General features: G+C 70.6%; 45 protein-coding genes and 1 pseudogene (1 of these 46 running past the window's edge). 20 read left to right on the top strand and 26 right to left on the bottom strand.

Annotated features, from left to right (window positions below):
- The 3 genes from nadC to nadA form a co-directional block, all read right to left on the bottom strand.
- Window positions 1-718 (bottom strand): carboxylating nicotinate-nucleotide diphosphorylase (nadC, locus tag ON41_RS12455; RefSeq protein WP_040747719.1); only part of this gene is annotated, 718 nt, incomplete at its 3' end.
- 29 nt (window positions 719-747) lie between these two features.
- Window positions 748-2415: an L-aspartate oxidase gene (locus ON41_RS12450; protein ID WP_040747718.1), complete on the bottom strand. Its 1668-nt coding sequence runs from the start codon at window positions 2413-2415 to the stop codon at window positions 748-750.
- On the bottom strand, window positions 2412-3437 hold the full coding sequence (gene nadA, locus ON41_RS12445; protein WP_040747717.1) for a quinolinate synthase NadA: 1026 nt from the start codon (window positions 3435-3437) through the stop codon (window positions 2412-2414). The genes ON41_RS12450 and nadA overlap by 4 nt, the downstream gene beginning before the upstream one ends.
- A gap of 77 nt (window positions 3438-3514) precedes the next feature.
- Here nadA and ON41_RS12440 point away from each other — a divergent pair, with 77 nt between their 5' ends.
- Both ON41_RS12440 and ON41_RS12435 read left to right on the top strand, forming a co-directional pair.
- Window positions 3515-4273 (top strand): NUDIX hydrolase, encoded by a 759-nt coding sequence (locus ON41_RS12440; RefSeq protein ID WP_040747716.1) that lies wholly within the window; start codon window positions 3515-3517, stop codon window positions 4271-4273.
- Between the two features lie 87 nt (window positions 4274-4360).
- Window positions 4361-4630: a hypothetical protein gene (locus ON41_RS12435; protein ID WP_040747715.1), complete on the top strand. Its 270-nt coding sequence runs from the start codon at window positions 4361-4363 to the stop codon at window positions 4628-4630.
- Here ON41_RS12435 and ON41_RS42250 read toward each other — a convergent pair.
- On the bottom strand, window positions 4608-4778 hold the full coding sequence (locus ON41_RS42250; protein WP_169336479.1) for a hypothetical protein: 171 nt from the start codon (window positions 4776-4778) through the stop codon (window positions 4608-4610). The two genes, ON41_RS12435 and ON41_RS42250, sit on opposite strands and share 23 nt — an antisense overlap.
- 305 nt (window positions 4779-5083) lie before the next feature.
- Here ON41_RS42250 and ON41_RS12430 point away from each other — a divergent pair, with 305 nt between their 5' ends.
- A complete protein-coding gene (locus tag ON41_RS12430) occupies window positions 5084-5767 on the top strand; it encodes a DUF8020 domain-containing protein (RefSeq protein ID WP_051161304.1) in 684 nt (227 codons plus the stop codon).
- Here the strand turns inward: ON41_RS12430 and ON41_RS12425 are convergent.
- The 5 genes from ON41_RS12425 to bioB form a co-directional block, all read right to left on the bottom strand.
- A complete protein-coding gene (locus tag ON41_RS12425; protein WP_040747750.1) occupies window positions 5746-9537 on the bottom strand; it encodes an nSTAND1 domain-containing NTPase in 3792 nt (1263 codons plus the stop codon). The two genes, ON41_RS12430 and ON41_RS12425, sit on opposite strands and share 22 nt — an antisense overlap.
- A 279-nt stretch (window positions 9538-9816) precedes the next feature.
- A complete protein-coding gene (locus tag ON41_RS12420) occupies window positions 9817-10353 on the bottom strand; it encodes a DUF1353 domain-containing protein (RefSeq protein WP_040747714.1) in 537 nt (178 codons plus the stop codon).
- A gap of 102 nt (window positions 10354-10455) precedes the next feature.
- The gene (locus tag ON41_RS12415) at window positions 10456-11121 is read right to left on the bottom strand and encodes a DUF2567 domain-containing protein (protein WP_051161282.1); all 666 of its coding nucleotides are present in this window, start codon (window positions 11119-11121) and stop codon (window positions 10456-10458) included.
- Complete coding sequence (gene bsaP / locus ON41_RS12410) at window positions 11121-11330, bottom strand: biotin synthase auxiliary protein BsaP (protein ID WP_040747748.1); 210 nt, start codon at window positions 11328-11330, stop codon at window positions 11121-11123. The genes ON41_RS12415 and bsaP overlap by 1 nt, the downstream gene beginning before the upstream one ends.
- 84 nt (window positions 11331-11414) lie before the next feature.
- Window positions 11415-12434, bottom strand: coding sequence for a biotin synthase BioB (bioB, locus tag ON41_RS12405; RefSeq protein ID WP_040747747.1), 1020 nt, complete (start codon window positions 12432-12434; stop codon window positions 11415-11417).
- Window positions 12435-12541: 107 nt separating this feature from the next.
- On the opposite strand from bioB, the gene ON41_RS12400 reads away from it, so the two are divergent.
- The 4 genes from ON41_RS12400 to ON41_RS12385 all read left to right on the top strand — a co-directional run bounded on the left by ON41_RS12400 (window position 12542) and on the right by ON41_RS12385 (window position 16233).
- A complete protein-coding gene (locus ON41_RS12400) occupies window positions 12542-13126 on the top strand; it encodes a TetR/AcrR family transcriptional regulator C-terminal domain-containing protein (protein ID WP_040747713.1) in 585 nt (194 codons plus the stop codon).
- A 172-nt stretch (window positions 13127-13298) separates the two neighbouring features.
- Complete coding sequence (locus ON41_RS12395; RefSeq protein ID WP_040747712.1) at window positions 13299-14330, top strand: FecCD family ABC transporter permease; 1032 nt, start codon at window positions 13299-13301, stop codon at window positions 14328-14330.
- A gap of 122 nt (window positions 14331-14452) precedes the next feature.
- Window positions 14453-15181 (top strand): ABC transporter ATP-binding protein, encoded by a 729-nt coding sequence (locus tag ON41_RS12390; protein ID WP_246829514.1) that lies wholly within the window; start codon window positions 14453-14455, stop codon window positions 15179-15181.
- 23 nt (window positions 15182-15204) lie between these two features.
- Window positions 15205-16233 carry an ABC transporter substrate-binding protein gene (locus tag ON41_RS12385; RefSeq protein ID WP_040747711.1) on the top strand — a complete coding sequence of 343 codons (1029 nt, stop codon included), beginning with the start codon at window positions 15205-15207 and terminating at the stop codon, window positions 16231-16233.
- Between the two features lie 7 nt (window positions 16234-16240).
- On the opposite strand, the gene ON41_RS12380 is transcribed toward ON41_RS12385, so the two are convergent.
- The 3 genes from ON41_RS12380 to ON41_RS12370 all read right to left on the bottom strand — a co-directional run bounded on the left by ON41_RS12380 (window position 16241) and on the right by ON41_RS12370 (window position 19345).
- Entirely contained in the window at window positions 16241-17389 is a 1149-nt protein-coding gene (locus tag ON41_RS12380; RefSeq protein WP_085995663.1) for an alpha/beta fold hydrolase, read from the bottom strand.
- A 109-nt stretch (window positions 17390-17498) separates the two neighbouring features.
- Window positions 17499-18179, bottom strand: coding sequence for a dethiobiotin synthase (gene bioD, locus ON41_RS12375; protein ID WP_040747709.1), 681 nt, complete (start codon window positions 18177-18179; stop codon window positions 17499-17501).
- A gap of 17 nt (window positions 18180-18196) precedes the next feature.
- On the bottom strand, window positions 18197-19345 hold the full coding sequence (locus tag ON41_RS12370; RefSeq protein ID WP_040747708.1) for an 8-amino-7-oxononanoate synthase: 1149 nt from the start codon (window positions 19343-19345) through the stop codon (window positions 18197-18199).
- Between the two features lie 92 nt (window positions 19346-19437).
- On the opposite strand from ON41_RS12370, the gene ON41_RS12365 reads away from it, so the two are divergent.
- Window positions 19438-19626, top strand: coding sequence for a hypothetical protein (locus ON41_RS12365; protein WP_040747707.1), 189 nt, complete (start codon window positions 19438-19440; stop codon window positions 19624-19626).
- Window positions 19627-19653: 27 nt separating this feature from the next.
- Here ON41_RS12365 and ON41_RS12360 read toward each other — a convergent pair whose 3' ends face one another.
- Window positions 19654-20922 carry an adenosylmethionine--8-amino-7-oxononanoate transaminase gene (locus ON41_RS12360; protein WP_040747706.1) on the bottom strand — a complete coding sequence of 423 codons (1269 nt, stop codon included), beginning with the start codon at window positions 20920-20922 and terminating at the stop codon, window positions 19654-19656.
- Between the two features lie 100 nt (window positions 20923-21022).
- Here ON41_RS12360 and ON41_RS12355 point away from each other — a divergent pair, with 100 nt between their 5' ends.
- Entirely contained in the window at window positions 21023-21961 is a 939-nt protein-coding gene (locus tag ON41_RS12355; protein WP_040747705.1) for a bifunctional helix-turn-helix transcriptional regulator/GNAT family N-acetyltransferase, read from the top strand.
- Between the two features lie 5 nt (window positions 21962-21966).
- Here the strand turns inward: ON41_RS12355 and ON41_RS38930 are convergent, their stop codons facing one another.
- The gene (locus ON41_RS38930; protein WP_051161299.1) at window positions 21967-22437 is read right to left on the bottom strand and encodes a MarR family winged helix-turn-helix transcriptional regulator; all 471 of its coding nucleotides are present in this window, start codon (window positions 22435-22437) and stop codon (window positions 21967-21969) included.
- 3 nt (window positions 22438-22440) lie between these two features.
- Here ON41_RS38930 and ON41_RS12350 point away from each other — a divergent pair, with 3 nt between their 5' ends.
- From ON41_RS12350 to ON41_RS12335, 4 genes are all read left to right on the top strand, one after another.
- The gene (locus ON41_RS12350; RefSeq protein ID WP_246829513.1) at window positions 22441-22827 is read left to right on the top strand and encodes a cupin domain-containing protein; all 387 of its coding nucleotides are present in this window, start codon (window positions 22441-22443) and stop codon (window positions 22825-22827) included.
- A 73-nt stretch (window positions 22828-22900) separates the two neighbouring features.
- Entirely contained in the window at window positions 22901-25018 is a 2118-nt protein-coding gene (gene glgX / locus ON41_RS12345) for a glycogen debranching protein GlgX (protein WP_040747704.1), read from the top strand.
- A gap of 17 nt (window positions 25019-25035) precedes the next feature.
- Window positions 25036-27450, top strand: coding sequence for a malto-oligosyltrehalose synthase (gene treY / locus ON41_RS12340; protein ID WP_051161297.1), 2415 nt, complete (start codon window positions 25036-25038; stop codon window positions 27448-27450).
- Window positions 27451-27595: 145 nt separating this feature from the next.
- A complete protein-coding gene (locus tag ON41_RS12335) occupies window positions 27596-28945 on the top strand; it encodes a S1 family peptidase (RefSeq protein WP_040747703.1) in 1350 nt (449 codons plus the stop codon).
- Window positions 28946-28949: 4 nt separating this feature from the next.
- Here ON41_RS12335 and ON41_RS12330 read toward each other — a convergent pair whose 3' ends face one another.
- Together ON41_RS12330 and ON41_RS12325 are read right to left on the bottom strand one after the other, a co-directional pair.
- Window positions 28950-30122: a T6SS phospholipase effector Tle1-like catalytic domain-containing protein gene (locus ON41_RS12330; RefSeq protein WP_051161278.1), complete on the bottom strand. Its 1173-nt coding sequence runs from the start codon at window positions 30120-30122 to the stop codon at window positions 28950-28952.
- Between the two features lie 261 nt (window positions 30123-30383).
- On the bottom strand, window positions 30384-31292 hold the full coding sequence (locus ON41_RS12325) for a LysR family transcriptional regulator (RefSeq protein WP_040747702.1): 909 nt from the start codon (window positions 31290-31292) through the stop codon (window positions 30384-30386).
- 143 nt (window positions 31293-31435) lie between these two features.
- Here ON41_RS12325 and ON41_RS12320 point away from each other — a divergent pair, with 143 nt between their 5' ends.
- Both ON41_RS12320 and ON41_RS12315 read left to right on the top strand, forming a co-directional pair.
- Window positions 31436-32536 carry a TDT family transporter gene (locus ON41_RS12320; RefSeq protein WP_085995661.1) on the top strand — a complete coding sequence of 367 codons (1101 nt, stop codon included), beginning with the start codon at window positions 31436-31438 and terminating at the stop codon, window positions 32534-32536.
- 57 nt (window positions 32537-32593) lie between these two features.
- Complete coding sequence (locus tag ON41_RS12315; RefSeq protein ID WP_246829512.1) at window positions 32594-33163, top strand: type 1 glutamine amidotransferase domain-containing protein; 570 nt, start codon at window positions 32594-32596, stop codon at window positions 33161-33163.
- 40 nt (window positions 33164-33203) lie between these two features.
- Here ON41_RS12315 and ON41_RS12310 read toward each other — a convergent pair whose 3' ends face one another.
- Window positions 33204-33659, bottom strand: coding sequence for a hypothetical protein (locus ON41_RS12310; RefSeq protein WP_246461692.1), 456 nt, complete (start codon window positions 33657-33659; stop codon window positions 33204-33206).
- 203 nt (window positions 33660-33862) lie between these two features.
- On the opposite strand from ON41_RS12310, the gene dnaE reads away from it, so the two are divergent.
- Window positions 33863-37408, top strand: coding sequence for a DNA polymerase III subunit alpha (gene dnaE / locus ON41_RS12305; RefSeq protein WP_040747701.1), 3546 nt, complete (start codon window positions 33863-33865; stop codon window positions 37406-37408).
- A gap of 3 nt (window positions 37409-37411) precedes the next feature.
- Here the strand turns inward: dnaE and ON41_RS12300 are convergent, their stop codons facing one another.
- The 3 genes and pseudogenes from ON41_RS12300 to ON41_RS12290 all read right to left on the bottom strand — a co-directional run bounded on the left by ON41_RS12300 (window position 37412) and on the right by ON41_RS12290 (window position 39649).
- Window positions 37412-38020: an MspA family porin gene (locus ON41_RS12300; protein ID WP_040747700.1), complete on the bottom strand. Its 609-nt coding sequence runs from the start codon at window positions 38018-38020 to the stop codon at window positions 37412-37414.
- 100 nt (window positions 38021-38120) lie between these two features.
- Window positions 38121-39106, bottom strand: a pseudogene (locus tag ON41_RS12295) (LacI family DNA-binding transcriptional regulator).
- Window positions 39107-39421: 315 nt separating this feature from the next.
- Complete coding sequence (locus tag ON41_RS12290) at window positions 39422-39649, bottom strand: hypothetical protein (RefSeq protein WP_051161277.1); 228 nt, start codon at window positions 39647-39649, stop codon at window positions 39422-39424.
- 89 nt (window positions 39650-39738) lie between these two features.
- On the opposite strand from ON41_RS12290, the gene ON41_RS12285 reads away from it, so the two are divergent.
- Together ON41_RS12285 and ilvA are read left to right on the top strand one after the other, a co-directional pair.
- Complete coding sequence (locus ON41_RS12285) at window positions 39739-40173, top strand: nitroreductase family deazaflavin-dependent oxidoreductase (protein WP_040747699.1); 435 nt, start codon at window positions 39739-39741, stop codon at window positions 40171-40173.
- A gap of 127 nt (window positions 40174-40300) precedes the next feature.
- Entirely contained in the window at window positions 40301-41656 is a 1356-nt protein-coding gene (ilvA, locus tag ON41_RS12280) for a threonine ammonia-lyase IlvA (RefSeq protein ID WP_040747698.1), read from the top strand.
- Here the strand turns inward: ilvA and ON41_RS12275 are convergent.
- On the bottom strand, window positions 41653-41871 hold the full coding sequence (locus ON41_RS12275) for a hypothetical protein (RefSeq protein WP_040747697.1): 219 nt from the start codon (window positions 41869-41871) through the stop codon (window positions 41653-41655). The two genes, ilvA and ON41_RS12275, sit on opposite strands and share 4 nt — an antisense overlap.
- 206 nt (window positions 41872-42077) lie before the next feature.
- Window positions 42078-43331: a serine hydrolase domain-containing protein gene (locus ON41_RS12270; RefSeq protein ID WP_040747738.1), complete on the bottom strand. Its 1254-nt coding sequence runs from the start codon at window positions 43329-43331 to the stop codon at window positions 42078-42080.
- Between the two features lie 165 nt (window positions 43332-43496).
- Here ON41_RS12270 and ON41_RS12265 point away from each other — a divergent pair, with 165 nt between their 5' ends.
- Window positions 43497-44888: an alpha/beta hydrolase family protein gene (locus ON41_RS12265; protein ID WP_040747696.1), complete on the top strand. Its 1392-nt coding sequence runs from the start codon at window positions 43497-43499 to the stop codon at window positions 44886-44888.
- Here ON41_RS12265 and treZ read toward each other — a convergent pair.
- Entirely contained in the window at window positions 44848-46611 is a 1764-nt protein-coding gene (gene treZ / locus ON41_RS12260) for a malto-oligosyltrehalose trehalohydrolase (RefSeq protein ID WP_040747695.1), read from the bottom strand. The two genes, ON41_RS12265 and treZ, sit on opposite strands and share 41 nt — an antisense overlap.
- A gap of 250 nt (window positions 46612-46861) precedes the next feature.
- Between treZ and ON41_RS12255 the strand changes: the two genes are divergently transcribed.
- Window positions 46862-47479: a class I SAM-dependent methyltransferase gene (locus tag ON41_RS12255; RefSeq protein ID WP_040747694.1), complete on the top strand. Its 618-nt coding sequence runs from the start codon at window positions 46862-46864 to the stop codon at window positions 47477-47479.
- Here the strand turns inward: ON41_RS12255 and ON41_RS12250 are convergent.
- From ON41_RS12250 to sigJ, 3 genes are all read right to left on the bottom strand, one after another.
- A complete protein-coding gene (locus ON41_RS12250; protein WP_040747693.1) occupies window positions 47452-48150 on the bottom strand; it encodes a response regulator in 699 nt (232 codons plus the stop codon). The genes ON41_RS12255 and ON41_RS12250 overlap by 28 nt on opposite strands.
- Window positions 48132-49811 (bottom strand): sensor histidine kinase, encoded by a 1680-nt coding sequence (locus ON41_RS12245; RefSeq protein ID WP_246461693.1) that lies wholly within the window; start codon window positions 49809-49811, stop codon window positions 48132-48134. Before ON41_RS12245 ends, ON41_RS12250 begins: the two co-directional genes overlap by 19 nt.
- Window positions 49812-49889: 78 nt before the next feature.
- On the bottom strand, window positions 49890-50055 hold the 3' end of the coding sequence (gene sigJ / locus ON41_RS12240; RefSeq protein ID WP_040747692.1) for an RNA polymerase sigma factor SigJ. It continues 716 nt past the right edge of the window; only the last 166 of its 882 coding nucleotides appear in the window; the start codon falls outside the window, past its right edge; it ends in the stop codon at window positions 49890-49892.

Below are 50055 nucleotides of genomic sequence, written 5' to 3'. Positions count from 1 at the left end.
GGGCGTTGCGGCGCTGCACCGCGGCCTGGGTGGCCCACAGCGGGAAGTTGTCCAGCAGTACCAGTTCCACGTCCTCGGCGAGCACTTCGTCCAGCTGCTCCAGGCTGTCCACCTCGACCTCGCAGGCGATATCGGGGGCCAGCTCCCGCACCGCCCGCAACGCCGCGACCACCGATCCGGCGGCGACCACGTGGTTGTCCTTGATGAGCGCCGCGTCCCCGAGGCCCATCCGGTGATTGACGCCGCCACCGACCCGCACCGCGTACTTCTGCAACGCGCGCAGCCCCGGCAGCGTCTTACGGCTGTCGCGGATCCGGCACCGCGTCCCGGCCACCGCGTCGACCCACGCGGCCGTGGCGGTCGCGATACCCGACAGGTGGCAGACCAGGTTGAGCATGGTCCGCTCGGCGGTCAGCAGCCCGCGGGCCGGGGCCTGCACGGACAGCACGGGATCGCCCGGAGCCACCCGCGTGCCGTCGTCCACGCGGTCGGTCACCTCGTAGCCGCCCGCCCCGATCACCTCGTCCAGGACCAGCAGCCCGACGTCGAGCCCGGCCACGGTCCCGGCCTGCCGCGACACCAGCGCCGCCTTCACCACCGAGTCCACGGGAACCGTTGCCGCCGTGGTGATATCGGGCCCGTACCGCAGATCCTCGTCGAGTGCCGTGCGGATCACCCGCAGCACCTCGTCGCGATCCAGTCCACTGTCCAAAGCCATTACCGCACTCCTACTCTCCACGATGTGCCTCAGCCGCGCGATACCGCCAGATGCGGGCCACCCGACGACCCGGAGCCCTCGGCGACCAGCTGCGGCCGCCCGTCCGGGCCCAGCCGCACCGGCAGCGGGCGGCGCAGATCGTCGCGCGGTTCCGGGTGGTCCGAGCGGGTGTGACAGCCACGGGTCTCGGTCCGGGCGGTGGCGGCGACCAGGAAGGCGCGGGCGGTCAGCGTCAGCGCCGCATCCTCCAGCGCGGTCACGGTGACGTCCGGCGAATCCTGGTGTGCGGCAACGGCCGGTTCCTCGGCCTCGGGGTTTTCCGTCTCGCCGGTCGCCGGTCGCCCGATCGGATCGGACAGCAGTTGCAGCAGGCGCAGCACCGCCGACCGCATCCCGTCACCGTCGCGGACCACCGACGCGTGGTCGGTCATCAACTCCTGCAAGGATTTCCGGTCCGCCCGCGGGAAGGTGACGGCCCCCAGTTCCGTGACGCGCGCGGGCTCGCCGAGCCGTTCCGCCGCCGCGGCGCCCGCGCGCTCGCCGACGACCAGACCCTCGAGCAGGCTGTTGGACGCCAGCCGGTTGGCCCCGTGCAGGCCCGTCCGCGCCACCTCGCCCGCCGCGTACAGACCCGGCACGCCGGTCCGGCCGTGCGGATCGGTGACGACGCCGCCGCACTGGTAGTGCGCGGCGGGAGCCACCGGGATCAGGTCCGTGCGGGGATCGAGTCCGGCCGCGACGCAGGAGGCGGTGATCGTCGGGAACCGCCGGGCGAAGCCGTCGATCGCGCGCGCGTCGAGATACACGTGATCCGTTCCCAGCGCGTGCATCCGCGCCGCGATCGCGCGCGACACCACGTCGCGCGGCGCGAGATCGCCCCGCGGATGCACTCCCGCGGTGACCGAATCCCCCTGCGAGTCGACCAGCACCGCGCCCTCACCACGCACCGCCTCGCTGATCAACGGCCGCCGGCCCACGCCCCCGGAGGCGAACAGCACCGTCGGATGGAACTGCAGGAACTCCAGATCCGCGACGACCGCGCCGGCCCGCAGCGCCAGCGCGATACCGTCCGCCGTCGCCCCGGGCGGATTGGTGCTGCACGCGTACAGCTGCCCCAGCCCGCCGGTCGCCAGCAGCACGGCGGGCGCGTGCACGACGCCGAATCCCTTGTCCGACACCGCGATCACGCCCCGCACCCCCTCGGGGCCGGTGACGACATCCACCGCGGCGGCGCCGAACAGCACCGGCAGGCCGGCCGTATTCAGCGCCCGCTGCACCTCCGCGCCGGTCGCGTCACCGCCCGCGTGGATGATGCGCCGGGTGCTGTGCCCGCCCTCGCGGGTGCGCGAGATCTGGCCGTCGCGGCCGAGGTCGAAGACGGCGCCGAGGTCGGTCAGCGCCGCCACCGCCTCCCGTCCGCCGCCGACGATCGAGCGCACCGCCTCCGGATCGCAGAGCCCCGCGCCCGCCTCGAGGGTGTCGCGCACATGGTCGTCCTCCGAGTCGTCCTGCGGCGCGACGACGGCGATACCGCCCTGGGCGTACTGGGTGGAGGTATCGGTCGGGCCGCCCTTGCTCAGGGTCAGCACCCGTAACCCGCGCAGCGACGCCGTCCGGGCCGCGGTGAGACCGGCGACCCCGCCGCCGATCACCACCAGATCGGCCTCGGCCTCCCACGCCGCCGACGGAGTATTCACTCTCCCCCGCCCGGCGCGCCGATGGCGATCATCCGCTGGACCGAATCGCGGGCCAGCGCGGCGGTTTCCGGGTCGACGTGTACCTCGTCGCGGTTCTCGACCAGGCAGCGCAGCAGCGCGGCCGGGGTGATCATCTTCATGTACTTGCAGGAGGCCCGGTCGTTGACGGCCTGGAAGTCGATACCCGGTGCGGCCCTGCGCAACTGGTGCAGCATGCCGACCTCGGTGGCGACCAGCACCTGATTCGAGCGGGCCGCCTTCGCCGCATCGATCATGCCGCCGGTGGACAGGATGTGCACCCGGTCGGCGGGGAACGCGCCCTCGCCCGCCAGGTACAACGCCGAAGTGGCGCAACCGCATTCGGGGTGCACGAACAGTTCGGCGTCGGGGTGGGTGCGCGCCTGCTCGGTCAGCTCGTCGCCGTTGATGCCCGCGTGCACGTGGCACTCCCCGGCCCAGATGTGCATGTTCTCCCGTCCGGTGACGCGCTTGACGTGCGCGCCCAGGAACTGGTCGGGCAGGAACAGCACCTCGCGCCCGGGATCGATCGACGCCACCACGTCGACGGCATTCGAGGAGGTGCAGCAGATGTCGGTGAGCGCCTTCACCGCCGCGGTCGTGTTGACGTACGAAACCACCACCGCGCCAGGGTGTTCGGCCTTCCACGCCCGCAACTCGTCGGCGGAGATCGAGTCCGCCAGGGAGCATCCGGCGCGCTGATCCGGGATGAGGACCGTCTTGGCCGGGCTGAGGATCTTGGCCGTCTCCGCCATGAAGTGCACGCCGCAGAACACGATGGTGTCCTCGGGCGCCTCGGCCGCGATGCGCGAGAGCGCCAGCGAATCGCCGACGTGGTCGGCGACGTCCTGGATCTCCGGCAGCTGGTAGTTGTGCGCCAGGATGGTCGCGTTGCGCTCGCGCGCCAGGCGCTGGATCTCCCGCGCCCACTCCGGGGTGGCCTCCACTCCGGTGAACCCCGACGGACCGTCCGTGACGTGCCCGGCAAACGTCATGGTCGCCATGGCATGACTCCTTCCTCATGCGCTCGGCGGTTGCGCCGAATTCGCATCAACCCGGTTTTCGACTTATAATCGAAAACGTGGCCCATAGTAGCACCATTCACGAATCGCTCACCGCGGTGTTCCAGGTTCGTCGCTTTCCGGACACCATCACCGCTGGTCAGGCCCATAGCACCCCCGTCGACCCGGAATCTCCGCGGTGCCCGCCCGACTGGCACACCGAACTGGGCGTCCTGCTGTGGCAGCGCGCGATGGAGCCGCAGACGGGCACCTGGTCACTTCCCGGCGGCCGCCTGCGCGACGACGAGGACCTCGACGCCTCGGCCCGCCGGCAACTCGCCGAGAAGGTGGATGTGCGCGAGCTGTGGCACATCGAGCAGGTGTCGGTGTTCAGCGATCCGCATCGCGTGCCCGGCCCGCGCCGCATCGCCTCGGCCTATCTGGGCCTGGTCCCCCTGACCGCCGACCCCCACCTCCCGGACGACACCCGCTGGCATCCCGTCTCGGGGCTCCCGCACATGTCCTTCGACCACGGCACGGTCGCCGAGCACGCCCGCACCCGGCTCGCGGCGAAGCTCTCCTACACGAATATCGCCTTCGCCCTGGCGCCCTCGCGGTTCACCATGTCGGCGCTGCGCGAAATCTATTGCGCGGCGCTGGGTTACGAGGTGGATACCACCAACCTGCAACGAGTCCTGAGCCGCCGCAAGGTCATCAGGCCGACCGGCGACACCGCCTCCCCCGGCAAGGCGGGCGGGCGGCCGGCGGCCGTCTACCGCTTCACCGACGACGGCCTCCGGGTCACCGACGAATTCGCCGCCCTCCGACCGCGCGGCTGACCACCCACGGGAAGACTTCCACTTAGCCAACGTTTTATGTACCGTTGTTTAACGGCACGATAATTCGTTGCGCTCCCGGGAGGCGACATGCGCGGTCTGGAAGTTCGGCTGGCTCGGCTCATCGAGGACACGAGAGATCTGGGCCGCGAGGCGACGGTCGATCGGGTGAGCGACCTCCAGCGGACGCTCGAGTCCCTGGACCGGGAACTCGCGGCTGTCGACCGGCGGCCCGAACTCGGCAGGCTGCGCCGCGAGGCGGGTCTGCTGCTGGCCGATGCGTGCGCCCGCGCCGTCCTGGCCCGGGATTTCGGCGACACCCGGATACCGGTGCCGCTCAGTAACGCTGCCGGTGCTTGACGGTCCGGCTGTACACCTTCTTGTTCCGGATCGGTTGCGCGCCATTGGATCTGCGCAACTCGTGACGACGACGCCAGGCGGCGAGGTCGGGGCGCTCGGCCGCGCCCGACACCGCCTGATCGCGCGCGGCCCGGTCGGTCGTACTCATCGCCGCCCTCCTTTCTCCTGGTCCGTTCCGCGACCATAGCGACCCAGGAGGCCAGGCAGCCAGTCATTTTCGATGCCCTCCCGCGGCCGTGGTTCTTCCCCGTAATGGGCAGAGTGCGACTGCACACGTTGCTGAAAAACTCTTCAGGGGGTTTCAGGTTTACTTAAGACCGGCCCTGCGACGGTGAGGGCACCCCCATCGAGACGACTACTGCCCCAGGAGATTTGACATTGCTGTCATCCACCCGGACATCGCGAACGCTGACCCCGCGCAAGATCGCGACCGCCACGGCGCTGGCGCTCGCGATGACGGGAACGGCCGCCGGAACCGTCACCGCCGCACCGCAATCCGCCGATTCCAGCCCCGTCGGCTACACCGCCACCGCCTCCGGTGACCGCGCGATCATCGAGATCGATTCGGGCGCAGCCGTAGTCGACGACGGCATCTTCGAAATCCGAGCCGCCGACGGGACCGTGCTCGCCGGCACCCCGCTGGAATTCCGAGTCGACGACTTCGTCTTCCCCATCGCCGCCGAGATCGAGGGCCGCACCGCCACCCTCACACCGCAATTCGACCTCGACCACGCCACCTACCGCCCCGCCGCCCTCCCGTTCGAGGACCAGGCCCCGTGGTCCTCCCCCTACGAACGCGAGGTCGCCGCCTTCACCCGCCTGAAGGACACCGTCGCCACCGGCGCCGCGATCGGCACCACCGTCGGCGCCGTCGGCGGCGGCATCGTCGGCTGCGTCCTCGGCGGCATCGCCGGCGCCACGGTAGCCACCGCCACCATCATCGGCCTCTTCGGCCCGATCATCCCCGCCGCCGCCATAGGCTGCCTCGGCGGCATCATCGCCGTAGGCGCCCTCGGCACCGTAGCCGGCCAACTCTTCGTCACCGCCCCCATAGCCATAGCCGCCCTCGCCCAATACTTCACCACCATCAACGAGCCCTTCCCACCCCCGAACGCTCACCCACACGGCGGCCGGTAATCGAGATCGGGAAGGTGATCACGCCAGACCTGCGGGGTGAGCACGGTACGCGTGACATCGCAGATCCGGGCCTTCGAGGGTTCCGGGTCCAGGCTCAACAACCGTAACCAGCCGTCCGCGCCGGTGGCGATCAGATAGCGATCATTGTCGAAAAAGGCGACCCGTCCCTCGCTCAGTGTTCCCGCCGACGCGGCAGGGTGGCGAATCGGGCGGGGATCGCGGCGATCGGAAAGATCCCACAGCCGGACGGAAGCGGATGTGTCCATCGAGGTCAGCAGATCGCCTGCCGCATCGAATACGACGGCATTGACATATGCGTTGTGGCCGGTCAACGGGCTGCCGAGCGGCGCCGGGGCGGCCATGTCGCTCACATCCCATACGCGAACCGACTGGTCTTCGCTTGTGCTCGCCATTGTTCGACCGTCAGCTGCGAAACTCACGTACGCTCCCGAGTCGGCGCGGCCCGAACGCACGCGGGTGACCGGTCGTGGTACCGACGCGTTCGCCACATCCAGAATTTCGACGATGCCGCGGCCCGAGGCCGCGAGATATCGGTCGCCGGGCGCGAACTGGACGTCGAAGACGTATTCGGTGTCCGCCGAAATGGGATCGCCGAGTGGCACCGGATGGGCCTTGTCCGCGATGTCCCAGAGCTGAATCCACGCGGCATTGCGGCCGTTCAGTCCCGCGATGGCCAAGCGCGTCGAATCCGAACTGAACGCGGTGGCGACAACTGAGCGTCCGCGATCATCGGAAATGTGTTCGATGCGCCGCACGGCCGCCGCGCCAGAGATGTCGGCAAGTGTGACCCCGCGCTTAGTACTGGTGAGCGCGACCGACCGTTGATCGGGGCTGATCCACGCCCGCAGCAGAGGATCCTCGGGATCGAGGGCGAGACCGCCGATCCGGTGTGCGGACACCGGATCATCGATGCGCCACACCTCGGCTGCGGCCGAGCCCGTCTTCACCACAACCGTGTTCCCTCGCGCCGCCAGCAAGGATCCGCGCGGCCAGTTCTCGCTTCCACCGCCCGGCAACGACCAGATACGCACGACTCCGTCCTGACCCGTTGTTGCCAAGGAACGTTGGTCGGGGGCCAAGGCAACCCCTCCGACGAAGCCCTCCGCTCCCGCCAACGGAGGGGCGGCTGCCGTGGGATGGGTCGGATCGTGCATGTCCCAGAGTGTCGGGATGCGATCGTCCTGTTCGGTCACCAGAGTTTTCCCATCGCCTGAGAACTCGAGCGAGGTCCCGACCGTGGTACCGCCCCCGACAATAGGGATGGCCGCTTGCTGTGGAGCGCTCGGAGCGTGTACATCCCAGACCTTGACAATGGCATCGGCCGCAACCGCGACCGTGTTCCCATCCGGGCTGATTGCGGCGGAAGCCGCACGCTCCGGGAGCCGGCTCAGTAACACCGCGTTCGAAAACAGGTCGTCGACCTGCCACAGTTGCACCGGCCCGATGTCCTCCACGAGGACCGCACGTCTCAGATCGCTGCTGAGAGCGACAGAGTAGAAGCGCGCCTTCGGCGAAGGCGTTATCGGGCTGCCGATCATCCGCGGATGCGCCGGTTCCGATACGTCCCAGTACACGATCGGATGGTCGGAGCCCGAGGTGACGAGGGTTCTTCCATCTTGCCCGAACCGCAGGATCGTCGGGTAGCCGACCGGGATGGGGTCGCCGAGACGCACCGGGTTCGCCGGATCGCGCACATTCCAGAGCACAACGATCTGCTCGCTCAACGAGGCGAGAATCGAACCGTCCGAACTGAATGCGACAGCCCTGACGTATGCGGGGTAGCCGGTGAGAGGCGATCCCACCGCGTGTGGGTTCCGCCGATCCGAGACATCCCACAGCCGCACGGTCCTATCGCTACCCGCCGAGGCCAACAGGCGTCCATCGGATCGGTAAGCCAGGCCATGGACAAAGCCGGTATGCCCCGCGAGCGGAGTCGCCAGAGGGAGGTTCTGCGTGTTGATCAAGCGGGCGCTCACCTCCGGATCGCCGGGCCGAAGTCGGTCGGCCACCAGGGTCAGTTGCGCCGACAGGGACGGGTCACTGGATTCCACGCGATCGGCCTCGGCCAGAATCGAATTGAAGACGGCATTGTCGCGCTGCCGGGAAGCGTTGTGGCTCTGTAGTAATGCCACGCCCGCCAGGGTCACCGAGACGACCGTCAGCAGCACCAGTCCCGCGCGGCGCAGGGTCGAACGACGTTGCGCGCGTTCGCGGGCATGCTCCGAGGCGTCGAGAAACTCTTGTGCCACAGGGCCGAGCGCACCGTTGCGCGCATGCCCGCGCATGGTGACCAAGCGTGCTCCGCGGTAGAGCATCGAGGGATCACGCTGGTGGGCAACCCAATCGGTGGCGTCGGACTGCAACCGCTGGCGTTCCAGATACCCGACCCGGTCCTCATCGATCCATGAACGCAGCCGGGGCCAGGCGTCGAGGACGATCTCGTGGGTGAGGTAGGCCGAGTCGGCCTCGAGGGTGACGAGACGGGTGCGGGCCAGCATGTCGAGGGCGGCGTCGGCGGCTTCGACCGTCTGCCTGAGCAATTCGGCCCTGGAGACCTTGCGGCGGGTGTCGCGGGAGTCGTCGCCGACGGCTACCAGGCCGAGGAGGACCTGTTTGCCTACCGCCTGCTGGAATTCCGACAGTTCGCCCCAGGCCTTCTCGGCCGTGGTGGAGACCGAGCCGAGAACGCCACCGGCCGAACGGTATCCGTCGATGGTCAGGCGGGAGCCGTCGCGGCGCTGCCACACCGCCTCCATCACGTGCGAGACCAGGGGCAGGGCGCCCGGGTCGTAGCCTCGGCGGTCCCCTCCGCCGCCGAGGCCGCACAGCTCCGAGATCACCAGTTCCTCGAGCCCGGGTTCCAGTTTGTAGCCGGCCATGTCGGCCGGGCGCGAGATCGCCTCGGCCAGTTCGTTCAGCCGCATCGGGCCCAGCAGGTAGCTGCGATGTTTGAGCGCGTCCTCGAGCACCGGCTCGTCCAGGCAGCGAGCGTAGAAGTCGGCGCGGACCGCGAGCACCACCGCGGCCGGGGAGTTCTCCCCGCGAATGGCGAGGTGCTCCAGCGCATCCAGGAAGGTGTCCCGGGCGCGCTCGTCGTGACACAGGGTGAACAGTTCCTCGAGCTGGTCCACCACCAGCAACCGTGGCCCACCCACACCCCACGCGCCGAGTGCCTCGGTCACGGAAACGCCGCCGGTGGAGCCCCCTCCTGCCCCACCGACGGCGCCTGTCGCCGCGAGCAATGCCCCCACCGGGTCCACACCCGGGGTCATCATCGCGACAGTCCATTCCCCCGCCGAATCCGCCAGCGCCGGAATCACTCCGGCCTGCAACAGGGACGATTTGCCCGCCCCCGACGCGCCGACCAGCATCACCAGTCCGCCGTCCCCGCCGGGCCCCGCGGTATCGCGGACCAGATCGACCAGTTCCGCGGTGGACCGGGTGCGGCCGAAGAAGACCTCGGCATCCTCGCGCCCGTAGGCGGCCAGACCGAGGTAGGGGCAGAGCACGTCCGCCGCTTCGGAATTCGGGTCCCACTCGTTGGACGCGGTCCACACCCGCTGCCACTCCTGCGTGTCCAGCAGCGCCGGGGGCACCGGGCGGCTGGACTTGCGCGCCTCGTCGATGAGGGTGAGCAGGACGGGCAGCAGGGTCTCGAATTTCGCGGGCACATTGCGACCGGCCTTCCAGTCGCTGATGCGCTGTATCGAGACGCCGCCCTTCTGTCCCGGCGCGCGGGTGGCGCGCATGCGGGCCTCGGCCGCCGCGGCGACCCGGCGCAGTGTCGGGTTACCGGCGGCCTCGAACAGTTCCGCGAACCGCTGCGAGAAACGGGTCCTCGGCGAGGGGCGCGATCGGCCGCGCCGCGGCGGGCTCGAATCCATCTGTCCTCCTGCGTCTTCGGGCGAATGCTCCGACACAGGAAAGGATGATCGAATTCTCGGCCGCGCGGCGAAGGCTCAGCCGAAACCGCAGGTAGACAAGGGATACGCAATTCCGGTCCGGAAATCCGGACGCCGATCCGACGCTCAGGTGCTCAGTCGCACCCGGGGTTTAGGGGGCGGGGCGGACGTGCGCCCCGCCACTCTGCTGCACACCCAGAACACTGCCTCCACGACCCAGAACAGCAGTAGCCACAGCTGCACCACGACCACGGGAACGATCAGGAACACCACGGCGGGCACCGCCACCAGAAGGAACAGCGCGATATCGCGGCCGCTCGCGCCGATCAGCCCCGACCCCAGGCGCACCGCCGCCCACATCATCCAGCGCTGCGGCACCGAGACGCCCTCCTCGTGCAGCGCGCGCCGGAACAGGCCGTCGGCGTCGGCGCGAGTCACGTCGGCGTCGCGGCTCAGATAGTCGTGCAGGATGGCCGCTTTGGTGAAGACGCCGTAGCGCGGGACGAGCCAGACCAGTGCCCGCGGCACCGAGGCGAAGTCGGTCCGGAATCCGGCGGGAACGACGAAGACGTCGCGGTCGCCGCGATACTCGATGGGTTCGCGCACCCGCCACGACACGGCGTCGATCTCCTCGACGACCAGCGCGCTGCCACTGAATCCCACGGCGTGTCTTCCTCTCCGAAGGTCCGGGGCGCGCTCGGCGCCGGGATTACAGAGTACGGCGAGCGAGGAAATCTACGGCAACGTTTCGGCGTCGGACCGGCGTCAACGCGCGGAACCGGAATCGGCGCCCAGCTGGATCTGCTGCGAAACGGGCGAGCCGTACGGGCCGTAGGTGACATCCGAGGCGTACGGCCGCTCGCCGCCGGGGCTCGCGGCCGGATCACGCTGTCCCGCACCGAGATCCTCGGAGGTGCTCAGCGCGGCCAGGACGAGGACGACCAGCGATGCCATCAGCGGCTGCACCACCAGCTGCGCCCAGCCGGTGAACTGCGACGGCGAGACGACCGCCGCCAGCTCCACGATGGTGTGCACGGGCGGATTGGAGGCGTGCGGATGCAGCGCGCCGGCGACCTGATCCCCGATCCAGGCCATCGACCAGGCACCCGCCAGCGAACCGACGAGCAGCCCGCCCTGTAGCAGCGGCCCGCGCACCCAGCGCACGCGCCACGCGGCGGCGGCCGTGAGCAGTCCGGTCACCAGCGCGATACAGACGAAGATCGCCACCGCGTCGAACCGGTGGGCGCTCTCGCCGGTGAGGGCCACGCCGCGCCCGGCATCCACCACGACGACCTGTTCGGGCGGAGCCAGCAGGCCCCACACCACACCGCCGAGAGCACTGACGACCAGCACGGCGACGGCCACGACCAGTGCGGCGCGCAGCTCGCGGCGGCCCACACCGGACGGGACGGCGGCGCTCTGATGAGCCATCAGCGATGGTCCCCGGCGGTGGAATCGATCACCCCGTGCCGGGAGCACTTCGCCCACCACCCGTCGGGACTGACCTGGACGACCATGCGCCGCCCGCAGTGCTCGCAGAAGCGCGGCGGCTCCAGACCCAGCACGGCCGCGGCCGGAACCGGATCGGCGAGATCCGGCACAACCCGCTTACCCGTGTACGGGTTGTAGCGCTCTTCCATGACGTCCACGACCACCTCGAAAAGTGCAGCTCCTGGGCTGCCGACAATACCTGAACGGGACCGGGCCGCCGTGCAGCGGCGTGCTCACAGAGTTTCGTTGAGCGCCTTGATCGGCATCTTCAGCTCACCCAGCAGATCCAGGTCCGATTCGGCCGGGCGGCCCAGGGTGGTCAGGTAGTTGCCGACGATGACGGCGTTGATGCCGCCGAGAATGCCCTGCTTGGCGCCCAGATCGCCGAGGGTGATCTCGCGGCCGCCGGCGAAGCGCAGCATGGTGCGCGGCAGCGCCAGCCGGAACGCGGCGACGGCCTTCAGCGCCTCCGCCGCGGGCAGTACCTCGAGGTCCCCGAAGGGGGTGCCCGGGCGCGGGTTGAGGAAGTTCAGCGGCACCTCGTCGGGCTCCAATTCGGCCAGCTGCGAGGCGAATTCGGCGCGCTGCTCGACCGTCTCGCCCATGCCGAGGATGCCGCCGCAGCACACCTCCATCCCGGCCTCGCGCACCATGCGCAGGGTGTCCCAGCGCTCCTCCCAGCTGTGCGTGGTGACCACGTTCGGGAAGTGCGACTTGGCGGTCTCGAGGTTGTGGTTGTAGCGGTGCACGCCCATGGCGGCCAGCTGGTCGACCTGGTCCTGGGTCAGCATGCCCAGCGAGCACGCCACCTGGATGTCGACCTCGTTGCGGATGGCCTCGACGCCCGCGGCCACCTGGGCCATCAGCCGCTCGTCGGGCCCGCGCACGGCCGCGACGATGCAGAATTCGGTGGCGCCGGTCTTGGCGGTCTGCTTGGCGGCCTCCACCAGCGACGGGATGTCGAGCCACGCGGCGCGGACCGGGGACTGGAAAAGCCCCGACTGCGAACAGAAATGGCAGTCCTCCGGGCAGCCGCCGGTCTTGAGCGAGATGATGCCCTCGACCTCGACCTCGGGGCCGCACCACTTCATCCGCACCTCGTGGGCCAGTGCCAGCAGCTCCTCGAGCCGGTCCTCGGGGAGGGTGAGCACCTGCACGGTCTGCTGCTTGTCGAGGCCGACGCCGCGATCGAGCACCTGCTCGCGGGCGATCGCCAGAATGTCGGTATCGGTCCTGACGGGTGCCTGGGTCATGCGCGCGAATCCCTTCGTCCGGCCGGGGCTGCGGCCGTGCAACTTGAACGGTGTTCAGGCTAGGGTAGCGTGGGGTTCGAGTCAAAGCACGAAAGGGTTGTCGCCAAGTGCAACTGCATCGCACGGATGTCGTCGACGGGGCCATCGCCATCCTCGACCAGTACGGGCTGGCCGATCTCACGATGCGCCGGCTGGCGACCTCGCTGCACGTGCAGCCCGGCGCCCTGTACTGGCACTTCCCGAACAAGCAGGCACTGCTCGGCGCGGTCGCCGACCGCATCCTCGCGCCCCTGGACGAGCCGGTCGCCGCCGAGGAGTGGTCCGCGCAGGTCGCCGAGCTGGCGCACCGGCTGCGCTCGTGCCTGCTCGCCTACCGCGACGGCGCGGAGCTGGTGTCGGCCACCTACGCCTCCCGGCTGACCACCAGCAAGGGCCGCGAGCGCGTGGCCGGGGCGCTCATCCGGGGCGGCATGACCCGCGAGGAGGCCGATCTGTCGGCCTACACGCTGCTGTACTACGTCCTCGGCGAGACCGTGGACGAGCAGTCGCGCATGCAGATGGATTCGGCCGGGGCACTGGCGGAGGAGTCCTCGCCGCTGTACGAGAACACCACGGCCACCGACCGTTTCGACTTCGGCCTGCAGCTGTTCGTCGGGGGCGTGCGGCACCTGCTGGGCAGCCGGGTGCGCTAACCGGACAAACCGGACGGTAGTATTCGCTCCGTCATTCCCGGCGGGTGCGGGAATCCGGTGGGAATCCGGAGCGGTCGCGCCACTGTGACCGCGGCGCTCGGGCGTCGCGGAAGTCAGACCTCCCTCGCCGGGCACCACTCTGAGGTCGCGAGGTGCCCATGGAGTATCGGCGGTGAGCCGCGTGCGGACATCGGTCGTCGTCCCCGTCGTCCTGGTCGCGCTGGCGTGCGCGATGGTGGCGGCGACGGGGTGCGGCGCCGAGACCCTGCCACCGGCAACGGTGTTCGAGGTGCTGCGCGCGCACCTCACCGGATCGGCCGCCGCCGATCCCGGGCTCGACACCATCGTCTGGCAGCTGCGGGCGCCGCGCACGGTGCTGGCGGCGCTCGTCGGGGCGGGGCTGGCGCTGGCCGGTGCGGCCATGCAGACGCTGGTGCGCAATCCGCTCGCCGACCCCTACCTGCTCGGGGTGTCGTCGGGGGCGGGGGTCGGCGCGGCGGCGGTCATCACGTCCGGATTCTTCGCCGGGGCCGGGGTGTGGGCGCTGTCCGGCGGCGCCCTGCTCGGCGCGTTCGCCGCGGCCGCACTGGTTTTCGCGATCGCGGTCGCGCAGGGCGGGCTCACCCCGCTGCGGCTGGTGCTGACCGGCACCGTGCTCGGCTCGGCGTTCTCGGCGCTGAGCAGCTATCTGATCTTCCGCAGCGCCGATCCCGCGGCCGCGCAATCCGTTCTGTTCTGGCTGCTGGGCAGCCTCTCCGGCGCGGACTGGACGCGGATCGCGCTGCCGGGGTGTGTGGTCGCCGTCGCGGCGGTGGCGCTGCTGGCGGCGAGCGGATGGCTGGACGCGCTGACGCTCGGCGCGGATACCGCGGCGTCGGTGGGGGTTCCGGTGCGGGCGATGCGGATCGCGCTGTTCGCCGGCCTGGCGATCCTGGTCGGGGTGCTGGTGGCGGTGTCGGGCGGTATCGGGTTCGTGGGCCTCGTCGTCCCGCACGCCGCGCGCCTCCTGGTCGGATCCCCGCATCGCGTCCTGCTGCCGGTGAGCGCGCTGTGCGGGGCGCTGTTCCTCGTGGTGGCCGACGCCGCTGCGCGAATCCTGGTGCGGCCCACGGAGATTCCGGTCGGCGTGCTGACAGGTCTGATCGGCGCACCGGTCTTCCTGCTGCTCATGGGTCGCCGCCGCTACCGGTTCGGCGCCGCATGACGCGCCCGCCACACTCCCGGGCAGCTGGGCCGAGAGAGGGGGCCGAGCCGGATCGAGCCGAGACCGGAAGGCATCCCGCACTCGAGGTGCGAGAGCTGGCATGCGGTCCGGGACGACGATCCGTGCTCGCCGACGTGTCCTTCACCGTCCGGACCGGGGAGACGATCGGGATCGTCGGCCCCAACGGCAGCGGTAAGACCACGCTGCTCCGGACACTGGCCGGACTCCTGCGCCCGTCGCACGGCACCGTGTTCGCCGAAGGTGCTGACCTGCATACCCTTTCGCCCCGGCAGCGCGCCCGCACCGTCGCGGTGGTGGCCCAGGACGAGCACCCGCCCGAGGATCTGCGGGCAGGTGAGGTCGTCGCCCTCGGCCGCACTCCGTACCTGCCGCCCTGGGGTCCGGGCGGGCCGCGCGAACGGCTGGCCGTCGACAACGCCCTGCACGCCGTGGGTCTCGACGATTTCGCCGACCGGCCGGTGCACCGGATGTCCGGCGGGGAGCGGCAGCGGGTGCTGCTGGCGCGGGCGCTCGCACAGGACACTCCGCTGCTGCTGCTCGACGAACCCACCAACCACCTCGACGTCACCCACCGGCTCGCGCTGCTGGCCCTGGCCCGCGCCCTCGACCGGACGGTGGTGATCGCGCTGCACGACCTCACCCTCGCCGACCGCTACTGCGATCGCGTACTCGTCCTGCACGAGGGCCGCGCCGGGGCGCTGGCGCCACCCGAATCCGCGCTCACCCCGGACACGCTCGACGCCGTCTTCGGCGTCCGGGCCGTGCGCGTCCCGCACCCCGAGACCGGGGAACCGCACCTGCTCCTCCACGCGCGGCCCGATCCCGCATGACGGGCCCCACAGAAAGAAACCCCATGAGACGCTCGATCCTCGTATTCGCCGCGCTGGCAACCGTTCTCGCCGCGACGGCCTGCGGCTCGGCCCCCGCCGTGAACGGCAATCTCACCGTCCGCAACTGCGACCGGGAGGTGAGCTTCCCGTCGCCCGCGCGACGGATGTTCGTCAACGACAGCAATATGATCTCGATGGCCCTGGCCCTCGGCGCCCAGGACCAGGTGGCGGCGGTGTCCAGCCTGGGCCGCGACGACGTCGGCCCCCTCCGGCGGCATTACGGGGACGCCGTGGATCACCTGAACCAGGCCGCCCCGGAGTCGCCGTCCCGCGAGACCGTGCTGGCCCAGCACCCCGACGTGATGGTCGCGGGCTGGAACTACGGCTACCGGGAGGCCACCGACCTCACCCCGGATTCCCTGCGCCAGAACGGAATCGCGGCGTACGTGCTCACCGAGAGCTGCCGGCAGCGCAGCGGCGAACAGGCCCGCGGGCTCGTCGACCCGTGGACTGCGCTGCGCACCGACCTCGGCAACCTCGGCGCGATCACCGGCCGCACCGACCGGGCGAGCGCCCTCGTCGCCGAGATCGACGGCCGGCTCGACGCCCTCCGCCGCGCCCCGCGCGCCGCACGGCCCCCGACGGTCTTCGTCTTCGACAGCGCCGCCGGCACGATCTTCTCCAGCGGCAGATTCGGTGGGCCCCAAGCGGTCCTGGACGCCGCGGGCGCGCGCAACGCGCTGGAGGATGTGAGCGATTCCTGGACCACGGTGTCCTGGGAGCGCCTGGCGGCCTCCGATCCGGACGCCATCGTCTTCGTCGACTACCCGCCGCAGACGTTTCGGCAGAAGGTGGAGCTGCTGCGGAACAAGCCCGGTATCGCGACTCTCCGCGCGGTGGCCGAGCAGCGCTTCTTCAACCTGCCCTACACGATGTGGACCAGCGGCCCGCTGAATATCGACGCCGCCGAGCAGGTGCGGGCGCGGCTGGAACGCTGGAACCTGCTGCCGCCCTCGGAGATCCGGCCGCGCGCCGACGACGAGGCGCGCTGACCCGGCCTCACCGCGCCGCCGCCGCGACGACCTCCTGGCTGCGGACCAGCCGCACGAACGGCACCACCTGCTGCTCGACGACCCGGTTGTACTCGCCGGGCTGCTGGATCGGATTGGCGTGCCCGGTGCCGTGGGTGAGCACCACGAGCAGCGTGCCGTTCACGCCGCCGACCTGTTCGACGAGGGCGCGGTGGGTGAACTCGTTGTCCACGATCGGATCCCGCTCCGGATTGGCCGGGCGCAGGAACGCGATCGCGGGGCGCGGCTTGCCGTTGACGGGTTTGGCCAGGGCGCGCAGATCGTCGATCGCGCCGCCGGCCACGATCGCCCGGAACTGGGATTCGATCAGGCCGTTGCTGGCCGAGTCGCGATTGCCGATCTTCTGCCGCAGCACCTCACCCACAGTGTCCCGCAGCCGGTCGAGGTGGACGCGTGGCGGCATGGTGTCACGGTCCGTGAAACGCTCACGGCGCGCGTAGGTCTCGGCGAGCAGGCGCAGGCTGCGGCTCTCCCGGATGCCGGGCAGCCAGCCGGTCCAGCGCAGCAGATCCTCGCCCTGGTTGCGACTCTCGGGGCGCACCGCGTTCAGGTCCACGGGGGTGCAGTCCAGCAGTACCGCGGAGAGGGTCAGGGGGCTGTCGACGTGGATGTGCTTGCCGATCTCGAGCGCGATCACCCCGCCCATGCTGTGGCCGACCAGCACCACGTTCTGGATCCGCGCCGCCTGGGTGACCTTGATGATGAGGTCGCCGATGACCTTCGTATCGATACCGGAATTGTCGTAGCGCACCGCCCACACCGATCCCAGCCGGGTCAGGGTGGGCAGCGCGCGGGCGGTGGCGCTGGCGTCCAGCGTGCCGAGGCCGGTGATGTCGAAGACCGCGGTGTTGCGGGCCTCGGGCGCGGGGGCCGCGATCGGCAGCACCGCCGGTTCGGTCCGGGCCAGCCGGGCGCGTTCCGGGCCGACGTCGACGGCCATGTACTGGGCGAACAGGATGAGCAGCAGAATCGGAACCAGCGCCAGCCGCAGCAGTACGAGACGCGTGCGACGCAGCCGCACCCACCCGTGCCCGAGCCTGGTTCCGGCAAGGCGGGCCCTCCGCCGCGCGTCGTCGTAGTCCGCGACGGTGGAAGGGGGCCGGTCCTCCAGATGCATCTCCATCCACTGTAGGACGGCCCCCGCGGGGTGATCATCTCCGGCGGCCACCCCGGTGATTCGTCACACACGAAGAGCCACCGTGCATCGTGCGGCGTCCCGCATCGGATCAGCGCAGATACCGATCGCGCCAGTCGTCCTCGAACCACCCCGGGGCGGCCTCGGCGAAGTGCCGCGCGTCCAGCCCGCCCGAATTCTCGGGGACCACGCCGACGACGTCGACCCCCGTCACCGCCGTCAGGTCGCTGCGATTGCAGAAGGACGCGAGGTCCGGTGCGGCGGGCCAGGATCCGATCACCAGGCCCGCGCAGGGCACACCCGCCGCGGTGAGGGCGCGCGTGGTGAGTTCGGTGTGATTCAGGGTGCCCAGGCCCGCGGCGGCCACCACGAGCACCGGTGCGCCGAGCTTCTGCGCGAGCTCGAGAACGGTGAAATCGCCCAGCCGGACCAGCACTCCGCCCGCGCCCTCCACCAGCGTGAGGTCCGCGTCCGCGAGCCCGTCGACGGCGGTGACCGTCTCGTCGAGGGTCAGCAGCGGCCGGCCCGCGCGGCGGGCGGCGGTGTCGGGCGCCAAAGGGTCGGGGTACCTGGCCAATTCGAGCGTCCGGTCCACACCGGCCAGCCGCTCGACCTCCGCCAGATCACCGGGCTCGCCGGGCCGTATCCCGGTCTGGGCCGGTTTGCACACGGCCACCGCGCGTCCGGCGGCGCGGGCGGCGGCCGCCAGCGCGGCGGTCACCACCGTCTTGCCGACCTCCGTGGAGGTCCCGGTCACGATCAGCACACTCATACCGCATCCTCTCCGTGCTACGCGGGGATCGCCTCGCGCGCCTCGGCCAGCACCTCGCCGAGAACCGTGGCGATGGCGGCCATCTCGTCGTCCCGCAGATCCGCGCGGGCGGTCAGCCGCAACCGGGACGTGCCCTCCGGCACCGACGGCGGGCGGAAGCAGCCCACGCTCAATCCCCGCTCGCGGCACGCCAGCGCGGCGTCGTGGGCGACCCGCGCCGCGCCCAGCACGACCGAGACCACGGCCGAATCCGGCTGCGGCGCACCGGAAATCCGCGCGATCGCGGTGGCGCGCTCCAGCACGCGGCCCGCCATCTCGGGCTCGCCGCGCAGTAAGCGCAGCGCCGCTCGAGCCGCCCCGACGGCCGCCGGGGCGAGCCCGGTGTCGAAGATGAAGGTGCGCGCCGCATCGATCAGGTGCGCGCGGACCCGTTCGGCGGCCAGCACCGCACCACCTTGCGCGGCAAGGGCTTTCGACAGCGTCGCGGTGACGATCAGATCCGGCTCCCCCGCCAGCCCGAGTTCGTGGACCAGCCCGCGCCCGCCCGCGCCGCGCACGCCGATCCCGTGCGCCTCGTCGACGATCAGCACCGCCCCGTTGGCCCGCACCACGCGATGCAGAGCGGCCAGCGGGGCGAGATCGCCGTCGGCGCTGAAGACGGAATCGGTCAGCACCACCGCCCGCTCCTCGTCGCGGCCGGACAGCAGCCGGTCGACGGCGGCCACGTCGCGATGCGGGGCGATCTCCACGCGCGCCCGCGACAACCGGCAGGCGTCGACCAGCGAGGCGTGACTGCCCGCATCGGACACCACCAGGGCACCACGCCCGGCCAGCGCCGTCACCACGCCGAGGTTGGCGGCGTACCCCGAGGCGAACACCAGACCCGATTCGGCGCCGACGAATTCGGCCAGTTCGTCCTCGAGCCGCTCGTGGTCGGCGGTCGTGCCGGTGACCAGCCGCGACCCGGTGGATCCGGCGCCCCACGTCCGCACCGCCTCGACCGCGCCCGCGATCACCTCGGGGTGCCGCGACAGCCCGAGGTAGTCGTTGGAGGCCAGGTCGATCAGCCCGGTCTCGGGCGCCCGCGGCCGCAGCTCCCGCCGCAGCCCGTCCCGCACCCGTTCCGCGGCCCGCGTATCCAACCAGCTCAACGGATCCACACTCACAGCACAGCAGCATACTTGAACGCCGTTCAGGACGGGGAGCGGGGATGCGCTCGGGAAGACGCCGCAGCCGAAATCTGGCAGCATCCCGGCGCATGAGTGTCACCCACGCCGTGCTTGCCCAGACCGTCGACGCCGCGCAGTACTACGAGGCCGCGGGTGTGCTGAAGAAGGTCCGCGACGCGGTGCTGATCTTCCTGCTCGTCATCTTCGTGATCGGTCTCCTCGTCGGCGGATTCGCGGGCTACCTGATCGGCAAGGCGGTGGAGCGGGCCCGGCACTGAGCCCGAAAGCCCAGGCGCGCAACGCCTTCAGGAGCCGGCCGCGGCCAGCACCCCGGCGGCGATGCGCGCCACCTCGTCGGCGCTGCTGACGAACGGCGGCATGGTGTAGACCAGGTTGCGGAAGGGCCGCAGCCACACTCCGGATTCGACGGCGGCGTGGGTGGCCTTGCGCATATCCACCGGGCTCTCGAGTTCGACGACGCCGATCGCGCCCTGGACCCGCACGTCCACCACGCCCGGAATCTCGTGCGCGGCAGCCAGTCCCGCGGTCAGCCCGGATTCGATGGCCGCCACCTCCGCCCGCCAGTCGCGCGAGCGCAGCAGGTCGATCGAGGCGACGGCGACCGCGCAGGCGAGCGGATTGCCCATGAACGTCGGCCCGTGCATGAGCCCGCCGTGCCCCGCGCTGATGGTCTCGGCGATCTCGGAGGTGCACAGGGCCGCGGCCAGCGTGAGGTACCCGCCCGTGAGCGCCTTGCCGACGCACAGCACATCCGGCCGCACGCCGACCCGGTCGGCCGCGAAAAACGTTCCGGTACGGCCGAATCCGGTGGCGATCTCGTCGAAGACCAGCAGCACGCCGTACTCGTCGCACAGCCGCCGCAGCTCGTTCAGGTAGCGCGGGTGGTGGAACCGCATGCCGCCCGCGCCCTGCACGATCGGCTCCACGATCACCGCCGCCATCTCGTCGGCATGCAGCGAGAACAGGCGCTCAAGTTCGCGAACGTAGTCGGGCTCATAGTCTTTCGGCGGCACCGGCGCGAAGATCTGCTCGGTGAGCACGTCGGTCCACAGCGAATGCATGCCGCCGTCGGGGTCGCACACGCTCATCGGGGTGAACGTGTCGCCGTGATATCCGCCGCGCCAGGTGAACAGCCGGCGCTTGCCCGGCCGCCCCCGCGCCCGCCAGTACTGGAGGCACATCTTCGCGGCGACCTCCACCGAGATCGAGCCGGAATCGCACAGGAACACCTTGTCCAGCCCCGCCGGGGTGACCTCGACGAGCAGTTCGCACAGCCGGGCCGCGGGTTCGTGGGTCAGCCCGCCGAACATGACGTGACTCATCCGCCCCGCCTGCTCCGCCAGTGCCGCGTCGAGCACCGGATGCCGGTAGCCGTGCACGGCCGCCCACCACGAACTCATCCCGTCGATCAGCTCCCGGCCGTCGGCGAGGGTGAGCCGGGTGCCGGCGGCGGACGCGACGACCAGCGGTTCGGTGGTCGCCGGGAAGCCGCCGTAGGGATGCCAGACATGGGCGGCGTCGAGTGCGGTGATCCGCTCGGGTGTCAGGGCCACGGGAAATCCTTCGCGCCAGGCGTCTTGAACGCCGTTCAAGTTACCACGGCGGCCGGAGGGGGAGTAATCTTTGACTCCGTCAAAGGATTGGGGTCATCACATGAGTACTACCGCCGCCCCCGCCGTGGAGGCCGAGCACATCTCCGCGGTCCGCGAGTTCAATCGCCGCTATACGCGCTTGATCGGCGTGCTGCACGAGCACCTGGTCGATACCGACTTCTCCCTCACCGAGGCGCGCGTCCTGTTCGAACTGGCCCACTTCGGGCCGGCCGAGGTGATCGGGCTGCGGCAGGGCCTCGGCCTGGATCCCGGCTACCTCAGCCGCATCCTGTCCCGGTTCGAGGAGGCCGGGCTGGTGCGGCGACAGCGCTCGGAGACCGACGGCCGCCGCCAGCTGGTCCGGCTCACCGAACAGGGCACGGCGGCCTTCGCCGACCTCAACGAGCGTTCCAGCCGCGATGTCGCCACCCTCCTCGACAACCATTCCGCCCCCGACCGCGATCGCCTCGTCAACGCCATGCGCACCATCGAACACATCCTCGACGGCCGCGCCGGCGCGCCGTTTACCGTCCGCGACCCCCGCCCCGGCGACTACGGCTGGGCCATCCAGCGCAACGCCGCCCTCTACGCCGCCGAATACGGCTGGGACGCCGACTACGAGACCCTGGTCACCCGCATCGTCGCCGACTACCTGGAAACCCGTGAGCCGCAGGCGGAACGGGCCTGGATCGCCGACCGCGACGGCGAACCGGTCGGCTGCGTCTTCTGCGTCCGCGAGGACGACACCACCGCCCGCCTCCGCCTGCTGCTGGTCGACCCGTCCGCCCGCGGCCTCGGCGTCGGCAGCGCCCTGGTCGAGGAATGCCTCCGCTTCGCCACCGCCGCCGGCTACCGCAGCATGGTCCTGTGGACCAACGACGTCCTCACCTCCGCCCGCCACATCTACGAACGCGCCGGCTTCGAACTCGTCGACTCCGAACCCCACCACAGCTTCGGCAAGGATCTCGTCGGCCAGACCTGGCGGCGGGCGTTGCGGTGAGAGGACTACTCGTCGATGAATGCCGAACCAGCACGGCGTAGCAGGCTGCGCAGGTCGGCGAGACCTTCGGCACTCAGATGCTCCCCCAGCCTGCGCTCGATGCCCGCGAGATGCCCCGCCGCGGCCTTCAGCGCGGCGGTCCCCGACTCCGTCACCATCACCACCCGTGCCCGGCGGTCGGACGGGTCCACGCGGCGCTCGACGTAGCCGCAGCGTTCCAGGTGGGTGACGAGTTCACCCATCGACTGCTGGGTCATGCCCGCGGCCTCGGCGAGGTCGCCGACGCGGGAGCCCGCGGGGTCCAGGTAGCGGAAGACCGCATAGTGGGCGGGGCGGAGGCTGTCGTCCAGCGTGGCGCGCAGGTGGCGGTCCAGGTCGGCCTCGACGGATCGGGTCAGCAGCGTGAGCAGTTTCAGCAGGCTGTGCCTCGAACACCACCTGCCCACGCCGGGGCGCGAGGCGGGCCGCACTGGCATCCGGTGCTCACCGAGCACTGGACCGTCCGCCGGGGTCGCGTCCGGTTCCGGATCGACGGCGCCGAAGTGATTGCCGCCCAAGGAGACTCGGCCACCGCACCCGCCGGGGTCGTGCACGAGTTCTGGACCGACGCGCCGGACACCGTGCTGGACCACGAGATCCGGCCGCCGCTGCGGCACTGGCAGATGTTCCGGCTCTGGCAGGCCCTCGACGCCGCCGGGAAGACCACGCGCGGCGGCGTCCCCCGCAACCCGCTCGCCCTCGCCCTGCTGTGGGACCACCAGGACGGGTACCTCGCCGGAATCCCGGCCGTCGCGCAGCGGGCCGTCCTCGGCGGCCTGGCCCGCCTGGCCCGCCGCCTCGGCTGCGAGCGCCGCTGGCTTTCCTGACGGCCACCGCCCGGACCTGCGACGACGCACCGCCCGCACCGGCCGGGGCCTCGCTGCGATTAGTGTCGTTGGCATGGTTCAGCCCAACCCGCTCGGTGACGTGGCCCCGCTGGGTGTGTGGCCCGGCGCCGCGTACCCGCTGGGCGCCACCTACGACGGGGCGGGCACCAACTTCTCGGTGTTCTCCGAGGTGGCCGAGCGCGTGGAGCTGTGCCTGATCGATCGCGCCGGCGCGGAGACCCGGATCCCGCTGGAGGAGGTCGACGGCGGCGTCTGGCACGCGTACGTGCCGACGATCGCGCCGGGGCAGCGCTACGGATTCCGCGTCCACGGACCCTTCGACCCCGCGCGCGGACAGCGCTGCGATCCGAGCAAGCTGCTGCTGGACCCGTACGGCAAGGCGTTCGCCGGGGAGTTCGGCAACGATCCCTCGCTCTACACCCACGGCCGGGATTCGCTGGGGCACACCATGACCGGCGTGGTGATCAACCCGTTCTTCGACTGGGCCGACGACCGCGCGCCCCGGCGGCCCTATCACGAGACCGTCATCTACGAGGCCCACGTCAAGGGCATGACCATGACGCACCCGCAGGTGCCCCGGGAATTGCGCGGCACCTACGCCGGGCTGGCCCATCCGGCGATCATCGACCACCTGAAGACGCTGGGCGTCACCGCGATCGAGCTGATGCCGGTGCACCAGTTCCTGCACGACCGCCTGCTGCTGGACCGGGGGCTGCGAAACTACTGGGGCTACAACAGCTTCGGCTACCTCGCCCCGCACCACGAATACGCGGCCGATCCGCGGGCCGGGTCGGCGGTCACCGAATTCAAGGCGATGGTGCGGGCGCTGCACGCCGAGGGCATCGAGGTGATCCTCGACGTGGTCTACAACCACACCGGCGAGGGCAACCACCTGGGCCCCACGATCTCCCTGCGCGGCATCGACAACGCGGCGTACTACCGCCTGCTCGAGGACGATCCCGAGCACTACATGGACTACACCGGTACCGGCAACAGCCTCAACGTGCGCCACCCGCACACCTTGCAGCTGATCATGGACTCGCTGCGCTACTGGGTGCTCGAGATGCACGTCGACGGCTTCCGCTTCGACCTCGCGGCGACGCTCGCGCGCGAACTGCACGACGTGGACCGGCTGTCCACCTTCTTCGATCTGGTCCAGCAGGATCCGGTGGTGAGCCAGGTGAAGCTGATCGCCGAACCGTGGGACGTCGGCGAGGGCGGCTATCAGGTGGGCAACTTCCCGGGCCTGTGGACGGAGTGGAACGGCAAGTACCGCGACACCGTGCGCGACTACTGGCGCGGCCGGCCGGCGACGCTGGGCGAGTTCGCCTCCCGGCTCACCGGCTCCTCGGACCTGTACGAGGCCACCGGCCGCCGCCCCGGCGCCAGCATCAACTTCGTCACCGCCCACGACGGGTTCACGCTGCGAGACCTGGTGTCCTACAACGACAAACACAATCGGGACAACGGCGAGGACAACCGCGACGGCGAGAATCACAACCGGTCCTGGAACTGCGGCGTCGAGGGCCCGACCGACGATCCGGAGGTCCTCGCGCTGCGAGAGCGGCAGAGCCGCAACATGATCGCCACGCTGGCGCTGTCGCAGGGCACGCCCATGCTGCTGCACGGCGACGAGATGGGTCGCACGCAGCAGGGCAACAACAACGCCTACTGCCAGGACTCCCCGCTGTCGTGGATGGATTGGTCGCTGGCGCACAAGAATTCGGATCTCCTGGAATTCACCGGAAACGCGTTCGGCCTGCGCGCCGCGCATCCGGTGTTCCGGCGGCGGCGTTTCTTCGACGGCCACCCCACCCCCGGTCACGATCACCCCGGCGATATCGCGTGGCTCACCCCGTCGGGCGAGGAGATGACCGCCGCCGACTGGGAGTCCGGCTTCGCCCGCTCGCTCGCGGTGTTCCTCAACGGCGACGCCATCGCCGAGCCGGGACCCCGCGGCGAGCGCGTACGCGACGATTCCTTCCTGCTGTGCTTCAATGCCCATGACTCCGCCATCGACTTCACCGTTCCCGGGACGGACTTCGGCGCCGAGTGGTCGGTCGCACTCGACTGTTCGACCCCCACCGGGCTCGTCCGAGCCACCCACGACGCCGCGAGCACCGTGGAGGTGCCCGCTCGCTGCCTGCTCGTTCTCCGCCGTACCTCATGACCATGATCGAAATCGAGATGACAGAACACCCCGAACACCGCACCGGCCCGGTCGCCCGCACCACCTCGGTGCGCAGCACCTACCGGCTGCAGCTGCGGCCGGATACGCTCACCTTCGCCGACGCCCGCACCATCGCGGAATACCTGCAGCAGCTGGGCGTCTCGCATCTGTACCTGTCGCCGATCATGACGGCGACGCCCGGCTCCACGCACGGCTACGACGTCACCGACCCCACCACGGTGTCGGCGGCCCTCGGCGGGCCGGGCGGGCTGAAGGCGCTGTCGGACGAGGTCCGCGGCCGGGGCATGGGCTTGATCGTCGACCTGGTCCCCAACCACGTGGGCGTGGGCGACGCCCGCCACAATCCGTGGTGGTGGGACGTCCTGCGTAACGGCCGGAAATCGCAGTTCGCGCACTGCTTCGACATCGACTGGAGCGCGGGCAACGGCGCGGGCGGCCGGCTGGCGCTGCCGGTGCTGCAGAGCGAGAACGACCCCGCCGCCCTCACCGTCGACCGCAGCGGCGCCGAGCCCATGCTGGCGCTGCACGATCTGCGCTTCCCCATCGCCCCGGGCACCGACGGCGAGAACGCCCTGCGCATCCACGACAAACAGCACTACCGCCTGGTCAGCTGGAAGGCCGGGATCTGCACCTACCGGCGGTTCTTCGCGGTCTCGAGCCTGGCGGCGCTGCGGCAGGAGGATCCGGCGGTCTTCGAGCTCACCCACCGCGAGCTCGCCGCCTGGTGCGAGCACGACCTGATCGACGGCGTGCGGGTCGATCACCCGGACGGGCTGTCCTATCCCGCGGCGTATCTGGCGAAACTGCGCCGGCTGATCGGCCCGCAGCGCCTGCTGCTGGTGGAGAAGGTGCTCTCCAGCCGCGAACCGCTCGACGCCACGCTGCCCATCGACGGCACCACCGGCTACGACGCGCTCGTGGAAGTAGGCGGGGTGCTGATCGATCCGGCGGGCGAGGCGACGCTGACCGGCCTGTCGCGCACGTTCTGCGGGCACGGCAGCAACGGCGCGTGGTTCGGCAACAACGAGCACCGCATCAAGCGGGCCGTGGCCGAGCGGATGCTGGTGCCGGAGGTGCGCCGGCTGGTGGCCGCGATCAAGCGCGACGCCGTGGTCGGCGGCTTCGACGCCGCGGCGATCAGCGATGTCGCGCTGACCAACGCCACCGTCGAGGTGCTGTCCTTCATGCCGGTCTACCGCACCGACTACGCGCCGCTGGCCGGGATGGCCGCCAATATCGTCGCCAAGGTCGGCAAGCGCAACCGCGAACTCACCGTCCCCCTGTCGGTGCTGGTGACGGCGCTGTCGGCGGGCGGCGAGGCGGCCGTGCGATTCCATCAGGTGTGCGGGGCGGTCGCGGCGAAGGCCGTGGAGGACACCATGTTCTACCAGGCGGCGCGGCTGGTGTCGCTGCAGGAGGTCGGCTGCAATCCGGCCCGCTTCGGCTACTCGCTGCTCGAATACCACCTGGCCAATACCGAACGCGCCAACCGCTGGCCGGCGACGATGACCACGCTGTCCACCCACGACACCAAGCGCGGCGAGGACGTGCGCGCCCGCATCGGGGTGCTGTCCCAGTTCCCCGACGTCTGGGTGCAGGCGGTGACGGCGTGGAACGAGATCACCCCGCCGCCCGACGGCGCGACCGGACTGTTCCTGTTGCAGAACATGTTCGGGGTGTGGCCCACCGAGGGCCGCCGCGCCGTCACCGGCCTACGCGAGCGGCTACACCTGTTCGCGGAGAAGGCGGTCCGCGAGGCGGGCACCCAATCCTCCTGGGAGGAGCCGGATTCCGAATTCGAGTCGAAGCTGCACCGCTGGGTGGACGCGGTGATCGACGGCCCGGTCGGCGCGGAACTCGACGCGCTGGCGGCCAAGCTGGCGCCGCACGCCTGGTCGGATTCGCTGGCGCAGAAGATATTGCAGCTGTGCGGTCCGGGCATCCCCGATCTGTACCAGGGCTGCGAGCTGTGGGAGGACTCGCTCGTCGACCCGGACAACCGCCGCCCGGTCGACTTCGGCCGTCGGCTCGCGATGCTGCAATCCCTCACCGGCACACCGGAACTGGAGCGCACCGGCGCGGCGAAGATGTGGGTCGTCGCCTATGCGCTGTGGTTGCGCCGCGAGCGGCCGGACTGTTTCGTCGGGGGCACCTACACCCCGCTGTTCGCCACCGGCGACAGCGCGGACCATCTCGTCGCCTACGCCCGGGGACGCGTGGGCGAGGCGCCGCAGGTGATCGTGGCCGCCACCCGTTACAGCGGAAGGCTCGCAGAGACCGGATGGGGCGATACCGTCCTCGATCTGCCCGAGGGCGCCTGGACCGACCGGCTGACCGGCAATTCCTTCTCCGGCCGGGCCCGGCTGGAGAAGCTGTTCACCCGGATGCCGGTCGCCCTGCTGGTCCGCTGATTCCCGGCGGCTCGCGCGACACACCGCGCGGGCTCGGTGCCGTTCGCCGCCGACCGCTCTAGAGTGCGAAACGTCACAAACCTATCGGTCTCATCACTGGTGGCGTGCGGGACGGCGTCCACCGCTCGACACGAGAGGTGGACCCATGCGCGTCGGCACCACGAGCCGGATGATCGCCGGATGCTGCGCGCTGGTCGCGGCGGCGAGCGGACCGGCCGCCGCCGAACCGGCGCGGTCCCCCGATCTCCCGCTGCCGGGGAGCCTGGTCGCCGCGATCGCCCGTGACCTCCGCATCGATGCACGCGAATACGTGGCGCGCGCCGGCACGGCCGAGCGCCTCACCGGCTTCGAAACCCTTGCCGGCCTGGCCTATCCGCGCGTCTTCGCGGGTGTGCGGATGGACGGCACGCACGGCGTCGTCGCCGTGGCCGAGGGCATCGGCGCGGCCGACGCCCGCCACGCCGCCGAACAGGCCGGATTCACCGTCGAATCCGCGGCCGAGAGTATGGCCGCGCTGCTGACCCGGCGTGGCGCGTTCGAACGCTGGCTGGCGGAGCAACCGGCCGCCGTCACCGACGGGATCCGCGGCTACGGCATCGACGTCGAGCACAACGCCCTCACCGTGCGCGTCGTCGCGGGAACGCGGCTTCCCGCCGAGGCGGGAAGCGTGCGCACGGTGCCCGACGACCGCCCGCGAACCGGCCCCGGGCCGGAGGACACGCCCCCGGGGATCGGGTTCGAGTCCGAGGCCGACGCCGATTTCATCGGCGGGCAGCCCTTCGGCGTGAACTACCGCGGCCACACGCCGCGCTGCACCCTGGGCTTCAACGGCGCGGATGCCGACGGTCACGCCGTCAATATCACCGCGGGACACTGCGATCCGAACAACTGGTTCGATCCGGCCGCGAGCGGCGATCCGCAACCGGTCTACGAGATCGGCGCGGACGGCCGCGCCGGGACGGTCGGCCATTTCACCGAATCGGAACTGGGACCGCACGATTGGGGTGTGATCCGGGTCGCCGACTCGTACGCGTCCCGGTTCCGGAACAACCTCGTCTCGACGCGGTCGGTCCCCGGTGCGGAGAACGACCCGGCCGACGGCCCGCAGCTCGTGCGCGCCGCGACCGAGACCCTCACCATCGACGGGACGGCCGACCCGGTGGCGGGCGCGCCGGTGTGCAAGACCGGGCTCATGACCGGATACACCTGCGGGACGGTGGACAGCGTCGACCAGACCTTCCTCATCGCGGGCGTTCCCGGTGACGAGCAACGGCCCGTCCGGATCGAGAACATGTTCACCACCGGCCTGTGCAGCCGCCGCGGCGACAGCGGCGGCCCGGTCTTCATGGGCTCGAAGGCCGTGGGCCTGACCAGCTCCGGCAAAGCCGACGAGACCCTGCCGGCGCCGCGGTGCGGCCCCGCCCCGCTGCACATCGTTCAGCCCATCGGCGTCGTCCTGCGCGAGAATCCGGGGCTGAGCGTCCGCACCGAGTGAGCGCCTACGCGCTCACCGCCTCTTCGATCGGAGCCTCCGGCGCCCGGTCGACGTTCTCGACCGGTTCGACCGGCAGCGCCTTGCCCTGTTCGGCGAGTTCGCGCTGCCACCGTTCGAGATTCGGCGGCCGGTAGTCGTCGCAGACCTCGACCGTGGTGGACAGGTAGACCTTCTTGTCCTCCGGCTCCTGCAGGCGGCGCCAGAAGTCCGAGTAGTAGCGCGGGTTGCGCGGATTCACCAGCAGGCCCAGCATATTCAGGATCCGGTACCCGAGCGGCAGCGCGTTGTTCGGCCGCGCGACGGTGTCGACCGCCGGGCGCGCTCCCAGCCCCATCAGCTGCTCGAGCCGTTCCCGGTCGAACTCCAGGCCCTGCGCGGCGGCCTCGTCCACCATCCACCGCAGTGTCAGATCCGACAGCCGGGTGTCGGCGTTGCCGCCGCCGATATCGCCGTGGCCGCCCTTGAACCACACCTGTTTCACGCGGTTCGGGCTCTGGTGTTCCACGCCCGCCTCGTCGGTCACCTCCCACAGGCAGGGGGCGAAGATGCGGCGGCGCTCGTCGATGGCCAGCGCCTGCCGGGCGCAGTGCACGTGCGGGGACAGCCGCAGATCGTGGAAGCGGTACCGCCACGAGGTCAGCCCCGGCACGCCCATCGCGCCGACGGTGTCGAAGACGCCGATGAACTTGATCGGCACCGGGTAGACGCAGTTCTGCTTGCGGAAATCCACCCAGTGCTGCGGATCCGGGTCGTCCGGATGCCGCTTGCGCTCCCGGTAGATCTTGTTGGCCTCCGGGTACTGCTTGCCGATCATCGCCTCGGCCTTCAGCAGCCCCAGGCGATGGATCATCCCGGCCACACTGCGCGCGGTGTAGGCGCCGCGGCTGAAGCCGAAGATGTAGATCTCGTCGCCGGGTTCCCAGTTCAGCGCCAGCTGCCAGTACATGGTGGACACGTTGGCGTCCAGGCCGAGCCCGAACGCGCCACCGAGCACCTTGTCGGTCAGGTACCCCTTCGACCCCGGGCCGTCCGCGTAGAAAACCCGTTGTCCCACATGCTCGCCGGTGTCCAGGGTGGTCCCCAGCCGTAGCGATTCCGCGATCTTGACGACATTGCTGACAGTCGGATTGCTCTCGGACCCCCACGTGCCGTCACAGCACACAACCAGACGTTTCATGTCATTGATCCTCCCGCCCCGTATTCCACGGATCCTGCGTAGCGAACTACTCGATTCATCGCCCGCAGCCGGTCCGGACGTTAATTCTTTCCGCACATTCGTCTCGGCTCCGGGGAATCCATGGGGAAACATTAGGTGTCACAGCGACGACTCGCCCGGTTTGCGGCGAAATCACCGGCGCGACGGGCCGATTGCCATCCGGCGGACAATGCCTGGTCACCTGGGCGTCACGTAAAGACGTTGTCCGGCAACCCGAGTCGCTCAGGCGAGGCGGCGGGCGATGGCGTACAGGTCGCGGGCGGGCCCGGTGAGCTGCTGACCGGTCGGCCAGACCGCGCGCAGGGTGCGGGTCAGTTCGGCGTCCGAGATCGCCGGGGACACCAGGGTTCCCGCCGCCACCTCTGCCGCCACGGCCAGCGAGCTGAGCACGGCCGGCCCGACACCGGAGGCCACGGCGGATTTGATGGCGGTGGTCGAGGACAGCTCGAGCGCGACCGGCGGCCGCGCGCCGGGGACGCCGGCCGCCACCGCCCGCTCGAACCAGGTCCGGGTGCCCGAGCCGGTTTCGCGCTGGATCAACGGCGTGGCGGCGAGTTCGCGCAGCGTCACCGTCCCGCGGCGGGCCCACGGGTGTCGCGGCGGGACCACGGCCACCAGGCGGTCGCGCGCCACGGGGTGGCTCTGCAGGCCGCGGGCGGCCCGCGGGCTCTCGATGAATCCCAGGGCCGCGCGGCCGTCCAGGACGGCGGCCCCGACCTCCGTGGAATTCCCCGACTCCAGCGCGATCGTGGCGTCGGGGGCGGCGATCCGCATCCGGGTCAGCCAGCCGGGGAACAGATACTCCGCGACGGTCTGGCTGGCCGCCACCCGCAGCCGCGAATCCCGTTGCGCGCGTAGCGTATCGATGCCCGCGTCCAGCCGGGCGGCGGCATCTATCACCCCGCGCGCCCACTCCGCGATCAGCGCGCCGGCGGCCGTCGGCCGCGAGCCGAGCGTGGTCCGCTCCAGCACCGGCATCCCCACCAGCTTCTCCAGATAGCGGATGCGCGAGGACGCCGACGGCTGGCTGATCCCGTGCGCCTGCGCGGCCCGCCCGAGACTCCCCAGCTCGACGACCGACAGCAGCAGATCGAGTGCGGTCAGATCCGGGACTCGCGGCGACAGCGGCATAGGCCCAGCCTATGTGCGCGTAGCGGCCACGGGACATAGAACCGATCTATGCACCCATCGAATCGGCGCAGCTACCCGGAACACGCGGCGCGGACGAGGCTGAGTGCCATGAGGCAGCGAGTTTCCGGCGAGGGAGCGATCCGATGACCGTGATGACAGGCGCGCGGGTCGCCGAACACTCGGCGCTGCGGCACCTGGGCCCCAACTGGTTCGCGGCGGTCATGGGCACCGGCATCGTCGCCACGGCGGCGGCGGGCCTGCCGGTACAGGTCCCGGGCCTGCACGACGCCGCCCTGGCCTGCTGGGCGCTGGCCGCGGCGCTGCTGATCGTGCTGACCGCGGCCTTCGTGACGCAGTGGCGGCGCTACCCGGCCACCGCGCGCGGGCACGCCGGCCATCCGGTCATGGCCCACTTCCTCGGCGCGCCGCCGATGGCGCTGCTGACCGTGGGCGCGGGCACGCTGCTGCTCGGCGCGGACGTGATCGGCTCGACCGCGGCGGTCGTCGTCGACTGGGTGCTGTGGTCACTGGGCACGGCGCTGGGCCTGTGGACGGCCGCCGCGGTGCCGTATCGCATGATCACCCGCCATCGCCTCGCCCCGGACGCGGCGTTCGGCGGCTGGCTGATGCCGGTGGTGCCACCGATGGTGTCGGCCGCGACGGGCGCGCTGCTGGTCCCGCATACCCCGGCCGGTCAGTGGCGGCTAACCCTGCTGCTGGCGTGCCTGGCCATGTTCGGGCTGAGCCTCATCGCGGCCCTCGTCACGATCACCATGATCTGGTCGCGGCTGGTGCACTTCGGCACGCCGGCGGGAGGCATGGTGCCGACGCTGTGGATCGTGCTCGGCCCGCTGGGCCAGTCGGTGACCGCGGCCGGGCTGCTCGCCGACGCCGGACCGGCGGCCCTGCCCGGACCGGAAGCCCGCGGCCTGCTGGTGTTCTCGGTCCTCTACGGCATCGCCACCTGGGGTTTCGCGATGCTGTGGCTGGCACTCGCGCTGGCGGTGACCGTGCGCACGCGGCGTGCCGGTGATCTCCGATTCGCCCTGACCTGGTGGGGATTCACCTTCCCCCTCGGCACCTGCGTCACCGGCAGCACGGTCCTCTACCACCACACCGGCGCGAACCTGTTCGCCGCGGCGGCGGTCGGGCTGTCGCTCCTGCTGGTGGCCGCCTGGGCGGTGGTCGCGTCGCGCACCCTGCGGGGCGTCGCCGACGGCACACTGCTCCGGCCCGCCGTTTGAGCAGCCGGGACGCGGGTAGTGCGGACGTCGAGACAGCCGACGAACAGAGGAGGAACCGTGTCCGAAGACCTCGAGGGTATGCGCGTCCTGATCATCACCTCGAATGCCGGCGTCGAGCACGACGAACTCGTGATCCCGCGCGACCGGTTGCGCGAGCGCGGCGCGCGGGTGACCCACGCGGCGGTCGAGAGCGACGGTGTGAAGACCTATCGCCACGACCTCGAGCCCGACAGCACCGAACAGCCCGATACGACGCTCGACGCGGTACACCCCGCCGACTTCGACGTGCTGGTGATCCCCGGCGGCACCGTCAACGCCGATACGCTGCGGACCGCCCCGGGCGCCGCCGACCTGGCCCGCGAATTCGCCGGGGCCGGTAAGCCGATCGCGGCCATCTGCCACGGCCCGTGGGTCCTGGTCGAGGCCGACCTGCTGCGCGGCCGGACGCTGACCTCCTACCCGTCGCTGCGCACCGACATCGTCAACGCGGGCGGCGAGTGGGTCGATCGCCCCGCGGCGCTGTCGGACGACAACGGCTGGACGTCGATCACGTCCCGCAACCCGCACGACCTCCCCGACTTCGTCGACGCGATCACGGGCATCCTGGCGGGCGCGCGAACCGGCTAGCCGCCGTACCGGTGCGGAGTGATCGCGGGCGCGCCGACTGCTAGCCGCCGTACCTGTGCACGGTGAACGCGACCTCACCGGATTCGGGGACGTGGCCCGCGCTGGTGGTCACCGTGCCGACGAAGTTGCCGATACCGGGCGAGAAGATCGCGGACCGGCCGTCGTTGCCCCAGTAGCCGGGTCCGCTGGCGTGCTGGGTCTTGGTGCCGGTCTCACCGGTGTCGACATTGCGCCAGTTCAGGGTGACGTCGAGGGAGCACGGACCGACGCCGATCAGGGTGGCCGAGACGGTGAATCCGGCCGAACTCGGATAGGTGTCGCCCCCGACCGACGAGTCGACGACCGCCACGCACGGCCCGTTGGTCAGCGAGTAGATCTTGGTGAACTTGCCGCCGTTGGTGTCGGCGGAAGCCGGTGCGGCCGTGCCGATCACCGCCGCCGCGGCGGTGAGGCCCACCGCGGACAGTGCTGTCAGAGATCCGATGGAACGCATCATGTACCCCACGTGGTCGATGAGTGTTACGAGCGGAAGTTCGTGCGACGCTACCATTCGGCAGCGATCCCCGGAGGGCGGTCGCGCGCCCCCGCTTCCAGGGGGATCCGGGCTCCGACACGGCCGCACCGCTATCACATGGGCGTTTACGGAAAGGGCTGTGGGCTAAGGAGAAACGTGTCGGTGGGGAGGCATAATCTCTAGCCGTGCCAGCCTCGGGATTCGTACACCTCCACAACCACACCGAGTACTCGATGCTCGACGGCGCGGCGAAGATCACGCCGCTGTTCAAAGAGGCCGAGCGGCTCGGCATGACCGCCGTCGGCATGAGCGACCACGGCAACATGTACGGCGCCTCGGAGTTCTACAACTCGGCCAAGAAGCAGGGCATCAAGCCGATCATCGGCATCGAGGCCTACATCGCCCCCGCGTCCCGCTTCGACACCAAGCGCATCCAGTGGGGCGACCCGAGCCAGAAGGGCGACGACGTCTCCGGTTCGGGCGCCTACACCCATATGACGATGATCGCGGAGAACGCGACCGGCCTGCGCAACCTGTTCAAGCTGTCGTCGCTGGCCTCCATCGAGGGCCAGCTCGGCAAGTGGGCGCGTATGGACGAGGAGATCATCGCCCAGTACGCCGAGGGCATCATCGCCACGACCGGCTGCCCGTCCGGCGAGGTGCAGACCCGGCTGCGGCTGGGCCACGAGCGCGAGGCCCTGGAGGCGGCGGCCAAGTGGCAGGAGATCTTCGGCAAGGAGAACTTCTTCCTGGAGCTGATGGACCACGGCCTGTCCATCGAGACCCGGGTGCGCGAGGGCCTGCTCGAGATCGGCCGCAAACTGGACATCCCGCCGCTGGCCACCAACGACTGCCACTACGTGCACGAGTCCGACTCGACCAACCACGAGGCGCTGCTGTGCATCCAGACCGGTAAGACCCTGTCCGACCCGAACCGCTTCAAATTCGGCGGCAGCGGCTACTACCTCAAGTCCGCCGACGAGATGCGCGCCCTGTGGGATTCCGAGGTCCCCGGCGCCTGCGACAACACGGTCCTCATCGGCGAGCGCGTGCAGTCCTACGAGGAGGTCTGGGCCCATCGCGACCGGATGCCGGTCTTCCCGGTCCCCGAGGGCGAGGACCAGGCCAGCTGGCTGCGTCACGAGGTCAAGCGCGGGCTGGAGCGCCGCTTCCCCGACGGCGTGGGCCAGGAGTACATCGACCGTGCCGACTTCGAGCTCGACGTCATCATCCAGATGGGCTTCCCGGCCTACTTCCTGGTCGTCGGCGACCTGATCAACCACGCGAAGGAGGTCGGCATCCGGGTCGGCCCCGGCCGCGGTTCGGCGGCCGGGTCGCTGGTCGCCTTCGCGATGGGCATCACCAACCTGGACCCGATCCCGCACGGTCTGCTGTTCGAGCGCTTCCTCAACCCGGAGCGCGTGTCGATGCCCGATATCGATATCGACTTCGACGATCGCCGCCGCGGTGAGATGGTGCGCTACGCCACCGAGAAGTGGGGCACCGACAAGGTCGCCCAGGTGATCACCTTCGGCACCATTAAAACCAAAGCGGCGCTGAAGGATTCGGCCCGCGTGCAGTTCGGCCAGCCCGGCTTCGCGATCGCCGACCAGATCTCCAAGGCGCTGCCGCCGCCGATCATGGCCAAGGACATCCCGCTGTCCGGGATCATGGATCCCGAGCACGAGCGGTACAAGGAGGCCACCGAGGTCCGGGAGCTGATCAACACCAACCCGGACGTCAACAAGATCTACGAGACCGCCCGCGGCCTGGAGGGCCTGATCCGCAACGCCGGCGTGCACGCCTGCGCGGTCATCATGTCCTCCGAACCGCTGATGGACGCGATCCCGCTGTGGAAGCGCGCCCAGGACGGTGCGATCATCACCGGCTGGGACTACCCGTCGTGCGAGGCCATCGGCCTGCTGAAGATGGACTTCCTGGGCCTGCGCAACCTCACCGTGATCGGTGACTGCCTGGAGAACATCAAATCCAACCGCGGCATCGATCTCGACCTGGAGAATCTGCCGCTCGAGGACCCGCCCACCTACGAGCTGCTGGCCCGCGGCGACACCCTCGGCGTGTTCCAGCTCGACGGCGGCGCCATGCGCGACCTGCTGCGGCGCATGCAGCCCACCGGCTTCGAGGACATCGTCGCCGTGCTCGCGCTGTACCGCCCCGGCCCGATGGGCATGAACGCGCACAACGACTACGCCGACCGCAAGAACGGGCGGCAAGAGGTCAAGCCCATCCACCCGGAGCTGGAAGAGCCGCTGAAGGAAATCCTGGCCGACACGTTCGGTTTGATCGTGTACCAGGAGCAGATCATGCAGATCGCGCAGAAGGTCGCCGGGTACTCCCTCGGCCGAGCCGATATCCTGCGCCGCGCCATGGGTAAGAAGAAGGCCGAGGTCCTCGAGGCCGAATTCGAGGGCTTCGAAAAGGGCATGCAGGACAACGGCTATTCCAAGGCCGCCATCAAGGCCCTGTGGGACACCATCCTCCCGTTCGCCGGATACGCGTTCAACAAGTCGCACGCCGCCGGCTACGGCCTGGTGTCGTTCTGGACCGCCTATCTCAAGGCCAACTACAAGGCCGAGTACATGGCCGGCCTGCTCACCTCCGTCGGCGACGACAAGGACAAGGCCGCCGTCTATCTCGCCGACTGCCGCCGCCTCGGCATCCAGGTGCTGCCGCCCGACGTCAACGAGTCCGAGCACAACTTCGCCTCGGTCGGCAACGACATCCGTTTCGGCATGGGCGCGGTCCGCAACGTCGGCGCCAACGTGGTGGCCTCCATCATCGCCGCCCGCCGGGAGAAGTCGAAGTTCACCGACTTCTCCGACTACCTGAACAAGATCGACGCCGTCGCCTGCACCAAGAAGGTCACCGAATCCCTGATCAAGGCGGGCGCTTTCGACTCCCTCGGGCATCCGCGCAAGGGCCTGATGCTGGTGCATTCCGACGCCATCGACGCGGTGATGGCCACCAAGAAGGCCGAGGCGATCGGTCAGTTCGACCTGTTCGGCGGGCTCGACGACGGCGACGACGCGGTCGCGGGCGTCTTCGACGTCAAGGTGCCCGACGAGGAGTGGGACAGCAAGCACAAGCTGGCGCTCGAGCGGGAGATGCTGGGCCTCTACGTGTCCGGGCATCCGCTCGACGGTGTCGCCCACGTCCTGGCCGCCCAGGCCGACACCCCGATCCCCGCCATCCTCGAGGGCGATGTGAAGGACGGCGCGCAGGTCACCATCGGCGGCATCCTCGCCTCGGTCACCCGCCGCATCAACAAGAACGGAATGCCCTGGGCCTCCGCGCAATTGGAGGACCTCACCGGTGGCATCGAGGTGCTGTTCTTCCCGCAGTCCTATTCGGTCTACGGCATGGACGTCGTGGAGGACGCCGTGGTCCTGGTCAAGGCCCGCGTCTCCGCCCGCGACGACCGCATCTCCCTGATCGCCAACGACCTGGCCGTCCCCAACCTCTCCGCGATCGGCGTCGAGAAGCCCCTGGCGGTCACCATCCCCACCCGCCTGTGCACCCCCGACAAGATCACCGCCCTCAAGCGGGTCCTCACCAGCCACCCGGGCCCCGCCGACGTCCACATCCGCCACGTCGGCTCCCGCGAACGCACCACCATGCTCAAACTCGCCGACAACCTCCGCGTCTCCCCGTCCTCGGCCCTGATGGGCGACCTCAAGGCCCTCCTGGGCCCGGGCTGCCTGCTGAGCTGAGCGCTACAGCCAGGTGGAATCGCCGAAGACGGCGCCGCTGTCGTCGACCTCGGCGGACTTGGCGTACAGGTAGGTGAACTGGCGGATCGCTACCGGGCCGCTGCATGCGTTAACGATGATGTGGAAGTCGCGGACGACGGTCTGGACGACCTTGCCGGGGATGAGTTCCTTCTCGGCGACCGGGACTTCCGACACCTCGCCGGGGCTGAGGTTCAGGGTGACGATCGGGTTGGGGTTCGCGAGGATGTGCGGGGAGGGCACCTCGCCGCCCTCGATACCGGCCTCGAGGTCGGGGGTGGCGCCGAATTGGCCGGGGCCGACGGTGACCGCGCATCCGACGTGGTAGCCGGTCTTGAGCACGCCCCCGGCCGGTCCGTCGACCCGGCCCCAGGCGACGTGGCCGACCAGCGCCTCGCGCGTGGTGCCCACCATGTTCAGCGGCGGGAGGCGGTTGACGTTCTCGTCGTGGACGCCGACGGTGAAACTGCCGAAGGCCGACGGGAAGGTCTTCTCGCGCGGCGGTAGCTGCTCGACGTCGGCGCGGGCGAGCGGCGCACCCACGAGCGCGGCGGCGGCCGCGGCCGCACACGCCTTCACCAGAGCAGACACCATAGGCCGAACAGTAGTAGCAAAAAGCTATCCGACCAGGGAACGACACACGTCACGCATTCCGGCGGGACCGGCTGTGCGCGCAAACATCCGAGCGCGAACGTCAGGTTCGCGGCGCGGCCGTACTCCCCCGCACGATCAGCGTCGGCACCACCGGCGCCGGGTCCGGGACCGTGCCCTCGGCCTCCAGCAGTTGCAACAGCAGCCCGATACTGCGCCGCCCGACCTCGTCGAAGTCCTGCCGGACGGTGCTCAGCGGCGGCGACAGATAGGCCGCCTCCGGGATGTCGTCGAAGCCGACCACCGAGATGTCTCGGGTACCGAGATACCGCGCTCGGCGAAGGCGCGCAGCAATCCGAGCGCCATCTGGTCGTTGGCGGCGAAGACCGCCGTCACGCCCGGCTGCGCGGCCAGTACCAGACCCGCCTCGTACCCCGAGCGCGCGCTCCAGTCGCCGCCGATCGGCGGCGGCACGGTCGCACCGGCGGCCTCGAGCGTGCCCCGCCAGCCCTCGATCCGGTCGCGGGCCTCCAGCGAATCGCTCGGTCCCGACACGTGCCACACCGTCTCGTGGCCCAGATCCAGCAGGTGCCGCACGGCCAGGCGGACGCCCTCGAACTGATCGACCGCCGCCGACGGCAGCGGCGCGTCCTGCCCGGCCTCGACGGCGACCGCGACCGGCCGCTCGGGCAGATTGTGCAGGGCGGCCGCCGCGGCGATCTGCGGGGCGATGATGATCACCCCGTCCACGCCCTGATCGGCGAGCGTATCCACCGCCGCCAGCACCCCGCCGCGGTCGACCCGCTCGAGCGTGACGATGCTGACGCCGTAACCCGAAGCGCGCGCGGCCCTTTCGATGCCCAGCATCATGCACGCGGGACCGTAGAGAATGGTGTCGAAGGTGACCACGCCGAGGACCTTCGACCGCCGGCTCACCAGCCCGCGCGCCATCGCATTGGGCCGGTACCCGAGTTCGGCCACCGCCTCGAGCACCTTCTGCTTGGTCTCGGGCCGCACCTGCGGGCTGCCGTTGAGTACCCGCGAGACCGTCTGATGTGAGACGCCCGCCAGCTTCGCGACATCGGTCATCACCGCCGGCCGGCCCCCCGTCGCCCGTTCGGGGGCGCGTCCGTTCCTGCTCACATTCCTGCCTTCCGGGCCACTGTGCCGCTACGGCCCCGGTTGTTCCCGAATTCAGGTTAGCGTTCCCGCGCGGTTACCCGGCGGGACCGTCGGCGACGGCCGTCGAAAGCGATTGCCCGTCAACAGCTGTCGATGGCACCGAACCCCGTCGAACGTGCCCGTATCCCTGTGTTAACGCTAACACTTCGACCGGCGGACCGGCGCTCTTTCCGAGAACCACGACGATCAGGGGGACTGCGACGGCCCGGGCGGGCGGAGGCCCTACGTCCGGGCGGCGCGGACCGCGCCGACGGCCCAGCGCAGGGCCGACAGCGACGCACCGGCGAGCACGGCCACCTGCAGCGAACCGGTGACCACGGCCAGGACCAGGCAGACAATCGCCCCCAGCGCGAGGGCCTCCAGTTTGTAGACCGGCCACGGCGTGCCCGCGATGTCGATCGTCCGCCCGGGGGCGATCGCGGGAGCTGAGGTGGGGTCTACCACTGCCATGTCGTCAGGGTACACGGACGGCCAAGTTCGGTCTACCGAACATTTTCGTCCCAGGAATATCCGAGAGGTTGCCGGGCATTGTCAGGGGCATGCCATTGACAGGAGAGTACGAACCCAGCACCTCTGACTGGGCCCGCAAGCAGGCCGAGAAGTACGAGGCCTCGAACGGCACCGACGCCACCACTATCAAGGGCAAGCCGATCATCCTGCTCACCACGCGCGGCGCCAAGACCGGCAAGCTGCGCAAGACCGCGCTGATGCGGGTCGAGCACGACGGCGAGTACGCGGTGGTCGCCTCGCTCGGCGGGGCGCCGAAGAATCCCGTCTGGTACCACAACATCAAGGCCGATCCGCACGTCGACCTGCGCGACGGCGAGGTGATCAAGGACTACACCGCCCGCGAGGTATTCGGCGAGGAGAAGGCCGTGTGGTGGAAGCGCGCGGTCGAGGCCTGGCCCGACTACGCGGACTACCAGAAGAAGACGGACCGCGAGATCCCGGTCTTCGTCCTCACCCCGCGGTGAAAAGCGCCCCGCGGGGAACGGTCGGCGCTCCCTGCGGGGAACACCACTTCCTGCGGGGTGCGGGGCATCCCGCACCCCGCAGGACCGTGGGCATTCACCTCTCCCCCCGCCCGGTTAGCATGTTCGGGTGTCCAACCCGCTTGATGTCGCCGAGAAAGTTGCCGGTCCGCTGCCAGAACTGAGCGCGGACGAGATCGATGCGGCCGCCAAGCGAATTTCCGAGATCATCGAGCCGACGCCGCTGCAGCGCATCGAGCGGTTGTCGGCGCTGTCGGGAGCGGACGTCTACGTCAAGCGCGAGGATCTGACCGCGGTCCGGTCCTACAAGCTGCGCGGGGCCTACAACCTGATCCTGCAACTGTCCGACAGCGAGCGCGCGGCCGGTGTGGTGGCGGCCAGCGCCGGCAATCACGCCCAGGGCGTCGCCTATGCCTGTAAGACGATGGGCATCCAGGGCCGCATCTACGTCCCGACCACGACCCCGAAGCAGAAGCGCGACCGCATCCGCGCGCACGGCGGGCAGTTCGTCCAGCTCATCGCCATCGGCGACACCTACGACGCCGCGGCCGCCGCGGCCGCCGACGACGTGGCGCGCACGGGCGCGACCACGGTGGCCCCGTTCGACGATCCGCGCACCGCGGCCGGTCAGGGCACCATCGCCGCGGAGATCCTGGAGCAGATCGGCGGCACGCCCGATCTGGTGATCGTGCCGGTCGGAGGCGGCGGCTGCCTGGCCGGGATCGGCACCTATCTGCGCGAGCGCTCCCCGGCCACCGCGATCCTCGGGGCGGAACCGGCGGGCGCGGCGTCCATGACCGCGGCGCTTGTGGCCGGTGGCCCGGTCACGCTGCCGGAGATCGATCCGTTCGTCGACGGCGCGGCGGTGCGGCGCATCGGCGATCTGCCGTACGCGGCGGTGTCGAAGTTCGGCGGCCGGGTCCGCTCGCACGGTTCGCTGCCGCTGCTGACCGCGACCGAATCCCCCAGGGGCGCCGGATCTTTCCGCCTGATGCAGGTGGACGAGGGCGCGATCTGCACCGCGATGCTCGAGCTGTATCAGAACGAGGGCATCATCGCCGAGCCCGCCGGCGCGCTGGCGGTCGCGGCGCTCGCCGAGATCCGGATGGAGCCCGGCGCGACGGTGGTCTGCCTGCTGTCGGGCGGCAACAACGACGTGTCGCGCTACGGCGAGGTCATCGAGCGCTCGCTGGTGCACCGGGGCCTGAAGCACTACTTCCTGGTGGACTTCCCGCAGGAGCCGGGGGCGCTGCGCCGCTTCCTCGACGAGGTACTCGGCCCCGACGACGACATCACCCTGTTCGAATACGTCAAGCGCAACAACCGGGAGACCGGCGCGGCGCTGGTCGGCATCGAACTGGGCGCCCCCGACGGCCTGGGCCCGCTGCAGAAGCGCATGCACGACTCGCCCATCCAGTGCGAGCGCCTGGACCCCGGCTCCCCCGCCTACCGCTACCTCACCTAGTCGTAGTACGGCAGGAAGCAGGCCGGGTCGTTACTGGATCCGAACTGGCAGTGCCAGTCCGGAATCCCCGAGCCGGTGCCGATCGCGCGCAGGTGATCGGCGATCTGCTCGAGGACGCCCGGCTGCGGGGCCTCCGCGGAGGCGGTCGCGGCGCCGGTGACCAGCGCGGCGGCGAGCATCGAGCCGGCGGCGGCGGCGCGAATCGTGGTACGCACGAAGGAACTCTCGATCTGTAGCGGCCCCGCCCGTTCGGGCGGGACGTCGGAAATCGTCCCCCGGCACTGTAACGGCATCGCCCGCGCGGGGAGACCCCCCAATCTTGCCGGGGGAAGAGCAAACCCTTCGCAGGGTTGAGCGCAAACCCTCCGCAGGATTGAGCGGACTCTGCGCGGGGAGTAACCGGACCGGACGCCCAGGGAGGTCAGGCGGCCGCGGGCCGTGGGAGACGCGTGGTGCGTTTCTCCGCGGCGCGCGCGCCGCGTACCGCGAGAGGCAGGGCCCACGCCGCGGCGATCATGTCCCAGGCCATCTTGTCGATGGAGAGGCGGTTGTGCACGAAGCCGACCGACAGACCCATGCGCGGCTCGGCCCAGCCGAACGACCCGCCCAGGCCGATATGGCCGAATCCGGTCCGGGCGCCGGGGATCGGCAGCGAGTGATAGCCGAGGTGCCACATCATCGGGATGTAGAACAGGCCGTGGTCGAGCCGGAAGCTCTCGATGTGCCGCAGCGCGCCGATCGTGCGCGCGGACAGGTACCGGCGCCCCGCCACCATGCCGTCACAGGCGAGCGCGCCGTACATCGCCGCCAGGCCCTCGGCGGTGCAGACACCGTTGCCCGCGGCGAGTTGAGTGCCGAGAATCGGCGGGTCCTCGCCCTCCAGCAGTCCCTCCAGGCCGGGCAGGAACAGCGAGCGCGCCGCGGCGCCGGCGGCGCCCGGAATCCCGTAGGCACGGCCGAGGAACAGCGCGCTCGCGGGCGCTCCGACGAGCGCGAGCCGGGACCCGGCCAGGGTGGCGACCGTGGTCGGCGCGCCCGCCGGCGGGCGACCGAGGTGGATGCCGTCGACGCCCAGCGGCTCGGCGACCTCGGTGCGGAACAGTTCGGCCATGGTGTGGCCGGTGACCGCGCGGGCCAGGCCCGCCAGCAGCCAGCCGAAAGTGAGCGCGTGATAGGTCGGGGTGCCGCGCAGCGCGTCGGGCGCGGCCGCGGCCAGCCGCTGCTGCATGAGGTCGTGGTCCAGCACCTCGGTCAGACCGCCCGCGATGGACGGCAGCCCGGACAGTCCGGCGCGGTGGGTCAGCAAGTGCCGCACCGTGATCCGGTCCTTCCCGGCCGCGCCGAACTCCGGCCAGTACTCGGCGACGGGCGCGGCGTAGTCGATCAGCCCGCGGTCGGCGAGACGGTGAATGACCGTTGCCGCAATGCCTTTCGTCGCGGAGAAGACGATCGCGCCGGTGTCGTGGGTCCACGGCTCGGTGGCGGAGGCGCCGCCGTGCCAGATGTCCACCAACGGCTCGCCGTGGCGGTGCACCGCCAGCGCCCCGCCGGCGCCGTTCCGGTCGCCGACGAAGCGCGAAAACGCGCGGACCAGCGGCTCGAACCCGACAGCCGCGTGCCCGGACACCCCGGCGGGCAGCTCCGCGGGTTCGAAGGAAAAAGCCACTCTACTCACACGTTTACGGTACGGCGGCATACCGCACACGGCAATGCCGTTGTCCGAGTGATGATTTCCCGTCACCGGACCGCTATCCGGCGCGATGCGGCGGCGTACCCGCCGGTCCTGCGGGTTTTCGCCGAGTCGGCGTGGTTGCCGGGCCATTTCTGGCTATCGTGGGTTATGCGATCGTTGCGGTCACTGGCGCTCGTTCTGCTCGCCGTAGCACTGGCGGGCGCCTGTTCGCGGTCCGGATCGCCCGTCGCCGCCCCGATGGACCGCGCGCTGATCGGCGACTGGCAGGGCAGCCTGCCGGTCCCGGACGCGCCGCTGCCGCTGGGCGTGCGGTTCACCGCCGACGGCGCCACCGTCTCGGTGCCCGTCCAAGGAATCCACGACCGGCCGTTACGGGACGTGACCAGCACTCCCAGCGATGTCCGGTTCACCATCCCCGGCCTGCCCGGCGACCCGTCCTTCGCCGGGCGCTACGACCGGGGCAGCGACTCGATCACCGGCACGTTCACCCAGTCCGGCCAGCCGCTGCCCCTGACTCTGGGCCGCGGCACGGTGCCCGAGGCGCCGCGACCGCAGGAGCCGCGGCCCCCATACCCCTACCGCTCGGAGGACGTCTCCTATCGCAGCGGCCCGGTGACGATCGCGGGCACGCTCACTCTGCCCGCCGCGCCGGGACCGTATCCGGCCGTCGTCCTGATCAGCGGCAGCGGCGCGCAGAACCGCGACGAGGAACTGCTGGGCCACAAACCGTTCCTGCTGCTGTCGGACACCCTGACCCGCGCCGGATACGCCGTCCTGCGCACCGACGACCGCGGGGTCGGCGGCACGAGCGGCTCGCTCACCCGGTCCACCTACAACGATCTGGCCGGCGACGTGGGGGCCGGGATGGATTTCCTGCGCGCCCGGCCCGATATCGACAAGGCCCGCATCGGCCTGCTGGGCCACAGTGAGGGCGGCTATCTCGGGCCGCTGGTGGCGTCCCGGCCCGGCAGCGGCGTCGCCTTCGTGATCATGATGGCCGGTCCCGCCGCGACCGGCGCCGACGTGCTGCTGGCGCAGAACTGGATCGCGCTGGACACGCGCGGCGCCTCGGCGGCGGAGAAAAGCGATCAGATCGGGTTCATCAGCACGCTCACCACGCTGATCCGCACCGGCGACACCGAGGCGGTGCGGCGCTACCTCACCGACCGCAATACGCAGCTCCCGCCGGAGAAGCAGCTCTCGCCGGAGGAGATCGACGAGTTCACCGGCACGTACTTCTCCTCGCTGGTCACCTACGACCCGGCCCCGGCGCTGTCGGCCCTGCGCATGCCGGTCCTGGCGTTCTACGGCGGCAAGGATCACCAGGTCCCGCCCGACCAGAGCGCACCGCTGGCCCAGCAGTACCTGTCCGCCGACCCCGACGCCGACGTCCACGTCTTCGACGGCCTCAACCACCTCATGCAACCCGCCGGCACCGGCAGTCCTGCCGAATATCCGGCCATCGAGACCACCATCGCCCCGGAGGTCCTCGACTACGTCACCGCCTGGCTGACCCGGCGGATCCCCCCGGCTCGGTAGGGCCGGACGCGAGGACCGCGAAGGAGTGGGCGGGAACCGTTGTGGCCGTGGCGGTCCGGCGGACGGGCTCCCAGACCAGGAGCGTATCGCCGATGACGGGCAGGGTGGCCGGGGCGGGTGACAGGTTGCAAAGGATGTGAATGGTGTTGCGGTGCAGGATTATCCACCGGGAGTCCTCGTCGAATTCGACGGCGAGCCGCGGAAGCCAGGGATCGGTGAGGTCGGGGTGGGCACGCCGGAGAGCCAGCAGGTCCCGGTAACAGGACAGCAGACGGGCGGACTCCGGCTCCGACAGCTCGGACCAGTCGATCTTCGAGGCGTGGAAGGTCGCGGGATCCTGCGGATCGGGGATATCGCCCGCGGGCCAGCCGTGCTCGGCGAATTCGGCGCGACGCCCCGCGGCGACGGCCGCGGCGAGTTCGGGTTCGGAGTGTGCCGTGAAGTACCGGAACGGCGTGCGCGCACCCCACTCCTCGCCCATGAACAGCATCGGCGTGTACGGGGACAGCAGGGCCAGAACGGCTTTCACGGCCAGCTGGCCGGACGTGAGCGAGGCGGAGGGCCGGTCGCCGAGGGCGCGGTTGCCGATCTGGTCGTGATTGCAGGTGTAGGCCAGCAGTGCATCGGCCGGAATCACCTCGGTATCCAAGGGACGCCCGTGCGTGCGGCCGCGGAAGCTGGAATACGTCGCGGCATGGAAGAATCCGCGACCCATGGTCTCCGCGAGACACCGCATGGACCCGAAATCCCCGTAGTAGCCCTGCCTTTCACCGGACACCGCGGCGTGGATGGCGTGGTGCAGGTCGTCGTTCCACTGCCCGTCCAGGCCGTACCCGCCGACGGCGCGCGGCGTGATCAGCCGGGGATCGTTCAGGTCGCTCTCGGCGATGAGGGTGAGCGGGCGGCCCAGCTGCGCCGAGAGCGCGGCGGTATCGATCGACAGCTGCTCCAGCAGCGGGATGGCGCGGCTGTCGGCGAGTGCGTGCACGGCGTCCAGGCGCAGCGCGTCGATGTGGAATTCGGCGAACCACCGCAGCGCGTTGCCGATGACGTACGCGCGCACCTCGTCCGAGCCGGGACCGTCGAGGTTGAGGCGCTGCCCCCACGTGCTGTGCCCGTCGCCGAGATACGGGCCGAATCGGGGCAGGTAGTTCCCGGACGGCCCGAGGTGGTTGTAGACGACGTCCAGCGCCACCGCCAGCCCCCGCCCGTGGCAGGCGTCCACGAACCGCCGCAGCCCGTCCGGCCCGCCGTATGCCTCGTGCACCGCGTACCACAGCACCCCGTCGTAGCCCCAGTTCCAGGCCCCGTTGAACGCGTTGACCGGCATCAGCTCGACCGTCGTGACACCGAGTTCCACCAGGTGATCGAGCCGCCCGACCGCGGCGTCGAAGGTCCCCTCCGGCGTGAACGTGCCGATATGCAGCTCGTAGAACACCGACCCCGCCAGCTGCCGCCCGGTCCACCCGGCATCGGTCCAGTCCGCCGGGTCCGGCCGGTACAGCGCCGACCTCCCGTGCACGCCGTCCGGCTGCCGGGGCGAGCGCGGATCCGGCAGCACGGCCGGATCGTCGTCGAGCAGGAACCCGTACCGCGCGCCCGGCCCCGCCTCGACCTCGGCCCGCCACCATCCCCGCAGGTCGCGCGCCATCGGATGCACCGCGCCGTCCACCTCGCACCGCACCCGCCGCGCCCGCGGCGCCCACACCTCGAACCCGGCCATCGCCCCAGCATCCCACGCATGATCAGCCCGACTGCCGGGCGACACTGGGAATGGCAACACGCATGATCAGCCCGCCCGCCGGGCGACACCGGGGAATGGCAACACGCATGATCAGCCCGACTGCCGGGCGACACCGGGGAATGGCAGCACGCGTGATCAGCCCGTCCGCTGGGCAACTCCGCGCTACTCCACCAGAAATCAGGGTGACCTCAGGGTGGTGGCGGGGGTGACTCGTTGTCAGAGTGGTGGGGTGGGTATCTACAGCGAACAGGTGCTGCCGCGCATCGTCGACAAGACCTGCGGCCTCGCCGTCAACGCACGGCTGCGGGAGCGGGTGTGCGCCGGGCTGAGCGGCCGCGTGGTGGAGATCGGCTTCGGCTCCGGCCACAACGTGCCGTACTACCCGGCCGCAGTCCGGTCGGTCACCGCGGTGGAACCGGCCGATACGGGCTGGAAGCTGGCGGCGAAGCGGCTGGCGCGGGCCACCGTGCCGGTGGAGCGGTCCGGTCTCGACGGCCAGTCACTCCCCTTCCCCGACAACAGCTTCGACGCCGCACTGTCGACCTGGACGCTGTGCACCATCCCCGATGTCGACGCCGCGCTGACCGAGCTGCGGCGAGTCCTGGTGCCCGGCGGGGTGTTCCACTTCGTCGAGCACGGCCTCGCGCCCGACGCCGCGGTGCAGGTGTGGCAGCACCGCCTGAATCCGGTGCAGAAGGCCCTCTTCGGCGGCTGCCACCTGAACCGCGATATCGCATCGGTCATCGAGGGCGCGGGATTCACCCTCCGCGAGCTGGACCGGTTCTACGAGGAGTCCGCGCCGAAGGCGTTCGCCTCGCACTACCTCGGCGTCGCCGTCTCCCCCTGACCGCGGCCACCGGCGGCCGAGTACTCCTGTTCCGGCCGTCCGGTGCTGCCGTACCGCAACTGCATGCGCAGCGCGCCCGCCGCGACGAGATTCGCCAGATAGCGCTGCGCCGTCGCCCGGGAGACGCCGGTCGCCGACGACACCTCGGCGGCCGACATCGGCGTATCCGACCCCCGGACCGCTTGCAGCACAAGGTCTTTGGTCGGCGATGCCGGTGCGGCGGCCGACGCGACCGGACCGGCGGGCCGCAGCGCCTCCACCGCGGCGTCGATATCGCGGGCGGTGACGACCGGCGCCGAGAGCAGGCGGCGGTAGCGCGCGTACCCGGCCAGCCGCGTCGCGAGCGCGGCGTGGTCGAACGGCTTCACCAGATAGCCCAGCGCGCCCGCGGCCAGCGCCGAGCGCACCGTCTCGGCCTCGGTCGCCGCGGTGAGCATCATCGCGTCGAATCCGATCTCGCGCACCAGGTCCAGGCCCGAACCGTCGGGGAGGTACACGTCGACCAGCGCGAGATCGAAGGCCGACGCGGCGATCGCCGAGCGGGCCGCCGCGAGCGTGGTGGCCCTGCCGCCGACCGCGAATCCCGGTAGTGCCGAGACGATTCCGGCGTGCAGATCCGCCACCCGGAAGTCGTCGTCGACGACCAGCACGCTCAGATCGGTTGTGCCCATACGGCTTCTCCCTCCACCAGGACCCCGGGCAGCCGGGCGATGAACTCCGCCCCGCGCAGCGGCGCCGCACCGCCGCCCGGACTCGACAACACCACATCCCCGCCCAGCGCCCGCGCGACCTGACGCGACAACGCCAGCCCGACGCCCCGCCCGCCCGGCACGCCGTTGTCCGGCCGCGTCGAAACGCCTTCCGCGAACACGGATTCCACGATGCCCGGCGCGACCCCGGAACCGCTGTCGATCACGGTGATGTGCAGTGTCTGCCCCTCTTGCACCAGCTCGACCTCCACCAGCTTCGCGCCGTCGGCGGGTGCGGTGCGGGCCGCCTCGAGGGCGTTGTCGAGCAGGTTGCCCAGCACCGTCGTGACATCCACGGGCACCGCGAGATTCCCGTCGACCCAGGTATTGGGCCCGAGGCGGAGTTCGACACCACTCTCGCGGGCATGGGCGGCCTTGGCGGCCAGGAACGCCTGAAGATACGGATCGTGCACGGCGTCCATGCCCGCAAGGGCGGCGCCGAGCGGGCCCGAGCCGAGGAGTTCGTCGATGTACTGCGCCGCCTCCTCGGAGCGGCCGCCGTGCAGCAGGCCGCTGAGCAGGTGCAGGCGGTTGGCGAACTCGTGCCGCTGCGCGCGCAGGACCGTACTCATCGACCGCACCGCGTCCAGCTGGCGGGTCAGCGATTCCACGTCGGTGCGGTCGCGCACGCTCAGGACCGCGCCCAGTTCGCGACCGTCGCGGCTGACGGTGCGGGCGGTGACGACCACCAGCCGGTCGCCCACCGCGGCCGGGACCGGAACCCCGTCGGCCGCCCGGAAGACCTCCAGAACCCTTGGCGTCAAACCGATCTCGTCCACCGGCCGCCCGCTCGCGCCGTCGATGCCGAGCAGCCGCCGCGCCTCGTCGTTGACGACCGTGAGGCGCCACCGGCTGTCGGCGGCGACCACGCCCTCCCCGATTCCGTGCAGGACGGCGGCCTGTTCGCGCACCAGCTCCGCCAGTTCCGACGGTTCGAGGCCGAGGGTGAGCCCGTGCCAGCGCCGGGCCAGCAGCACCGATCCGATGACCCCGGCCACCAGCGCCGCCGCCGCGAACAGCGCGGCCCGGCCGAGATCCCGCAGCAACTGCTCGCGCACGGCCGCCGTGGAGATCCCGACGCTGACCTCCCCGACCACGCTCTCCCCGTCGGGCCGCAGCACCGGCACCTTGGCCCGCACCGATTCGCCCAGCGTGCCGCGCTCCTGGATCATCACCTCCGACCCGCCCAGCGCCGCCGACGGATCGGTGCTGACCATCTCCCCCAGCCGCGTCGCGTCCGGATGGGCCAGCCGGATCCCCGCGTCGTCGGTGATCACGACGTACAGCGCGCCCGTGCGGCGGCGGGTCTCCTCGGCGATCCGCTCGAGCTGCCCGCCGGCGAGTTCGTCCGGGCCGGGCGGCACGGTTGCCAATGTGTAGCGAGAGGTTTCCGAGCGCACCTCGGGGTCGGCGGCGACGGTGCGGGCGATGGCCAGCGCCCGCTGCCCGTACTCGCCGGACAGGCGTTGTTGCCCCACATGAGCGAACACGCCGAACGCGATACCCAGCGTCAGCGCGACGAGCACGACCTGCAGCAACACGATCTGTGTCCGCAACCGCAGCACGCGGCCGAACACGTTCATCACCGCTTGTTCTACACGCTCGAGCTAAATGATCACAACCCCGCCGCCGAATTTGCGCACCGGATGCGCGGCCGCGGGTCAGTCCACCGTCCAGAGCCGCAGCTTCTCCGGATTCCGGATCGCCCAGATGCGGGTGATCCGGCCGTCGGCGATATCGAAGGCGTAGACCGACACGATGTCGTCGCCGACCCGGGCGACCAGGCCGGGCAGGCCGTTCACCGTGCGCTCGAGCAGCGTCGTCTCC

This window comes from Nocardia transvalensis NBRC 15921, assembly GCF_000308875.1.
Lineage (GTDB): Bacteria > Actinomycetota > Actinomycetes > Mycobacteriales > Mycobacteriaceae > Nocardia > Nocardia transvalensis.
This window is presented reverse-complemented; position numbering and strand designations above follow the sequence as displayed.

What these genes read in the sequence shown, in the direction of transcription:
- nadA (WP_040747717.1), bottom strand. Translation starts at nt 3,437, where the DNA reads ATGGCGACCATGACGTTTGCCGGGCACGTCACGGACGGTCCGTCGGGG.
- ON41_RS12435 (WP_040747715.1), top strand. Translation starts at nt 4,361, where the DNA reads ATGCGCGGTCTGGAAGTTCGGCTGGCTCGGCTCATCGAGGACACGAGA.
- ON41_RS42250 (WP_169336479.1), bottom strand. Translation starts at nt 4,778, where the DNA reads ATGAGTACGACCGACCGGGCCGCGCGCGATCAGGCGGTGTCGGGCGCG.
- ON41_RS12430 (WP_051161304.1), top strand. Translation starts at nt 5,084, where the DNA reads ATGACGGGAACGGCCGCCGGAACCGTCACCGCCGCACCGCAATCCGCC.
- ON41_RS12425 (WP_040747750.1), bottom strand. Translation starts at nt 9,537, where the DNA reads ATGCGCGCCACCCGCGCGCCGGGACAGAAGGGCGGCGTCTCGATACAG.
- ON41_RS12415 (WP_051161282.1), bottom strand. Translation starts at nt 11,121, where the DNA reads ATGGCTCATCAGAGCGCCGCCGTCCCGTCCGGTGTGGGCCGCCGCGAG.
- bsaP (WP_040747748.1), bottom strand. Translation starts at nt 11,330, where the DNA reads ATGGAAGAGCGCTACAACCCGTACACGGGTAAGCGGGTTGTGCCGGAT.
- bioB (WP_040747747.1), bottom strand. Translation starts at nt 12,434, where the DNA reads ATGACCCAGGCACCCGTCAGGACCGATACCGACATTCTGGCGATCGCC.
- ON41_RS12385 (WP_040747711.1), top strand. Translation starts at nt 15,205, where the DNA reads ATGAGACGCTCGATCCTCGTATTCGCCGCGCTGGCAACCGTTCTCGCC.
- ON41_RS12380 (WP_085995663.1), bottom strand. Translation starts at nt 17,389, where the DNA reads ATGCATCTGGAGGACCGGCCCCCTTCCACCGTCGCGGACTACGACGAC.
- bioD (WP_040747709.1), bottom strand. Translation starts at nt 18,179, where the DNA reads ATGAGTGTGCTGATCGTGACCGGGACCTCCACGGAGGTCGGCAAGACG.
- ON41_RS12365 (WP_040747707.1), top strand. Translation starts at nt 19,438, where the DNA reads ATGAGTGTCACCCACGCCGTGCTTGCCCAGACCGTCGACGCCGCGCAG.
- ON41_RS12355 (WP_040747705.1), top strand. Translation starts at nt 21,023, where the DNA reads ATGAGTACTACCGCCGCCCCCGCCGTGGAGGCCGAGCACATCTCCGCG.
- ON41_RS38930 (WP_051161299.1), bottom strand. Translation starts at nt 22,437, where the DNA reads ATGCCAGTGCGGCCCGCCTCGCGCCCCGGCGTGGGCAGGTGGTGTTCG.
- glgX (WP_040747704.1), top strand. Translation starts at nt 22,901, where the DNA reads ATGGTTCAGCCCAACCCGCTCGGTGACGTGGCCCCGCTGGGTGTGTGG.
- treY (WP_051161297.1), top strand. Translation starts at nt 25,036, where the DNA reads ATGACAGAACACCCCGAACACCGCACCGGCCCGGTCGCCCGCACCACC.
- ON41_RS12335 (WP_040747703.1), top strand. Translation starts at nt 27,596, where the DNA reads ATGCGCGTCGGCACCACGAGCCGGATGATCGCCGGATGCTGCGCGCTG.
- ON41_RS12330 (WP_051161278.1), bottom strand. Translation starts at nt 30,122, where the DNA reads ATGAAACGTCTGGTTGTGTGCTGTGACGGCACGTGGGGGTCCGAGAGC.
- ON41_RS12325 (WP_040747702.1), bottom strand. Translation starts at nt 31,292, where the DNA reads ATGCCGCTGTCGCCGCGAGTCCCGGATCTGACCGCACTCGATCTGCTG.
- ON41_RS12320 (WP_085995661.1), top strand. Translation starts at nt 31,436, where the DNA reads ATGACCGTGATGACAGGCGCGCGGGTCGCCGAACACTCGGCGCTGCGG.
- ON41_RS12310 (WP_246461692.1), bottom strand. Translation starts at nt 33,659, where the DNA reads ATGATGCGTTCCATCGGATCTCTGACAGCACTGTCCGCGGTGGGCCTC.
- ON41_RS12300 (WP_040747700.1), bottom strand. Translation starts at nt 38,020, where the DNA reads ATGGTGTCTGCTCTGGTGAAGGCGTGTGCGGCCGCGGCCGCCGCCGCG.
- ON41_RS12290 (WP_051161277.1), bottom strand. Translation starts at nt 39,649, where the DNA reads ATGGCAGTGGTAGACCCCACCTCAGCTCCCGCGATCGCCCCCGGGCGG.
- ON41_RS12285 (WP_040747699.1), top strand. Translation starts at nt 39,739, where the DNA reads ATGCCATTGACAGGAGAGTACGAACCCAGCACCTCTGACTGGGCCCGC.
- ON41_RS12265 (WP_040747696.1), top strand. Translation starts at nt 43,497, where the DNA reads ATGCGATCGTTGCGGTCACTGGCGCTCGTTCTGCTCGCCGTAGCACTG.
- treZ (WP_040747695.1), bottom strand. Translation starts at nt 46,611, where the DNA reads ATGGCCGGGTTCGAGGTGTGGGCGCCGCGGGCGCGGCGGGTGCGGTGC.
- ON41_RS12250 (WP_040747693.1), bottom strand. Translation starts at nt 48,150, where the DNA reads ATGGGCACAACCGATCTGAGCGTGCTGGTCGTCGACGACGACTTCCGG.
- ON41_RS12245 (WP_246461693.1), bottom strand. Translation starts at nt 49,811, where the DNA reads ATGAACGTGTTCGGCCGCGTGCTGCGGTTGCGGACACAGATCGTGTTG.